The organism is Salmonella sp. SAL04214 (assembly GCF_046550615.1).
GTDB classification, from domain to species: Bacteria; Pseudomonadota; Gammaproteobacteria; order Enterobacterales; family Enterobacteriaceae; genus Salmonella; species Salmonella enterica.
In genome coordinates this window covers 1-57,201 of the sequence record NZ_JBGDXT010000016.1, presented here as the reverse complement: position 1 = coordinate 57,201, position 57,201 = coordinate 1, and the positions used below count along the sequence as shown (strand labels likewise).

The following is a 57,201-nucleotide window of genomic DNA, read 5'->3' as shown; positions in this document are numbered from 1 at the left end:
TAATCCGGAAGTCCGCGCGTTGATAGCGGCGGCGGAATTTAAATATGCCGATGGCATCAGCGTGGTGCGTTCAATACGTAAAAAATTTCCGCAGGCGCAGGTTTCTCGTGTGGCTGGCGCCGACCTTTGGGAAGCGTTAATGGCGCGCGCGGGTAAAGAAGGCACGCCGGTATTTCTTGTCGGCGGCAAGCCTGAGGTGCTGGCGCAGACGGAAGCAAAACTGCGGACGCAGTGGAACGTCAATATTGTGGGTAGCCAGGACGGTTACTTTACGCCGGAGCAGCGTCAGGCGCTATTTGCGCGTATCCATGCCAGCGGCGCGAAAATTGTCACCGTCGCGATGGGATCGCCAAAACAGGAATTGCTCATGCGCGATTGTCGGGAAGTGCATCCCCATGCGCTATATATGGGGGTGGGCGGTACCTATGATGTGTTTACCGGTCACGTCAAACGCGCCCCAAAAATATGGCAGAACCTGGGGCTGGAGTGGTTGTATCGTCTGCTTTCGCAACCGAAGCGTATTACCCGCCAGATGCGTCTGCTGCGCTACCTTCGCTGGCACTATACTGGCGATCTCTAATTCTCCCTTCTGATACTTGAGCAGCGGATTGTGCTTATGGCGCTGCTCATTCACAACATAATCGATGATTTATTACACAATAAATGCATTTTTTTAATGCTCCATTTGCCATTTGTCCAAATTTAAGAAAATATTCGCAACAATCGATGTACCCATAACAATAACCGGTACTACCGGAACCGTTGCAAACACGACATGAGGATTTATGGCAGAGAAAAAACCGGAGCTACAGCGTGGGCTGGAAGCTCGTCATATTGAATTGATTGCCCTCGGGGGCACCATCGGCGTCGGACTCTTTATGGGCGCCGCCAGTACGCTGAAATGGGCGGGCCCGTCAGTGCTGCTGGCGTATATCATCGCCGGATTGTTCGTCTTTTTCATTATGCGTTCGATGGGGGAGATGCTCTTTCTGGAACCTGTTACCGGCTCCTTTGCCGTGTACGCCCACCGGTATATGAGTCCTTTTTTTGGCTATCTTACCGCCTGGTCATACTGGTTTATGTGGATGGCGGTCGGGATCTCGGAAATTACCGCCATTGGGGTCTACGTCCAGTTCTGGTTTCCGGAGATGGCGCAGTGGATACCGGCGCTGATTGCCGTCGGACTTGTTGCGTTGGCGAATTTGGCTGCGGTGCGCCTGTATGGTGAAATCGAGTTCTGGTTTGCGATGATCAAAGTCACCACGATTATTGTGATGATCATCATCGGTCTGGGGGTGATTTTCTTCGGCTTTGGTAACGGCGGCCAGGCGATTGGCTTTGGTAATCTGACCGAGCATGGCGGCTTTTTTGCCGGCGGCTGGAAAGGCTTTCTGACCGCATTATGTATCGTGGTGGCCTCTTATCAGGGGGTTGAGTTGATCGGTATTACCGCCGGTGAAGCGAAGAATCCGCAGGTGACGTTGCGTAGCGCGGTGGGTAAAGTGCTGTGGCGTATCCTGATTTTTTATGTTGGCGCGATTTTCGTGATCGTCACCATTTTCCCGTGGAATGAGATTGGCAGCAACGGCAGCCCCTTTGTACTCACCTTCGCGAAAATCGGCATCACCGCCGCGGCGGGCATTATCAACTTTGTCGTGCTGACGGCGGCGCTCTCTGGCTGTAACAGCGGAATGTATAGCTGTGGGCGTATGCTTTACGCGCTGGCGAAAAACCGTCAACTGCCGGCGGCAGTCGCGAAAGTCTCTCGCCACGGCGTGCCGGTCGCGGGCGTGGCGCTCTCTATTTTGATTTTGCTGGTAGGTTCTTGCCTGAACTACATCATCCCCAATCCGCAGCGCGTCTTTGTTTACGTTTATAGCGCCAGCGTACTGCCGGGGATGGTGCCGTGGTTTGTCATTCTGATTAGCCAACTGCGCTTTCGTCGGGCGCATAAAGAAGCGATTGCGGATCATCCTTTTCGTTCCATTATGTTTCCGTGGGCGAACTATTTGACGATGGCGTTTCTGGTTTGCGTTTTAATCGGCATGTACTTTAATGAAGATACGCGCATGTCGCTGTTTGTCGGCGTCATCTTCCTGCTGGCCGTCACGCTGGTCTACAAAGTTTTCGGCCTGAATCGTCACGGAACCGCCCACAAGGTGGGGGAATAAGCGCCAAAATGCGCAAAGCATAACCAAACGCGCATTTTATTTAAAAAGGCACTGGACAGCGGGGTGTGAAGTCCGTATTATCCACCCCCGCAACGGCGCTAAGCGCCCGTAGCTCAGCTGGATAGAGCGCTGCCCTCCGGAGGCAGAGGTCTCAGGTTCGAATCCTGTCGGGCGTACCATTTATTTAGGTGCTTGAGCTGCGGTGGTTTAATACCGCGTAAAAAGTTTCAGTGGTGGCTATAGCTCAGTTGGTAGAGCCCTGGATTGTGATTCCAGTTGTCGTGGGTTCGAATCCCATTAGCCACCCCATTAATATAGAGTTGTGAAACGCGAAGGTGGCGGAATTGGTAGACGCGCTAGCTTCAGGTGTTAGTGTCCTTACGGACGTGGGGGTTCAAGTCCCCCCCCTCGCACCACGACTCAATGAATTGAACTAAAAATTCAAAAAAGCAGTATATCGGCGAGTAGCGCAGCTTGGTAGCGCAACTGGTTTGGGACCAGTGGGTCGGAGGTTCGAATCCTCTCTCGCCGACCAATTTTGAACCCCGCTTCGGCGGGGTTTTTTGTTTTCTGTTCATTTTCAACCCCTTATCCCGCACGTGTTGCCATTATGGTTTATTGGCGATATCCCAGTCTTCATTTGTCGCTATTCGGTGACGAATAATCTATTGATTTATAATCACTTTATAAAAAGCATCCTGTTCTGTCTCCGCCGGGCGACACGCTAAAACCTCGCCAGCGGCGGGGGGATGACAATCGCGTGAATTCTCTACGTTTTTTTAATGCCTGCGCCTGTTTTTTAGCGGTGCAAAGATGGCACGTTATGTGCAATAATGTACGGGTAGATGCTCATTCCATCTCTTATGTTCGCCTTCTGGCCTCATAAACTCAGGAATGATGCAGAGCCGTTTACGGTGCTTATCGTCCACTGACAGATGTCGCTTACGCCTCATCAAACACCCTGGACACAACGTTGAGTGAAGCACCCCTTTATGTTGTCATACAGACCTGTTTTGACGCCTGCCCCTTAACCGGGCAGGCGTTTTTTTATGCATCCCGAATGATTTTGTGTAGATGGTAGGCCCGGTAAGCGAAGCGCCACCGGGCAAGAGGGAATTACTGCGGGGGATTGTTCTGTAATGTCAGCATCAAGCCATCGCGCCGCATGGCGGCGGCCTCTTCCGGTTGATGCAGTCGATCAAGCGCATCGGCAAGCCAGGCATAATCATACGCGTCCGGGCGTTGTTTTAGCGCGGCGCGGAAAGCCAGGGTCGCCTCCTGCCATTCACCGTGTTTCATTAGCGACTGGCCGAGCGTGCTCCATAACAGCGGGCGATCGCCTACCGTCTTGATTTGCTGGCGCAGCACTTTCTCCAGTTGTTCCGGATTATTGGTTCTGAGGCGAGGAATGGGCAGCACCAGCCGATCGTCATACTGGCGTTTTAGACCATCGATGATAATCTGCTGCGCCATATCATGATCGTCACATTCGATCAGATGCTCGGCCATTGCGACCTGCAGCGCCACCTGATGGCGGGTTTTACGGCTTTGGTTTTTCCACCAGGTGCGTAATCCTTCGCTGCCCTGCTCGGCGCGCGCCTGATCCATGAGTCCTATCCACGCCTGTTGTTCGAGCATGGCGCGATGCGCTTCATCGCCGACGTGCGCTTTCGCCATGGATGGGATGATATCCAGTAAAGAACTCCATGCGCTGGTGCGAATATAGGCCTGTTCCGCCAGACGCAGAACTTCCGGGTGACGCGGCGTGACCTCCAGCAGTTTGTCCACGCCGTGACGCGCCGCGTGATTTTCATTGCGCGCCAGCTGTAAGCGCACGCGCGTGATCTCGACCGGGATGGTGTCGTTCCCCGCCAGCTCTGCCGCACGTTCAAGGTGCTGATTAGCGCGTGCTTCATCGCCGCGCTGCTGCGCCGCTTCTGCCGCCAGCAGATAATTTACCACCGGTTGTTCAGCATGGTCGGCATTTTTTGACATCAGCTTTTCAACCTGCTGATAGTCGCCCTCCGCCAGCTTCAGCAGCGCCTGTTCGGTCTGCTTGCGGGCGCGACGGCGTTTACGGCCGGCAAACCAACCGCGGGTGTGCGCGCCGGTACGAAACAGACGGCGTAGCAACCACTCAATGGCGAATAGCACCACCATAGCGACGATGAGAATGATCGCCAGTCCGGTGACGCTGGTTTCAATGTTGTAGGTATCGGTCTGGATTAACACATAGCCCTGGTGACCGGCTATCATCGGGCCGACCACGATACCCGCGAGCAACAACACAAAGAGCAATAATACTTTTAGCATCATTATTCTCCTTGCGGCGCGGCTGCCGGAGCGTCTGTCTGCGTGGCAGGCGCTGCCGTAGAGACTGTCGGTTGCGCCAGCAGATTACGCACGCGGGTTTGCATCAGTTTTTCAAGGATCGCCTGGCTTCCCAGGGTTTCCGGCAGATCCATCGTGATATTTTGCTGGCTTAATTTATCGACCTCCTCCAGGAAGGCTTTTGTCGCGGCGTCGTCAGTATCGTAATAAGCGCGAACCCAGGTCGAAACGTTATCCAGCGCCTGACGGTATGTTTCTTCCTGATGGCGTGGCACGGCCTGCGCGGCGACTAACAGGCGGGAGCGAATATTTTCGCGTAAATAGACGTCCTGGTTGGGCGCCAACAGCGGTACGGCAGTATCATCGCGGCGGCGAATGGTAATAAAGCTGTCCATAAAGTTCTGCCAGCTTTTTTGCAGGTTAACGCGCCATTCGCTTAGCGAGCTGGACAGCTCGCTGCTGTCTGAATCCATCGGCGAACCATCGGTATCGTTATCCGCCAGACGCAAGTTATCGATTTGGTTAGAGAGCTGATTGAGCTTGAGAATAATGCCGTCGTAGTCGATCTGCGCAACGGATGACAGGCTGGCGATATCGTCAGTAATCGCGCGTCGTGCGGTAATCAGGCTGGGGTCATTCATGTCCGCCAGACTGGCGTCAGCGCTTTTGAGCAGCGCAGCGGCGGTAGTGACGTCCTGATCGCTCCACAGCTTACGTCCGGCGAGTTTCACCAGGAAATCAGCCTGCGCCAGCAGCCAGGTTTTAGCATCGCTGCCGGAAATGGTGGCGACTTTTTGTTGTACTTCATCAAGCTGTTTCGCCAGCGCCGCCTGTTGGCGATTCGCGTCATCTAACTGCGCCGCTTGTTTTTTGATAATCCCTTCCAGCTCCGCTTTTTGGCTCTCCTGCGCCTTTTGCAAGGCGGTCAGTTGCGTCGCCAGCGCATCGCTGGTTTCCGTTTGCGCGGTTGCTTGCTGTTTCCCCCAGCCATAAAGCCCAATACCTGCCGCCAGGGCAATCGCAATCGCCACCGCGCTTAATACCAGCGCGGCGCCGTTCTTACTTTTTTTCTCGGTATTAACTGGCTGTGGCGTGGTTTCCACGCTCTCCCTGGTCTCATCAACCACGGCGGAGGATTTTTCTTGTTCCGTCATTATGGCATCCCATTATGAGAGTTATTGTAATGCGCGCAACAGCGCATCGTTGTCGGCGTTATCAGCGACCTTAATATCTTGCCAGCCCAGTTCCCGGGCGAGGTGCGCCAGACGCTCACTGACGACCAATAGCCGACAGCGTAGTAACCAGTGCTCACGATACCACTGGGGAGTCAGCGACCAGAGCCGTTGCAACATCTCGCCGCTGGTAACAACAAGTGTTGTTACGCCGCGAGTATGCCAGCGCATCGCTTCTTCCGCGCCATCGTAATGTTTCGCACATCGTTGATAACATTCACAAAAACTGACTTCGGCTCCGCGAGCTGTCAGGGTTTCGCCCAGCAGTTCGCGGCCGCCATTGCCACGCAAAATCAGCGCGCGTTTGCCCGCAATATTTTGTAATTCAGGTAATTGTAGCAAGGCTTCGCTGATTTCCCGATCCAATGGATAACGAATATCGAACCCGCTAACGGTATGAAGGGCGAGCGCCGTGGTGCGGCCAATCGCGAAATAGCGCGGCGCCACAGGCCAGTTTCGACCATCCCGCTGGAGCTGGGCGTGAGCAAAGGCGACGGCGTGCTGTGAAAGGGCAAAAACCAGATCGTTTTCCGCGAGCATCGCCAGGCGGTCGGCCAGGGTGGGTAGCTCCCGGCCGGCGACAAATTCAATCAGTGGAAAACTCCAGGCCACCTGCCCCAGTGCGCGCAGACGGCTCACTAACGCTTCCCCTGCGGGAGAGGGGCGGGTGATCAGAATACTCATGCGGGCGTCTCGCCGTTATAAACTTCCGTCAGAATCGCGCGCGCGCCGTTTTCCAGCAGTTCCTCTGCAAGCGAGATGCCCATTTGCTCCGCCTGCTCGGGAGAACCACGACGTTCGCCGCGCACCATCACCGAACCGTCCGGCGCGCCAACCAGCGCGCGTAACCAAATTTCACCGTTGATGATTTCTGCATAGCTGCCAATCGGCACCTGACACCCGCCTTCCAGGCGGGTGTTCATAGCGCGTTCCGCCGTTACGCGCAGCGCGGTTTGCGAGTGATTCAACGGTGCGAGCAGCGCCTGTGTTCGCGCGTCGTCAAGACGACACTCAATCCCGACGGCGCCCTGGCCTACGGCAGGAAGCGAAACGTCGGGCGGCAAGGCTGTGCGAATGCGCGACTCCAGACCTAAGCGTTTCAGACCGGCCACGGCCAGGATAATGGCGTCATAGTCGCCGTTGTCCAGCTTGCCGAGACGTGTGCCGACGTTGCCGCGCAACGAACGGATAATGAGGTCCGGACGACGTTCCGCCAGTTGACACTGACGACGCAAACTGGACGTCCCGACGATACTACCCGCGGGCAGATCGTCCAGACTGTGATATTTATTCGAGACAAACGCGTCGCGCGGATCTTCGCGCTCGCAAATGGTCACCAGACCGAGACCATCCGGGAAGGCCACCGGAACGTCTTTCATAGAGTGCACGGCGATATCAGCGCGTTTTTCCAGCAGCGCGATTTCAAGCTCTTTAACAAACAGTCCCTTACCGCCCACTTTCGCCAGGGGAGTATCGAGAATCACGTCGCCGCGTGTGACCATCGGCACCAGTTCTACCGTCAGTCCCGGATGGGTTGCCATCAATGCGTCTTTGACATAATGTGCCTGCCAAAGCGCAAGGGGACTTTGGCGTGTGGCAATTCTTAAAACATTGTCTAACATGCTTGTTACCGTCATTATCAATCATTGACCATCCTAACATCCTTATAGAGAGTATGTTAGTTTTCCGGTCACCGTGAGTGAGAGGATAAGGCGCAGTGTCGTCAATGACAGTGAATAATGACGAGAAACCGCCAGCCCGTATTTAAGAATTTACACGCAGCGAACGGTGCTACACTTGTATGTAGCGCATCTTTCTTTACGGTCAATGAGCAAGGTGTTAAATTGATCACGTTTTAGACCATTTTTTCGTCGGTATTGGATAAAAATATGCAGGCGAGAAAGGGTAACGGTTATTTTTGACATACGGTTTATCCCGAATGGCGACGGTCAAGTACTGACCTGCACCATGACGGGTAGCAACATCAGGCGATACGTCTTGTACCTCTATATTGAGACTCTGAAACAGAGACTGGATGCCATAAATCAACTGCGTGTGGATCGCGCGCTTGCTGCCATGGGACCCGCTTTTCAGCAGGTTTACAGTCTTCTGCCGACATTATTGCACTATCACCATCCACTGATGCCGGGTTACCTTGATGGTAACGTTCCCAGCGGTATTTGCTTCTACACGCCTGATGAAACCCAACGCCACTATCTGAACGAACTTGAGCTGTACCGCGGTATGACGCCGCAGGACCCGCCGAAGGGCGAGCTGCCGATTACCGGTGTTTACACCATGGGCAGCACCTCCTCGGTCGGGCAGAGCTGCTCGTCCGACCTGGATATCTGGGTGTGCCATCAGTCCTGGCTCGACGGCGAAGAGCGTCAGTTGCTGCAACGTAAGTGTAGCCTGCTGGAAAGCTGGGCCGCCTCGCTTGGCGTTGAGGTGAGCTTCTTCCTGATCGACGAGAACCGTTTCCGCCATAACGAAAGCGGCAGTCTGGGCGGGGAAGACTGTGGTTCTACGCAGCATATCTTGTTGCTTGATGAGTTTTATCGTACCGCTGTGCGCCTGGCCGGGAAGCGTATCCTGTGGAGTATGGTGCCGTGCGACGAAGAAGAGCATTACGACGACTATGTCATGACGCTCTACGCGCAGGGCGTATTAACGCCAAACGAATGGCTGGATCTGGGGGGCTTAAGCTCGCTCTCCGCCGAAGAGTACTTTGGCGCCAGCCTGTGGCAGCTATACAAGAGTATTGACTCGCCGTACAAAGCGGTGCTGAAAACGCTGCTGCTGGAAGCCTACTCATGGGAATATCCCAACCCACGTCTGCTGGCGAAAGATATTAAACAACGTCTGCATGACGGTGAAATCGTATCGTTTGGACTCGATCCCTACTGCATGATGCTGGAACGGGTCACTGAATACCTGACGGCGATTGAAGATCCGACGCGGCTGGATTTAGTCCGCCGCTGCTTTTATCTGAAAGTGTGTGAGAAATTAAGTCGCGAGCGTGCCTGCGTAGGCTGGCGTCGGGAAGTATTAAGCCAGTTAGTCAGCGAGTGGGGATGGGACGACGCGCGTCTGACCATGCTCGATAATCGCGCAAACTGGAAAATCGATCAGGTGCGCGAAGCCCACAACGAATTGCTCGACGCAATGATGCAAAGCTATCGTAATCTGATTCGCTTTGCGCGGCGCAACAACCTCAGCGTGAGTGCCAGCCCGCAGGATATCGGCGTACTGACGCGTAAGCTGTACGCGGCTTTTGAAGCGTTGCCGGGTAAAGTCACGCTGGTGAACCCGCAGATATCGCCGGATCTGTCCGAGCCGAATTTAACCTTTATCCATGTGCCGCCGGGACGCGCCAACCGTTCAGGCTGGTATCTCTACAACCGCGCGCCGAACATGGATTCCATCATCAGCCATCAGCCGCTGGAATATAACCGTTATCTTAATAAGCTGGTCGCGTGGGCGTGGTTCAACGGCCTGCTGACGTCGCGAACGCATCTGTTTATTAAGGGCAACGGTATTGTCGACCTGCCTAAGTTGCAGGAGATGGTCGCCGATGTTTCGCACCATTTCCCGCTGCGCTTGCCTGCTCCGACGCCGAAAGCGCTCTACAGCCCCTGTGAAATTCGCCATCTGGCGATTATCGTTAACCTCGAATATGACCCGACGGCGGCGTTTCGCAATAAAGTGGTCCATTTTGACTTCCGTAAGCTGGACGTTTTCAGCTTTGGCGAAGAGCAAAACTGTCTGATAGGCAGTATCGACTTGTTATATCGCAACTCGTGGAACGAAGTGCGTACTCTGCACTTTAACGGCGAGCAGGCGATGATCGAAGCGCTGAAAACGATTCTGGGGAAAATGCACCAGGATGCCGCGCCGCCGGATAGCGTCGAAGTGTTCTGCTACAGTCAGCATCTTCGCGGTCTGATTCGCACCCGCGTGCAGCAACTGGTCTCCGAATGTATCGAGCTACGTCTTTCCAGCACCCGTCAGGAGACCGGTCGCTTCAAGGCGCTGCGGGTTTCCGGGCAGACGTGGGGACTATTCTTCGAACGCTTGAATGTCTCGGTGCAGAAGCTGGAGAACGCTATCGAATTCTACGGCGCGATTTCGCATAACAAGCTGCACGGGCTGTCGGTACAGGTGGAAACCAACCAGGTGAAATTGCCGTCAGTGGTGGATGGCTTCGCCAGCGAAGGGATCATCCAGTTCTTCTTTGAAGAAACGGGCGATGAGAAAGGCTTTAATATTTATATTCTGGATGAAAGTAACCGGGCGGAAGTGTATCACCACTGCGAAGGTAGCAAGGAAGAACTGGTGCGCGACGTCAGTCGCTTCTATTCGTCATCGCACGATCGCTTCACGTATGGCTCCAGCTTTATCAACTTTAACCTGCCGCAGTTCTACCAGATAGTGAAAACCGATGGCCGCGCGCAGGTGATCCCATTCCGTACGCAGCCTATCAACACCGTGCCGCCAGCAAACCAGGATCATGACGCACCGCTATTGCAGCAGTATTTTTCGTAAGTGCTGCGCCGGGCAAAGCTGCCCGGCCGGCGTTCACCGCTTCACATTAACTTCACCCAACTTCGTTACTGTGACCTCCGCATTTGGTTTACAGGAGGAGGTTTGAGGTGGCAGATGCGTTCATTTTGTTAGGGATAGTCATGGCGATGGTTAGCCTCGGCTTCATTCTTATAAATAAGTTATTCTGTTTTATATCCGCTGGGTGCCTGCTCTCGCTATGCGCCAGCATGGCCAGTTTTCAACTCTGGGATGCGTCTTACTGGGGGCGATGGGGAAAAGTATGTCCCGGTCTGGAGGATGTGATCATCTCCTGCGACAATTACCATTTTCTCTATGACTTGGGATGGGAATTGTACGGTATCGCCTTTTTGTTCTTTACCGCGTTAATGCTCACATGTGCGGCCATTATTCTTATCAATATGATTATGGCTTTAGAACGATACTGTGCCGGATGGCGGCGCTAACACGCCTTATCCAGCCTACATTCGAAGAATGCTCATTGAGCGGAACAAGGTTTAGACAATATTTTTTCTTATACAATTTATGTAGTAATATTCAGACCGTTCAAAACGCTATCGCGTTCTTCATTGTTTTCGTAAATATGTTTTGAAAAACCATATTAGAAACAAAAGCTCTTTAATGGTTTCTTATGGATGTTTTTATAAAAGGATATTATATGTCAATAAACAACCCTATTCTTATTTACGTGAATAAGAAACGACAAATAAAATTAGCTCTGTTTTATTCAGTGTTAGCTATAGCTCTTATGATGAGCCTCTTTCTAAATTATAGTATTATGCTAAAGATGATGTGTGTTTTTTTCATAATCCTCATGATAGCAGGCGCAAGTGCTTACTGGTACTCCGCCTTTTCAGGAAAGCCACAGCTAACGTTGAACCAGGAGGGAGTAACATTACACACAACCAGGCTACCAATAGTTTACTGGCATGAAATCGACTATGTTGGTGAGCGTGTTAGCGATAATACGCCTGTGCTGGCCGTTTTTGTCAAAGATGTTGAGCTTTATTGTCAGCGAATTACTAATGAGAAAATGCGTAATAATTTTCTGTCATTATTAAATAAGCATGGAAGTAATCGCATGATGAATATCTCTCTAAACGATCTCGATTATGACTCGGATGAGTTACAGGATATTTTTAAAATGGCTGTTGCCAGAAACCTGGAACAATAGGGTAGAGATATATGTTTTTTGTTATTACTCACCATATTGATGTGCTGCCTCTGGCAACCCTACCCACACATGAAACATGCCCTTATTGTAATAATCAGGATGTATGGTTGATTATTCGCCAAAAAAGGACCCGTACATGTGGTTTGTCTCAAGCGAGAAAAAGAGATAAGTTTGGTTTAGCGATATGCAAGCATTGCAGCAATGAAATCAAGGAAAAACGTTGGTCACCAGCGTTACGTCAACTTTTTAACGAGCAGAAGCCACTATTTAACCTAACCTTTTGGCAACGCTACGGTTTTTGGGTTGGTTGGTTGAGTGTATGGCCCGCGCTGTTTCTGGCAACCTGGCTGTATTTCACATTTCGGGGTTGGTAATACGACCGCATATCTCGTTAAATATACGCAGGAAAGCGCTATTCTTCTGGCTCTCCTGCGGAATTAAAACTTAGCGAAAACTCACCTTTTCACCCGCCTGCTGCGTTGCCGCCTGCTCCAGCAGATCCCAGAAGGTTTCGCCGCTGCGATCGCAAACCCACTCGTCACCTTTCAGGTCAAAGTGATAGCCGCCCTGTTTGGTTGCCAGCCACACCTGGTGCAACGGCTCCTGACGGTTAATAATGATCTTACTGCCGTTCTCAAAGCTGAGGGTCAGCACGCCGCCGTTGATTTCGCAGTCGATATCGCTGTCGCCGTCCCAGTTATCGAGGCGTTCTTCAATGGTGAGCCACAGGGCGTCAGCCAGGCGATGAAATTCACTGTCGTTCATTGTTTTATCCCGCTATTGAGTGATATCGCCAGTATAAGGGGAAGCGTCAGCTTCTGGAACCGATACGAATTACCGTTGTGAGCGGTAAAGGATAAAACCCAGCGGTAGATAAATGACGATAAATAGCGCACTGGTGATAAGTATAACGGACGCGTTAACCGGGAAATGGTTCAGAGCCGACAGCATTGCCACCATCAGCGCGACGCAGCCGCCGCAGAGGAGAAAATGCAACAGGATTAAGGGGGCGCGCGGCTTTGCTTTGATATCCAAAAGAGCGCTAAGCAGACCGAGTACCGCGCTTATCGTCAGAACCCCGGCAGCTTCAACACCGTTTATCGTGCCGTGCATAACGCTTTCAATAATGACGTAAATGCATGAACCGATCCCCACGCCCCGAAGGGCGTTTTTCAGATGTTTATTCAAACGTGCAAAATGGTTTAGCGGCGTCATTTTTGGCATTCCTGCGCCTGCGTTATGATGATGATATCTTTATTGTTGGTGTACATGACGTTCCTATTCAGAATATGCGTCTTATCCGGACAGGAGGATGCTGTTCGGTAAAGCTGGCTGCCAATCCACGTATAAACGTAGCGGTTATCATACGCAAAACGTTCGGTGACTTTTAGCGGCCCATTGATGCTAAGGACCTGAATACCCTGACCTTGCTGGCTATCACGCATAAAATAGCCGTGCTCTTTTCCGGCGTTAATTTTCCGGTTCAGGAAGGGGGCTGGGCTATCCAGTTCCAGCCCTGAGTTGCCGGGTTAATCAATGAATTGGGTAACCGACGCAGGCGTTTGAAATTCACCTCCGGCAACGAAAGATTGTTCTCCTCTTCTGGCTGGAGATAAACCACGCCGCTGCCTTGCCGTTGATAAACATTGTGCGGAGATTCACTTAGCCGGCATCCCCAGGCGGGAGGCAGCAGAAGTGAAAGCGAAAAAAGGCAAAACAAATTACGATATTGCATAAGGTCATCCGGACGTGGTACGTAAACCTAAAGTGATTAGCAAAGCATGTTTCCTGATGTAAATGCGCAATAATCATGGCAACGCGCCGCTTTTCAGATTTTATAAAGAGCCCCTAAACGCTTGCTTTTACGCCTTCTCCTGCGATGATAGAAAATAGAAAGCATGAACTTACAGGCAATCCATAATGAAAAACGTGTTTAAGACACTCGCTGTACTTCTGACTCTGTTCAGCCTGACGGGCTGCGGTTTGAAAGGGCCGCTTTATTTCCCGCCAGCCGATAAAAATGCGCCGCCGCCGACGAAAAAAGTCGATTCGCAAACGCAGTCCACGATGCCCGATAAGAACGATCGCGCAACGGGAGATGGCCCGTCCCAGGTCAATTACTGAGGATAGTTTTCTGTCCCCGCGTGAACGGAGTGAATGATGCAATTCTCTAAAATGCATGGCCTTGGCAACGATTTTATGGTCGTCGACGCGGTAACGCAGAATGTCTTTTTTTCGCCGGAACTGATTCGTCGGCTATCCGACAGACACCTGGGCGTAGGGTTCGATCAGCTGCTGGTGGTTGAGCCGCCCTATGATCCTGAGTTGGACTTTCATTACCGCATCTTCAACGCCGACGGCAGTGAAGTCTCGCAGTGCGGCAATGGCGCGCGCTGTTTCGCGCGATTTGTTCGCCTGAAAGGGCTAACCAATAAACGCGATATTCGGGTCAGTACCGCGAATGGCCGGATGGTACTGAGCGTCACGGAAGATGAACTGGTGCGGGTGAATATGGGGGAGCCAAACTTTGAACCCGCGCAGGTGCCTTTTCGCGCCAACAAAGCGGAAAAGACGTATATTATGCGAGCGGCGGAACAGACCATATTGTGTGGCGTGGTTTCAATGGGCAATCCGCACTGTGTCATTCAGGTTGATAACGTCGACACGGCGGCCGTTGAAACACTGGGGCCGGTTCTGGAAAGCCATGAGCGTTTTCCGGAACGTGCCAACATTGGTTTTATGCAGGTTGTAAGACGTGAGCATATCCGGCTGCGAGTCTATGAACGCGGCGCAGGGGAGACCCGCGCGTGCGGCAGCGGCGCGTGCGCTGCCGTTGCCGTGGGGATTCAGCAGGGGCTGCTGGCTGAAGAAGTACGCGTGGAATTACCGGGCGGTCGGCTGGATATCGCCTGGAAAGGTCCGGGTCATCCGTTATACATGACTGGTCCGGCGGCACATATCTACGACGGATTTATCCATTTATGAAGCAACCAGAGGAAGAACTACAGGAAACGCTCACGGAACTGGACGATCGAGCGGTCGTCGATTACCTGCGCCACCACCCTGAGTTTTTTATCCGTAACGCCCATGCCGTGGAAGCGATGCGTGTTCCACATCCCGTGCGGGGAACGGTTTCGCTCGTTGAGTGGCATATGGCCCGCGCGCGTAATCACATCAATGTGCTTGAAGAAAATATGACGCTGCTGATGGAACAGGCTCATGCCAATGAAAGCCTGTTTTATCGCTTGCTGCATCTGCAAAGCCGTCTGGTCGCCGCGGATAGTCTGGATGAGATGCTGGTGCGGTTTCACCGCTGGGCGCGTGATTTGGGGCTTGCCGGCGCGACGCTGCGTTTGTTCCCGGATCGGTGGCGTCTTGGCGCGCCATCGCGCTATACGCATCTGGCTTTAAACCGTCAGGCCTTCGAGCCGCTGCGTATTCAACGACTGGGACAGTCGCAGCATTATCTTGGCCCGCTAAACGGCCCGGAACTGCTGGTGGTCTTGCCGGAGGCGAAGGCTGTAGGCTCGGTAGCCATGTCGATGATGGGCAGCGATGACGACCTCGGGGTGATTCTCTTCAGCAGCCGTGACCCGCACCACTATCAGCCGGGGCAGGGGACGCAGCTTTTACAGGAGATCGCGCTGATGCTGCCGGAACTGCTGGAACGCTGGATTAAACGCGTATGACGGATGTCGCGCTTTCTCAGGATGTCTCGCGGTTCCTGCGCTATTTAGGCGTGGAGCGCCAGCTTAGCCCCATTACCCTGCTGAACTACCAGCGTCAGCTTGATGCCATTATCGCTTTAGCCGGAGAAACCGGGCTGAAAAGCTGGCAACAATGTGACGCTGCGATTGTGCGCAGTTTTGCGGTGCGCAGTCGGCGCAAAGGGCTTGGCCCTGCCAGTCTGGCGCTACGTCTCTCGGCATTGCGAAGCTTTTTTGACTGGTTAGTCAGTCAGGGCGAATTGAAAGCTAACCCGGCGAAGGGCGTCTCCGCACCGAAAGCGCCGCGTCATCTGCCGAAAAATATTGATGTCGACGACGTTAACCGCCTGCTGGACATCGATCTTAACGATCCGCTCGCCGTACGTGATCGGGCGATGCTGGAGGTCATGTACGGCGCGGGACTGCGTTTATCCGAACTGGTTGGCCTGGATATAAAGCACCTCGATCTTGATACCGGCGAAGTGTGGGTAATGGGTAAAGGCAGCAAAGAGCGACGCCTGCCGATTGGCCGTAACGCGGTGACGTGGATTGAGCACTGGCTGGATCTGCGCGGCCTGTTCGCCAGCGATGAAGAGGCGTTATTCCTGTCGAAGCTCGGCAAGCGTATCTCCGCGCGCAATGTCCAAAAACGGTTCGCCGAATGGGGCATAAAGCAGGGGCTAAACAGCCACGTGCATCCACATAAGCTGCGCCATTCGTTCGCGACCCATATGCTGGAATCGAGCGGCGATCTGCGCGGCGTGCAAGAGCTGCTGGGTCATGCCAACCTTTCCACCACCCAAATTTATACTCATCTTGATTTTCAACACCTTGCTTCAGTGTACGACGCGGCGCATCCGCGCGCTAAACGGGGGAAATAATGCGTTTTTACCGGCCTTTGGGGCGTATTGCCGCGCTCACCTTTGACCTGGATGATACCCTTTATGATAACCGTCCGGTGATTTTGCGTACTGAGCAGGAAGCGCTCGCTTTTATGCAGAATTATCACCCGTCGCTACGTTCGTTTCAAAACGTCGATTTACAGCGGATACGGCAGGCGGTGCGTGAAGCGGAGCCGGAAATCTATCATGACGTTACCTGTTGGCGCCATCGCGCGATAGAGCAGGCCATGCGGGATGCGGGATTATCGGCGCAGGAGGCCATTGCCGGCGCGAATGCGGCGATGATGCATTTTGCCAAATGGCGCAGCCAGATTGAGGTTCCGCAGGCTACCCATGAGACGTTACAGCAGCTTGCGAAAAAATGGCCGCTGGTGGCGATCACTAACGGCAATGCCCAGCCGGAACTGTTTGGCCTCGGCGATTACTTTAAGTTTGTACTGCGCGCCGGCCCGGATGGACGTTCCAAACCGTTTAGCGACATGTATTTCCTGGCGGCGGAAAAACTGCATGTGCCGATCGGCGAGATCCTGCATGTCGGCGACGATCTGACTACCGATGTGGCTGGCGCTATTCGCTGTGGGATGCAGGCCTGCTGGATTAAACCTGAAAATGCCGACCTGATGCGGACGCAGGACAGCCGTTTACTGCCGCATATCGAAATTTCGCGGTTGGCATCTCTCACCTCGCTGATATAATCACCAGTAGTTCTGTATAAATTCCCAGTTATTCTGGCGGATGGCGCTATGCTTATCCGCCCTACGATAAGTAGCCCCGGTAAGCGAAGCGCCACCGGGCGTTTTTAGTTTTCATGTTTTTACGCGGCGGTGCCAATGGACGTTTCTTACCTGCTCGACAGCCTTAATGATAAACAGCGCGAAGCGGTGGCCGCGCCACGTAGCAACATGCTGGTGCTGGCGGGCGCGGGAAGCGGGAAAACCCGCGTGCTGGTGCACCGTATCGCCTGGTTACTGAGCGTAGAAAACAACTCGCCATACTCCATCATGGCGGTGACCTTTACCAATAAAGCGGCGGCGGAAATGCGCCATCGTATTGGCCAGTTGATGGGGACCAGCCAGGGCGGAATGTGGGTAGGGACGTTCCACGGTCTGGCGCACCGCCTGCTGCGCGCGCATCATATGGACGCTAATCTGCCGCAGGATTTCCAGATTCTCGACAGCGAAGATCAGATGCGTTTGCTTAAACGCCTGATTAAGGCGATGAACCTCGATGAGAAGCAGTGGCCGCCGCGTCAGGCGATGTGGTACATCAATAGCCAGAAAGACGAAGGGCTACGCCCGCACCATATCCAAAGCTATGGCAACCCGGTGGAGCAGACCTGGCAGAAGGTGTATCAGGCCTATCAGGAAGCGTGCGATCGCGCTGGTCTGGTGGATTTCGCCGAGCTACTGCTGCGCGCTCATGAGCTATGGCTGAACAAGCCGCACATCCTGCAACACTATCGCGAGCGGTTTACTAACATCCTGGTGGACGAATTCCAGGATACCAACAATATTCAGTACGCCTGGGTTCGTCTGCTGGCGGGCGACACCGGCAAGGTAATGATCGTTGGCGACGATGACCAGTCGATCTACGGCTGGCGCGGGGCCCAGGTAGAGAACATCCAGCGCTTCCTCAATGATTTCCCCGGCGCGCAGACCATTCGTCTGGAGCAGAATTACCGCTCGACCAGCAACATCCTTAGCGCGGCGAACGCTCTGATTGAGAATAACAATGGGCGTTTGGGTAAAAAGCTGTGGACTGACGGCGTTGATGGCGAACCGATATCGCTGTACTGCGCTTTCAACGAACTGGATGAAGCGCGCTTTGTGGTTAACCGTATCAAAACCTGGCAGGACAACGGCGGCGCGCTTGCGCAATGCGCCATCCTTTATCGCAGCAACGCCCAGTCGCGCGTGCTGGAAGAAGCGTTATTACAGGCCAGTATGCCGTACCGCATTTATGGCGGTATGCGCTTCTTCGAACGCCAGGAGATCAAAGATGCGCTCTCTTATCTGCGTTTGATTGCCAATCGCAACGATGATGCCGCCTTTGAACGCGTGGTGAATACCCCAACGCGCGGCATCGGCGATCGCACGCTGGACGTGGTGCGCCAGACCTCGCGCGATCGCCAGCTAACATTGTGGCAGGCGTGCCGTGAATTGTTACAGGAAAAAGCCCTGGCCGGGCGTGCGGCCAGCGCGCTGCAACGCTTTATGGAACTGATCGACGCCCTGGCGCAGGAAACCGCCGACATGCCGCTGCATGTGCAGACTGACCGGGTGATCAAAGATTCCGGCCTGCGCACCATGTATGAGCAAGAAAAAGGCGAGAAAGGCCAGACGCGCATCGAAAACTTAGAGGAACTGGTGACGGCGACGCGGCAGTTCAGCTACAACGACGAAGATGAAGATTTAATGCCATTGCAGGCCTTCCTCTCTCACGCGGCGCTGGAAGCGGGCGAGGGGCAGGCGGATACCTGGCAGGATGCGGTACAGCTGATGACGCTGCACTCGGCCAAAGGGCTGGAGTTTCCGCAGGTGTTTATTGTCGGCATGGAAGAGGGCATGTTCCCCAGCCAGATGTCGCTGGATGAGGGCGGGCGTTTGGAAGAGGAGCGTCGTCTGGCCTACGTCGGCGTTACCCGTGCCATGCAGAAACTGACGCTAACCTATGCCGAAACTCGCCGTCTGTATGGTAAAGAGGTTTATCATCGCCCGTCGCGTTTTATCGGCGAGTTGCCGGAAGAGTGCGTGGAAGAGGTCCGTCTGCGCGCCACCGTCAGTCGTCCGGTGAGCCATCAACGAATGGGAACGCCGCTGGCGGAAAACGACACAGGCTACAAACTCGGCCAACGCGTGCGCCATGCGAAGTTCGGCGAGGGAACTATTGTCAACCTGGAGGGCAGCGGCGAGCATAGCCGGTTGCAGGTGGCTTTTCAGGGGCAAGGGATCAAATGGCTGGTTGCCGCGTATGCGAAGCTGGAAACGGTTTGACCGACTCTCATAGTGCCGGGTGGCACCTCTTATCCGGCCTACGCGCTGGCTAACATTTTGATTTGTAGGCCGGATAAGGCGAAGCCGCCATCCGGCGATATATTGATGTTAATATTCTGAAATCATAGATAAATACTCTCACTCTGCTAACCTTTCTGCATAAGGGGAAATTATTGCTTTTTCGCGTTTCGTTGCGTGTTGACGGCAAATTTTTGCTGGCGTAACATGCGCCCACGATTACGCTAAGAGGACATTCGCCTTGGACACACCCAGTAGATACTGGCTCATTATCCTGTCATCCAGGATCAACTCCTAAGGCTATCCCTTTTTGCTGATAGCCTTAGCGGTTGTCAGCGACCTTTCATTTTTTCCCGTCGCGTTGAGTCAGGCTGTTTAATGGTCTGAAACCCAATTTGTTTCTGTGTGCCCATCTGAACTGTCCGATATTTTTACGCATTGGGAGTCCCGGTCATGCTGAGCGCATTTCAACTGGAAAAAAACCGACTGACCCGGCTGGAAGTCGAGGAGTCACAAAGCCTGATTGATGCCGTATGGGTCGATTTGGTCGAACCGGACGACGACGAGCGATTGCGCGTACAATCTGAGCTGGGCCAGAGTCTGGCGACGCGTCCTGAACTGGAAGATATCGAAGCATCCGCGCGCTTCTTTGAAGACGAAGACGGACTGCATATCCACTCCTTCTTCTTCTTCGAAGATGCGGAAGATCATGCCGGTAACTCTACGGTGGCATTCACTATTCGCGATGGCCGTCTGTTTACGCTGCGTGAACGCGAACTGCCCGCCTTCCGTTTGTATCGTATGCGCGCCCGCAGCCAGGCGATGGTCGATGGTAATGCTTATGAATTACTGCTCGATCTGTTCGAAACCAAAATTGAACAGTTAGCGGATGAAATCGAAAACATCTACAGCGATCTGGAAAAACTGAGCCGCGTCATTATGGAAGGGCATCAGGGCGATGAATACGACGAAGCGCTCTCCACGCTGGCGGAACTGGAAGATATCGGCTGGAAGGTACGCCTGTGTCTGATGGATACCCAACGCGCGCTGAACTTCCTGGTGCGCAAGGCGCGCTTACCGGGCGGACAGCTGGAGCAGGCGCGTGAGATCCTGCGCGATATCGAATCTCTGCTGCCGCACAATGAATCGCTGTTCCAGAAGGTGAACTTCCTGATGCAGGCGGCGATGGGTTTCATCAATATTGAGCAGAACCGCATTATCAAAATCTTCTCGGTGGTTTCCGTGGTGTTCCTGCCGCCGACGCTGGTCGCTTCCAGCTATGGGATGAACTTCGAGTTTATGCCGGAACTGAAGTGGAGCTTTGGTTATCCAGGCGCGATTATCTTTATGATTCTGGCGGGGCTTGCGCCGTATCTGTACTTTAAGCGCAAGAACTGGTTGTAAAGCATTAAGGCCAGGGTGATTCAGCTGCGGCTGAACCACCCTGAAAAGTTACAGGCTCCAGGTATTGATACCTTTAACCTCTTTTTCATAGAACCACTTATTTGTATTGACGCCGACATAAGCTGCGACAACAAGTCCAAGTATGTTAACGCCGATTAATGCTCCAATAAATATTGCAACGATCCCTAATAAAATAACTATAATTGCTTTTTTCCACAGACCCAGTACAAACAAATAAATCCATGAGAAGAAAAAGGCAATAAAGTTTATTTGAATAGTCAACCGTTGTCGGGGCTTTAATGCTTTAAATGCCTGTTTATATTCTGGGCTTACTTTCCAAAATCCAGGGAAACCATGTTGATCGTAAAATGAAAAACGGTATTTCCATTTTTCAGATAGCGAACCATCATTAATATAATCCTTGTCCATGTAAACTCCATTAAATTACTTGTTGAGTGAATTCGAATCCGGGGGGGCCAGAAGTAGCAGAGAAAAGGTTGCAAAATACCAGATTAGAAAAAGAGGCATACCAAAGCCATCGCAAGCGAAATCTTCAGCAACCATTATCACGAAGGAGGCAATATAGATTACAAGCGTACCCCATACATAGAATTTTATATATTCAAAGCCACTGTCTCTGAATCGCTGACAGTTTAAATTAATGACGAGATAATGTAGTAAAATTGTGAATAAAATTGCCAGTATCACAAAGCTTAAATATAATAAAACCCCAACCAAAATGGAAAATATTATATTTATTAGCGCGAATGATAATAAATAACGACATCTGGAAACACATCTCTCAGATGAAGGAATAAAAACACTTAACATTAATTTCACATCCATATGTTGGGTTACGTCGTTAGCATGACAATATGCTACCCCCCTTACAAGGGGAGGCATATTTTTTCAGATTATATTTAGAATAATAGTCGCGTTATTTTTTACGCTGCGTATAAATCGCATCCATCACGAAAATCGCCAGCGCGACCCAGATAAACGCAAATGTCACCATCTTATCCGCGCCCGGCACTTCGCCATAAAACGTCACCGCCAGTAAAAACATCAGCGTTGGGCCGATATACTGGAAAAAGCCCAGTGTAGAGAGACGCAGACGCGTAGCCGCTCCGGTAAAGCACAGCAGCGGAATCGTAGTGACCACACCCGCCGCCATTAACAGCAAGTTCAACGATAGTGCGTTTTGCCCCATATGGCTGGTAGGGCTATCGGCGATGCCAAACAGATAAATCGCCGCGACCGGCAACAGCCATAGCGTTTCGACCAGCATACCCGTCTGCGCTTCAACGGCGATCTTCTTACGCACCAGGCCGTAAAACGCAAAACTAAACGCCAGCCCCAGCGCGATAATCGGCAGCGAGCCAAAGGTCCAGAGTTGCACCAGCACGCCGCACACCGCCAGAATCACCGCCAGCCACTGCATTCGACGGAAGCGTTCGCCAAGAAAGATCATCCCCAGCAAGATGTTAACCAGCGGATTAATGAAATAACCCAGGCTGGCCTCCAGCATATGGTGATTATTTACCGCCCAAATGAACAATAGCCAGTTACCGCCGACCAGTACGGCGGACAGGGCCAGCAGGAAAATCTTCTTTGGCGTTTTCAGTAAGCGCTTAACCTGTCGCCACTGCCGGCTGACGCTAAGCAGCGCCACCATAAAGAAAAATGACCAAATCACGCGGTGCGTCAGGATCTCATCTGCGGGAACGTAATAGATCAGCTTGAAATACGCGGGGGCGATCCCCCAAATAAAATAGGCGGCAAGAGCGAGTAATACGCCCTGCCGTGTTTGTTTTGCGTCCATCCGGAAAACTCGTATCTGAAGTGTAACAACAGTTTACCTGCTTTTATCCCACCATATAAGTAGCGGTGGCGCTGGCGATGTACAGCTGATCTTCATTGTGTAATTCCACGCGGGCGACGGCCACTTTATTCCCTGCGCGCAGCAGGCTACTGGTGGCCGTAAAGCGGTTGCCTCTGCCCGGACGCAGGTAATCAACGCGCAGGTCAATCGTTCCCATCCGCGACAGGCGCTGGCGTAGTTCATCTTCGCTGATAGTTTCGTGGCGAGTTAGCGTGCTGCCGACGCATACCAGTCCGGCGGCGACATCCAGCGCAGAGGCGATCACGCCGCCGTGTAAAATGCTTTGCGCCCAGTTGCCGACCATCATCGGCTGGTTGTTGAAGGCCAGTTGGGCGAACGCTTTTTCATAGCGTTCCAGCTCCAGCCCTAACGCCCGATTAAACGGCATGTGGTAGACAAACATTTCACCCACTAATTTCAGAGCTTGTTCAGCGGTAAGTACAGCGGACATAGATTCCTGACACCTCATTGGTTAATGAAATGTTGATATTATGCTTCTTAATTGTTGTTTTCTACTTTAAGAAGGGATAACTAACGGCTATGTGTGTAAATATGTAAAAATGGTTGGCAGAGAATGATTCAAGCTGAAAATACTTCGTCAGGAGAACGTCAAGAATGCGGGCGATTTTGAGAGGGTTGTTGCCAGCCACGCTACTGCCATTAGCGGCATATGCACAAGAAGCTACGATAAAAGAGGTTCATGATGCGCCTGCAGTACGGGGAAGTATCATCGCTAACATGCTACAGGAGCATGATAACCCTTTTACGCTTTACCCTTATGACACGAACTACTTGATCTACACGAACACCAGCGATCTGAACAAAGAGGCCATAAGTACCTACAACTGGTCTGAAAACGCACGTAAAGATGAAGTGAAATTTCAGTTGAGCCTGGCGTTTCCGCTGTGGCGCGGAATACTGGGGCCGAACTCGGTACTGGGCGCTTCCTATACGCAGAAATCCTGGTGGCAGCTTTCCAACAGTAAAGAGTCTTCGCCGTTTCGCGAAACCAACTACGAACCGCAGCTTTTTCTTGGTTTTGCTACCGATTATCGCTTTGCCGGCTGGACGCTGCGCGACGTAGAGATGGGCTACAACCATGACTCTAACGGACGTTCGGACCCCACCTCGCGTAGCTGGAACCGTCTGTATACCCGTCTGATGGCCGAAAACGGTAACTGGCTGGTAGAGGTCAAACCGTGGTACGTGATTGGCAGTACCGACGATAATCCGGACATCACCAAATATATGGGTTATTACCAGCTTAAAATCGGTTATCACCTGGGCGAGGCGGTATTAAGCGCCAAAGGCCAGTACAACTGGAATACAGGCTACGGCGGCGCGGAAGTTGGATTAAGCTATCCGGTCACCAAACATGTCCGGCTTTATACCCAGGTGTACAGCGGCTATGGCGAATCGCTGATCGACTATAATTTTAATCAGACACGTGTCGGCGTCGGCGTGATGCTTAACGATATCTTCTGATTGGATTGTGTTTTAAACATTGCAGTTTCTCTCGCAGGCGCTGAAAATAGCGCCTGTTTTGATTTATGGTGAACGGGGTTAATGTGGCGCAGGCGGAAGTGTTGAATCTGGAATCAGGGGCCAAACAGGTTTTGCAGGAAACCTTTGGCTACCAACAGTTTCGCCCGGGTCAGGAAGCGATTATTGATACTGCGCTCTCCGGTCGCGACTGTCTGGTCGTTATGCCCACCGGCGGCGGCAAATCTCTGTGCTATCAAATCCCCGCGTTGTTGCTGGACGGATTGACCGTCGTCGTTTCGCCCCTGATCTCGTTGATGAAAGACCAGGTCGATCAGCTACTGGCGAACGGGGTGGCGGCGGCCTGTCTGAACTCCACTCAAAGCCGCGAGCAGCAGCTTGAGGTGATGGCGGGGTGCCGTACCGGACAGATTCGTCTGCTGTATATTGCGCCGGAACGCCTGATGCTGGACAACTTTCTTGATCATCTGGCGCACTGGAATCCGGTATTGCTGGCGGTGGATGAAGCGCACTGTATCTCGCAGTGGGGTCATGATTTCCGTCCGGAATATGCGGCTCTCGGTCAGCTTCGCCAGCGTTTTCCCGCTTTGCCGTTTATGGCGTTGACCGCCACCGCCGACGACACCACGCGCCAGGATATTATTCGTCTGCTTGGGCTTAACGATCCGTTAATCCAGATCAGTAGCTTTGACCGACCGAATATCCGCTACATGCTGATGGAGAAGTTTAAGCCGCTCGACCAGTTAATGCGCTATGTTCAGGAGCAACGCGGCAAATCGGGTATCATCTACTGCAACAGTCGGGCGAAAGTGGAAGATACCGCTGCGCGCTTGCAAAGTCGCGGCATTAGCGCGGCGGCCTATCATGCGGGGCTGGAAAACGCTATTCGCGCCGATGTGCAGGAAAAATTTCAGCGCGACGATCTGCAAATCGTGGTGGCGACCGTCGCTTTTGGAATGGGCATAAACAAACCTAACGTACGTTTCGTTGTGCATTTCGATATCCCGCGCAATATTGAATCCTACTATCAGGAAACGGGCCGCGCCGGGCGCGACGGACTGCCTGCGGAAGCCATGCTATTTTACGATCCGGCTGACATGGCCTGGCTACGTCGTTGTCTGGAAGAGAAACCAGCCGGACAGCTTCAGGATATTGAACGGCATAAACTGAATGCGATGGGCGCTTTTGCCGAAGCGCAAACCTGCCGCCGCCTGGTATTACTTAATTACTTTGGCGAAGGCCGACAAGAACCGTGCGGCAACTGCGATATCTGTCTCGATCCGCCCAAACAATATGATGGCTTAAACGATGCTCAGATTGCGCTTTCTACCATTGGTCGGGTTAACCAGCGTTTTGGCATGGGCTACGTTGTCGAGGTGATCCGCGGCGCGAATAACCAACGCATCCGCGATTTCGGTCATGACAAACTCAAGGTTTATGGCATGGGACGCGAAAAGAGCCATGAGCACTGGGTGAGCGTGATTCGCCAGCTCATTCATCTGGGGCTGGTAATGCAAAATATTGCGCAGCACTCCGCATTACAGTTGACGGATGCCGCGCGTCCGGTACTCCGTGGAGACGTTCCGCTAAAGCTTGCGGTGCCGCGCATTGTCGCCCTCAAACCCCGCGTGATGCAGAAATCGTTCGGCGGTAATTACGATCGCAAATTGTTCGCTAAGTTGCGCAAGCTGCGTAAAGCTATCGCTGATGAAGAGAATATCCCGCCGTATGTGGTCTTTAACGACGCCACGTTGATAGAGATGGCGGAACAGATGCCGGTTTCCGCCAGCGAGATGTTAAGCGTTAACGGGGTTGGGATGCGCAAACTGGAGCGCTTCGGGAAAGAATTCATGGCGCTCATCCGCGCGCATGTCGATGGTGATGACGAAGAGTAGTCAGCCCGGCAAAAAAGTGCCAGGATGGTGACTCACTGAACTATTTCCCCGCGAGCCATTTTTATGATGATGCTATTTTTCACCGTGGCAATGGTGCACATCGTTGCGCTAATGAGCCCCGGCCCCGACTTTTTCTTCGTGTCTCAAACTGCTGTCAGCCGTTCGCGTAAAGAAGCGATGATGGGCGTACTGGGCATTACCTGCGGCGTGATGGTATGGGCGGGCGTGGCGCTGCTTGGCCTGCATCTCATCATCGAAAAAATGGCCTGGCTGCATACGATCATTATGGTAGGCGGCGGCCTGTACCTGTGCTGGATGGGCTATCAGATGCTGCGCGGCGCGCTGAAAAAACAGGATGCGGCGGCGTCTTCTCCGCACATTGAACTGGCGCAGAGCGGGCGCAGTTTTCTCAAAGGGCTGTTGACCAATCTGTCGAATCCTAAAGCGATTATCTATTTTGGTTCCGTTTTTTCACTGTTTGTCGGCGATAACGTCGGCGCTGCGGCGCGCTGGGGTATTTTCGCGTTAATCACCCTGGAAACGCTGGCCTGGTTTACCGTAGTCGCCAGCCTGTTCGCGCTGCCGAAAATGCGCCGCGGCTATCAGCGTCTGGCGAAATGGATTGATGGCTTTGCCGGCGCTCTGTTTGCGGGCTTTGGTATTCACCTGATTATTTCGCGCTAATTTACCTCCGGGCCGGATAAACATCATCCGGCACGACTATCACGCGTGTCTTGCCGACGCCAGGAGCGCGCCTACCAGCATAAACAACGAACCAAACGCTTTATTCAGCGCCTTCATCTGCTTTGGTCCTTTAATCCAGGCGGCAATGCGCTGCGCCAGCGTGGCGTAACCGGTCATCACAATCATATCCACCACAATCGTGGTGACGCCGAGAATGAGGTACTGCGCCAGTTGCGGTTGCTGCGGCATGATGAATTGCGGAAACAGGGCGGCAAGAAAGACAATGCTTTTGGGATTGGTTAGATTGACAAAGACCGCGCGTTTGAACAGCCGACCCCGCGATTGCGTCTGGGCAAGAGTATGCAGATCGATAGCGCCTGCGGCGCGCCATTGCTGGATACCCAGCCAGATAAGATAAGCCGCGCCAGCCCATTTCAGAATTTCAAAAGCGAGGAGCGAGCGCGAAAAGAGCGTACCCAGTCCGACGCCCACCAGTACGATATGTATCCCCAGTCCGGTCTGGAGTCCGGCGATAGAAGCCGCTGCGCCACGATATCCATGGTTGATAGACGTCGTCATGGTATTGATGGCGCCTGAACCCGGAGAAAGACTCAGCAGAGTTGAGGTCAGTAGATAGGCGAACCACCATTCAAAGGTCATGCGAAACTCCCTGGTTGTCTGTTTTTGTGCCACAATACGCTACTGCCGCTGTGTTGTGTCAGGCACGACGCAAAAAACGATTTTACCTGGTAAACGAGGCCGAAAACCCGATGTTTCAGCAGCAAAATGACTGGGAAACAAGAGAAAATGCGTTTGCCGCTTTTGCTATGGGGCCGCTGACCGATTTCTGGCGTCAGCGGGAAGAGGCGGAGTTTATCGGCGTGGGTAACATTCCGGTGCGCTTTGTCCGTTTTCGGAATGATTCTAACGATCGGACGATCGTCATTTGTCCTGGCCGCATTGAGAGTTATGTAAAATACGCTGAACTGGCGTATGACCTTTTTCATCTCGGTTTTGATATCTTCATCATCGACCACCGTGGTCAAGGGCGCTCCGGGCGGATGTTATCGGACCCGCATCGGGGTCACGTTGATCATTTTAACGATTATGTTGAGGACTTAGCGGCGTTCTGGCAGCAGGAAATTGAGCCGGGGCCGTGGCGTAAGCGTTATATCCTGGCGCACTCAATGGGGGGCGCGATAGCCACCCTGTTCCTGCAACGCCATCGTGTGCGGTGCGACGCTATTGCGCTCACCGCGCCGATGTTTGGTATTGTGATACGCTTGCCTTCCTTTATGGTGCGCCATATTCTCGACTGGGCCGAAGGGCACCAGCGCATCCGTGAAGATTACGCTATTGGTACCGGTCAGTGGCGGGCGTTGCCGTTTGGGATGAATGCGCTGACCCACAGCCGCCAGCGTTATCAGCGCAACTTACGATTTTATGCCGACGAGCCGCAGCTGCGCGTTGGCGGCCCCACCTGGCATTGGGTACGCGAAGGCATTCTGGCGGGTGAGCAGGTTCTGGCTGGGGCGAGCGATGACACGACGCCTACGCTACTGATTCAGGCGGAAGAAGAGCGGGTAGTGGATAACCGCACCCACGATCGTTTTTGTGAAATTCGCGCCGCGGCGGGATACCCTTGTGAAGGGGGAAAACCGCTGGTTATCAAAGGCGCGTACCATGAGATCCTTTTTGAAAAGGACGCCATGCGCTCAGTCGCGCTTAACGCCATTGTTGAATTTTTCAACAAGCCTAATTTATCCAGCGGAAATCGCTTTGCTTAGAGGTTAAATTTTATTATGTATCAGGTTGTTGCGTCTGATTTAGATGGCACGCTGCTCTCCCCCGACCATACGTTGTCTCCTTATGCCAAAGAGACTCTGAAGCTGTTGACCGCACGCGGCATCCATTTTGTCTTTGCCACTGGTCGTCATCATGTCGATGTAGGGCAAATCCGCGATAATCTTGAAATCAAGTCTTACATGATCACCTCCAACGGCGCGCGAGTGCACGATACCGACGGGAATTTGGTTTTTACGCATAATCTGGACAGCGACATTGCCAGCGACCTGTTCGGGGTGGTGAATGCGAACCCGGACATCGTGACTAACGTTTATCGCGACGACGAATGGTTTATGAATCGTCATCGCCCCGATGAAATGCGTTTTTTCAAAGAGGCGGTATTTAACTACTCGTTGTTTGAGCCTGCGCTGCTGGAGCCGGAGGGCGTCAGCAAAGTGTTTTTCACCAGCGACACTCATGAAAAGTTGTTGCCGCTGGAGCAGGCGATTAACGCGCGCTGGGGCGATCGGGTAAACGTGAGCTTCTCTACGCTAACCTGTCTGGAAGTGATGGCGGGCGGAGTGTCGAAAGGTCATGCGCTGGAAGCGGTCGCTCAGGCGATGGGGTACAGCCTGAAAGAGTGTATCGCCTTTGGCGACGGAATGAACGACGCTGAAATGCTCACGATGGCGGGCAAAGGCTGCATCATGGGCAATGCGCACCAGCGTCTGAAAGACCTGTATCCCGAACTTGAGGTGATCGGCATCAACGCGGATAACGCCGTGCCGCATTACCTGCGCGATCTTTTCTTACGCTGATGTGATTGTTTGTTAGTTGACCAGTTGTCAACTTCACTCTCCGCTACAATGGGTGTTTCCTGTTTTAAGAGACATCCATTGTGGCGCTACTCATCATTACCACTATCCTGTGGGCTTTCTCCTTTAGTCTATTTGGCGAGTATCTTGCCGGGCATGTCGATAGCTATTTCGCGGTGCTGATACGCGTTGGGCTGGCGGCGCTCGTTTTTCTGCCGTTTTTGCGTTCTCGCGGGCACAACCTAAAAACCATCAGCCTGTATATGCTGGTGGGGGCGATGCAGCTTGGCATCATGTATATGTTGAGCTTCCATGCTTACCTCTATCTGACCGTATCCGAACTGCTGCTGTTTACCGTTCTGACGCCGCTCTATATCACGCTGATTTACGATGTGATGAGTCAGCGTCGTTTGCGCTGGGGCTATGCATTTAGCGCGTTGCTGGCGGTGATTGGCGCCGGGATTATTCGCTACGATCGCGTGACCGACCATTTTTGGGTCGGTTTGCTCCTGGTGCAGCTTTCTAATATCAGTTTCGCTATCGGAATGGTGGGGTATAAACGTCTGATGGAGACCCGTCCCATGCCGCAGCACAACGCCTTTGCGTGGTTCTATCTGGGGGCGTTTTTGGTGGCGGCGGTGGCGTGGTCGCTGTTGGGGAACGCGCAAAAGCTGCCGGAAACCACGCTGCAATGGAGCATTCTGGTGTTTCTCGGCGTGGTGGCGTCCGGCATTGGCTACTTTATGTGGAACTATGGCGCTACCCAGGTAGACGCCGGGACGCTGGGCATCATGAATAATATGCATGTTCCCGCAGGACTACTGGTTAATCTTGCCATCTGGCATCAGCAGCCCCACTGGCCAAGCTTTATTACAGGCGCGGCTGTGATCCTGGCTTCGCTGTGGGTGCATCGAAAATGGGTCGCTCCGCGCTCCGCACAAACGGCAGATGATCGCAGGCGTGATCCCGCGTCGAGCGAATAAACGCCTCGGTCACCGCCTGACGCTGGTCGCCGTCGCGCACGGCGGCATACAGGCGGCTCCACAGACCATCGCCCAGGGTTTTGGTCACCACCAGACCCTGGCGCTCAACGCTTTCCACCACCCAGTGCGGCAGGGCGGCAATACCCATTCTGGCCGCCACCATCTGAATCAGCAGTAGCGTATTATCCACGCTTTTCAGCAGCGGACTGATACCCGCCGGTTGCAGGAAATGTCGCCAGACATCCAGTCGGCTGCGCTGCACCGGGTAAATCAACAGCGTTTCGCTGGCTAAATCTTCCGGCGTAATCTGCGTTTTGTTGGCCAGCGGATGGTCGGGCGCCAGCACCAGTCGGACTTCAAAATCAAACATCGGCGAATAATGCAGCCCGCTGCGCGGCAAAATATCCGACGTCATCACCAAATCCAGCTCGCCTTGTTGCAAGGCCGGTTGCGGATCAAAAGTGACGCCGGATGTGAAATCCATTTCTACCTGCGGCCAGCTTGCACGGAAGTTTTCCAGCGCCGGGGTCAGCCACTGAATACAGCTATGACATTCAATAGCGATGCGCAGACGAGTTTGCTGCGGTTCGTTGCACGCCTGCAGCGCACGGCTGATTTGCGGCAGCACCTGGTTTGCCAGTTGCAGCAGAACTTCCCCCTGCGGCGTAAAGCGCAGCGGCTGGCTTTTACGCACGAACAGGCGGAAGCCAAGGCGTTGTTCCAGATCGCTGAACTGATGAGACAGAGCGGATTGGGTCTGGTGTAGCACCGCCGCCGCGGCAGCCAGCGATCCACTATTCCGCAATGCCTGGAGTGTTTTCAGATGTTTAATTTCGATCATGAAAGTCCTTCACTTCGCCATGAACAAATTGCGCTTGAGGAATATACAGTACCTTTACATTATGGATGTGTAAACATCCAGACGTCCAAAATCCGTCGTCTTTTAAATTGATGGTGCGTTGGCTGCGTTTCCTCACCCCGGTCACTTACTGATGTAAGCTCCCGGGGATGAGCAAACTTGCCGCCTTCCCTGAATTTAAAATACTTAGGATTTACATATAATTAGAGGAAGTAAAATGACAATATTGACTCATACCCTCGGTTTTCCTCGCGTTGGCCTGCGTCGCGAGTTGAAAAAAGCGCAAGAGAGCTACTGGGCGGGGAACTCAACGCGTGAAGCGTTACTGGCGGTGGGGCGCGAACTGCGCGCGCGTCACTGGGAGCAGCAGAAACAAGCGGGTATTGACCTGTTACCGGTAGGCGACTTTGCCTGGTACGACCATGTTCTGACCACCAGCCTGCTGTTAGGCAATGTGCCGGCTCGTCATCAGAACAACGACGGTTCCGTGGACATCGACACTCTGTTCCGCATTGGCCGCGGTCGCGCGCCAACCGGCGAACCGGCGGCGGCAGCGGAAATGACCAAATGGTTTAATACTAACTATCACTACATAGTACCGGAGTTCAGCAAAGGCCAGCAGTTCAGACTCACCTGGACCCAGTTGCTGGAGGAAGTGGACGAAGCGCTGGCGCTGGGGCATAAGATCAAACCCGTACTGCTGGGGCCTGTCACGTATCTGTGGCTGGGTAAAGTGAAAGGCGAGCCGTTTGACCGCCTGACGTTGCTGAAAGACATTTTGCCGGTGTATCAGCACGTGCTGGCTGAACTGGCAAAACGTGGTGTTGAGTGGGTCCAAATTGATGAGCCAGCGCTGGTGCTGGAACTGCCGCAGGCGTGGCTGGATGCCTTCAAACCGGCTTACGACGCGCTCGCCGGCCAGGTGAAGCTGTTGCTGACGACCTATTTTGAAGGCGTGACGCCAAACCTGGACACTATTATCGCGCTACCGGTACAGGGGCTACATGTTGACCTCATTCATGGCAAAGATGATGTAGCGGAACTGCATCAACGTCTGCCGGTCGACTGGCTGCTTTCCGCAGGCTTGATTAACGGGCGTAATGTCTGGCGCGCCGATTTGACCGAAAAATACGCGCAGATTAACGCCATTGTGGGCAAACGCGCGCTGTGGGTAGCATCCTCCTGCTCTTTGCTGCACAGCCCGATCGATCTCAGCGTCGAAACGCGTCTGGATACGGAAGTTAAAAGCTGGTTTGCCTTTGCGCTGCAAAAATGCGGTGAACTGGCGTTGCTGCGCGATGCGCTGAACAGCGGCGAAACGGCGGTGCTTGAGGAATGGAGCGCACCGATTCAGGCTCGTCGTCACTCCCGCCGCGTACATAATGCCGCGGTAGAAAAACGCCTGGCGGCGATCACCGCGCAGGACAGCCAGCGTGAGAATCCGTATGAGGTGCGCGCTGAAGCGCAACGCGCCCGCTTTAAACTTCCCGCCTGGCCGACGACGACTATCGGTTCGTTTCCGCAAACCACGGAAATTCGCGGCCTGCGTCTGGACTTCAAAAAGGGCAACCTCGACGCGAATAACTACCGCACCGGCATCGCCGAACATATCAAACAGGCTATCATCGAGCAGGAGCGTTTAGGGCTGGATGTGCTGGTACACGGCGAAGCCGAGCGAAACGACATGGTGGAATACTTCGGCGAGCATCTGGACGGCTTCGTCTTTACCCAGAATGGTTGGGTGCAAAGCTATGGCTCCCGCTGTGTGAAACCGCCGGTAGTGATTGGCGATATCAGCCGTCCGGCACCGATTACCGTGGAGTGGGCGAAATATGCCCAGTCGCTGACCGACAAGCCGGTAAAAGGGATGTTGACCGGCCCGGTGACTATTCTTTGCTGGTCATTCCCCCGCGAAGACGTGACCCGCGAAACGATTGCGAAACAGATTGCGCTGGCGCTGCGTGATGAAGTCGCGGATCTGGAGGCGGCGGGGATTGGGATTATTCAGATCGACGAACCGGCGCTGCGCGAAGGTCTACCGCTGCGTCGCAGCGACTGGGACGCCTATCTGGAATGGGGTGTGGAAGCCTTCCGCATCAACGCGGCGGTGGCGAAGGATGAAACCCAGATCCACACCCACATGTGTTACTGCGAGTTCAACGACATTATGGATTCGATCGCCGCGCTGGATGCGGATGTGATCACCATTGAGACCTCCCGCTCGGATATGGAGTTGCTGGAGTCGTTCGAAGCGTTCGACTACCCGAACGAAATCGGGCCGGGCGTGTACGATATTCACTCGCCGAACGTGCCGAGCGTCGAGTGGATTGAAGCCCTGCTGAAGAAGGCGGCACAGCGTATTCCGGCACAACGCCTGTGGGTGAATCCGGACTGCGGTCTGAAAACTCGCGGTTGGCCGGAAACCCGCGCGGCGTTAGCGAACATGGTCAAAGCGGCGCACAATCTGCGTCAGGCGAAATAACCCTGCGTTTATCCGGCAGCAATGCGGCGCTACCCTTTGACGGGTAGCGCCCGTGCCTGACCTGATTAACAGCGCCTCTTTCTTCTCATTTCCCTTTTTCTTATTTTCCGCGCTGTCTTTTTCAGGATCTGGCTATTTGGCGATCTTGATAATAAAAAGGTTCTCCGTATGAATGACAACCAGGCGGATAGCGTCCCTGGAAGCAGCGCGGCGGATTTTATTGCCTCGCAGATCGTTTTTCCTGTCATGATCGCCCAGCGCTCTCATAGCACAAAACGAGGTTTTCCATTCTGTTATGTTCCCTGGCGACGATAAACGTCGCATTGTCTCATGGCGCAGGTGAACCTTATTTTTTAACGGAGATGTCTGACATGGCGGTAGCAGGTTGTCACGTAATGGCCAAACCCGGCGGCGCGATCTGCAATATTGATTGCACATATTGCTTCTATCTTGAAAAAGAGGCGCTGTACCCGGAACGCAATAAAAACTGGCGAATGTCGGACGAGACGCTGGAACAGTTTATACGCCAGCATATTGCCGCGCAGAGTGGAGACCGCATTGACTTTGCCTGGCAGGGCGGCGAACCGACCATGATGGGGCTACCGTTTTTCCGCCGGGTTGTCGCATTATGTGAAAAGTACGGCGATGGGCGAAAAATCACTCATGCGTTGCAGACGAACGGCATCCTGGTGAATGACGAGTGGGCGCGCTTTTTCGCTGAACAGCATTTTCTCATCGGTCTCTCTATCGACGGCCCGGCGTCGTTACACAACCACTATCGGCTTAATCGCGCTGGAAAAGGAACTCATGAACAGGTCGTCGCAGCAATGGCGCGGCTTAAAGCGCACCATGTCGACTTTAATACCTTAACCGTCGTGGGAAAACATAACGTCGGTCATGCAGCAGACGTCTACGAATTTCTTCTGGCGGCGGGATCGCGTTTTATTCAGTTTATCCCGCTGGTAGAGCGAATGAGCACCGATAACTCATCGGTACTTAATCTGGTGATGCCCGGCGAAAGCGCGGCGACGCTGGCGCCATGGACGGTACCGTCGTGGCAATATGGCGAATTTCTCAACCAGATCTTTGATATCTGGGTTCGTCGCGACGTAGACCGCGTCTATGTGCAGATGTTTGACGTGGCATTAGCCGCCTGGACGGCGCAGCAGCCGGTACTGTGTGTACATTCCGAGACTTGTGGACATGCCTTCGCGTTGGAGTCGAACGGCGATCTCTACAACTGCGACCACTTTGTCTACCCGGAGCATCTGCTGGGAAATATCCACCAGCACAGCATCAAAGCCTTAAATAATAGCGAGCGGGCTATTGCGTTTGGCGAGGCCAAGCGGGAGACCCTGACCGCCGATTGTCGTCGCTGTGACTACCGCTTTGCGTGTCATGGCGGCTGTCCGAAGCATCGCTTTGCCGTCTCGCCGTCCGGCCATCCTGCGCATAATTACTTGTGTGCGGGCTATAAGCATTTTTTCCAGCACGTTACGCCGTATATGAATGTCTGGCGGGAGCTGCTGGCGCAAGGCTATCCGATGGCATCGATCATGCGCTGGCTGGCGCAGGACGCGCGTAAAGACACAGGAGCCGTCAGTCGTAACCATCTCTGTCCCTGCGGCAGCGGCAAAAAATATAAAAAATGCTGTGGTAAAGCATAGCTAACGTGGCGATGACGCTTTGTTGAGCCTACACCGACTCCGGTCTCGTAGGCCCAACAAACATCGTAATGCGTTGTGGTTAGCCTTTTTTCCCACCGTACTGCGCGAACCATTCCAGCATTCTTTGCCAGCCGTCTTTCGCCGAGGCTTCGTGGTAGCCCGGACGATAATCGGCATTAAACGCGTGCCCTGCATCGGGATAGACCACGATTTCCGCCTTCGCATTAGCGGCGCGTAGCGCCTGACGCATGGTTTCCACGCTCTCCTGTGGAATACTGGTATCCTGCCCGCCGTATAAACCCAGTACCGGCGCGTTAAGATCGGTGGCAATGTCAACGGGATGCTTCGGCGAATTGAGTGACGTGTCGCCTACCAGCTTGCCGTACCACGCTACCGCCGCTTTTAACTGTGGGTTGTGCGCGGCGTACAGCCAGGTAATCCGGCCTCCCCAACAAAAACCGGTGATCATTAGCCGATGCGCATCCCCGCCGTTGCGCGAAGCCCAACTGGCGACGTGATCCAGGTCGGCAAGGACTTGCGAATCGGGTACTTTAGCCACCAGCCCGCTCAATAATGTGGGTATATCGGCGAAATCATTGGGGTCGCCTTCGCGGAAATAGAGCTCCGGCGCGATAGCGAGATAGCCTTCCAGCGCCAGTCGTCGGCAAATATCGCGAATGTGTTCATGTACGCCAAAAATTTCCTGTACCACAATGACCACAGGCAGCGCGCCGTCGCTTGCCTTTGGTCTGGCGTAATAGGCTGGCATATCGTCGCCCTGAGAGGGAATCGACGTTATCCCCGCGCTAATGGCCCCATCAGGCGTATGAATCATCGTAGGGGCAAGTGGGGAAGCTGCAGGTGCAAAGCCGGATGGATGTGTCGTTGTCATGGTATTCTCCGTACCCTTAAAAAATAGCGCAATCTTAACTATAGACAGTGTGTAACAAACCACATTGCCTTAAAGCGGCTATCTTTTGTGCAATGCCTGGCGATATTGATTATTTATTGTGATGTACATCACTTTTTAATGGTAAGCGAGTGCAATTGTTTTACGCCATAGTGATGGCTGTCACGAAAATATCTTTATGCCTTAGGTAAAGTGTCTTTTTGCTTCTTCTGACAAACCCGATTCACAGAGGAGTTTTATATGTCCAAGTCTGATGTTTTTCATCTCGGCCTCACCAAAAACGATTTACAAGGGGCCCAGCTCGCCATCGTCCCTGGCGATCCTGAGCGTGTGGAAAAGATCGCCGCGCTGATGGATAAGCCGGTTAAGCTGGCATCTCACCGCGAATTCACCTCCTGGCGCGCTGAGCTGGATGGCAAAGCAGTTATCGTTTGCTCTACCGGTATCGGCGGCCCGTCTACTTCTATTGCCGTGGAAGAACTGGCGCAACTGGGTATTCGTACCTTCTTGCGTATCGGCACCACGGGGGCTATTCAGCCGCACATCAACGTCGGCGACGTTCTGGTAACGACCGCATCCGTACGTCTGGATGGGGCGAGCCTGCATTTTGCGCCGATGGAATTCCCGGCGGTTGCCGACTTTGCCTGCACCACTGCGCTGGTTGAAGCCGCGAAATCGATTGGCGCCACGACTCACGTTGGCGTAACCGCCTCTTCCGACACTTTCTATCCGGGTCAGGAACGTTACGACACCTATTCTGGCCGCGTTGTTCGTCGCTTCAAAGGCTCTATGGAAGAGTGGCAGGCGATGGGCGTAATGAACTACGAAATGGAATCCGCTACGCTGTTAACCATGTGCGCAAGCCAGGGGTTACGCGCAGGTATGGTGGCGGGCGTTATCGTCAACCGTACCCAACAAGAGATTCCGAATGCGGAAACGATGAAACAAACTGAAAGCCACGCGGTGAAAATCGTCGTGGAAGCGGCCCGTCGTCTGCTGTAATTCTCCTCTCTTTTGCAAAGGCCGACGCGTTCGGCCTTTTCTTTTTGCGTGGCGCCTCGCAGGAAATCCCTTTTAAACTGGACGTTTATACAGCACAATTCTATTTTGTGCAGGACAGTGTGGTTCCAGGAGAGGTGTTGTGGATATTACTCTTATGATAAGCGCCGTCGTGGCGCTGGCGGCTGGGGCGGTGATTGGCTGGCTGGCGACGAAAGCGCACGCCGATCAAATCCGCGCCGATCTTATCGAAGAACGGCGTGAGCTGGATATCGAACTTAGCGCGGCCCGGCAGCAATTAGCGCAAGAAGCGCACTGGCGCAGTGAATGCGAGTTACTTAATAACGAACTGCGTAGCCTGCACAGTATTAATACCTCTCTGGAAGCCGATCTGCGTGAAGTCACGACCCGTCTGGAAGCGACTCAACAACACGCGGAAGACAAAATCCGTCAGATGATCAACAGCGAACAGCGTTTAAGCGAGCAGTTTGAAAATCTGGCGAACCGTATCTTTGAACACAGTAATCGTCGCGTAGACGAACAAAACCGACAAAGCCTGAATAGCCTGCTGACGCCGCTGCGTGAGCAACTGGACGGTTTTCGCCGCCAGGTTCAGGAGAGTTTTGGCAAAGAAGCGCAGGAGCGGCATACGCTGGCGCACGAAATTCGTAATTTGCAGCAGCTTAACACGCAAATGGCGCAGGAAGCGATCAACCTGACGCGCGCCCTGAAAGGGGACAATAAGGCGCAAGGAAACTGGGGCGAAGTTGTGCTGGCGCGGGTGCTGGAGGCATCCGGACTGCGTGAAGGCTACGAATACGAAACCCAGGTCAGTATTGAGAACGATGCGCGCTCGCGGATGCAGCCGGATGTCATCGTCCGCTTGCCGCAGGGCAAAGATGTGGTCATCGACGCTAAAATGACGTTGGTCGCCTACGAGCGTTACTTTAACGCTGAAGATGACTACACGCGCGAGGCCGCTTTACAAGAGCACATCGCCTCGGTGCGCAATCATATTCGCTTACTGGGGCGTAAAGACTACCAGCAGCTTCCCGGCCTCCGCTCGCTGGACTATGTTCTGATGTTTATCCCCGTAGAACCCGCTTTCCTGCTGGCGTTAGATAAACAGCCCGAACTGATAACCGAGGCGCTAAAAAATAACATTATGCTGGTAAGCCCCACGACGCTGCTGGTGGCGTTACGGACAATCGCCAACCTGTGGCGCTATGAACACCAGAGCCGCAATGCGCAGCACATCGCAGACAGAGCCAGTAAGCTCTACGATAAAATGCGGTTGTTCGTTGATGATATGTCAGCGATCGGTCAGAGTCTGGATAAAGCGCAGGATAACTACCGCCAGGCGATGAAAAAACTTGCGTCGGGGCGTGGCAACGTTTTGGCGCAGGCGGAGGCCTTCCGGGGGCTAGGCGTAGAAATCAAACGCGAGATTAATCCGGATTTAGCGGAACAGGCCGTTACGCAAGATGAAGAATATCGTTTACGATCGATCCCTGAAGGGCGGCAGGATGAACATTATCCCAATGATGAACGGGTGAAGCAGCAGTTAAGTTAACCCATACGGAGTAGTTTAGTCCTGGCGCAGAGTAGGGCAAATTGGCCCAATCTGTTACACTTCTTGAACATTTTTATCGATAAGCAGGCACTGAGATGGTGGAAGATTCACAAGAAACGACGCACTTTGGCTTTCAGACCGTCGCTAAAGAGCAGAAAGCTGACATGGTGGCCCACGTTTTTCATTCTGTGGCGTCAAAGTACGATGTGATGAATGACTTAATGTCATTTGGCATTCATCGTTTGTGGAAGCGCTTCACCATTGATTGCAGTGGCGTGCGTCGTGGACAAACCGTTCTCGATTTAGCGGGTGGTACGGGCGATCTTACCGCGAAATTTTCACGTATGGTCGGGGAAACTGGCAAAGTTATCCTGGCGGATATTAATGATTCTATGCTCAAAATGGGGCGTGAGAAGCTGCGTAATATCGGCGTGATCGGCAACGTAGAGTATGTGCAGGCGAATGCCGAAGCTCTGCCTTTCCCTGATAATACGTTTGATTGCATTACCATTTCGTTTGGTTTGCGCAATGTAACGGAAAAAGAAAAAGCGCTGCGGTCAATGTTCCGTGTGTTGAAACCCGGCGGACGTTTACTGGTGCTTGAATTTTCCAAGCCTATCATTGAGCCGCTGAGTAAAGCGTATGACGCCTATTCTTTCCATATTTTACCGCGTATTGGCTCGATGGTCGCGAACGATGCGGATAGCTATCGGTATCTCGCGGAATCCATCCGTATGCATCCCGATCAGGATACCTTAAAAGCCATGATGCAGGACGCCGGATTTGAGAGCGTGGATTATTACAATCTGACGGCGGGTGTTGTGGCATTGCACCGTGGTTATAAATTCTAGGAGGGTGGAATGCCTTTTAAACCCTTAGTGACCGCAGGAATTGAAGGTCTCCTCAATACGTTTCTGTATCGTTCGCCAGCGCTGAAATCAGCCAGAACGCGCTTACAGGGAAAAGTACTGTGTGTGAAACTAAAGGGATTTTCGACGCCATTAGTCCTGGTATTCAGCGAACGCCAGGTTGATGTGCTGGGGGCATGGGAAGGCGAAGCGGACTGTACGGTAATCACTCAAGCTAGCGTTTTGCCAAAACTACGCGATCGTCAGCAGTTGGCCGCGCTTATTCGCAGCGGCGAACTGGAAGTGCAGGGCGATATTCAGGTCGTGCAAAATTTTGTGGCGCTCGCCGATCTCGCCGAATTCGATCCTGCGGAGCTGTTGGCGCCATACACGGGTGATATTGCGGCGGAAAGTATCGGTAAGGTCGTGCGTGGCGGGGCTAAATTCCTGTGCCACGGGTTTCAACGCCAGCAGCGTTATGCCGCTGAAGCGATCACTGAAGAGTGGCGTATGGCGCCTGGCCCGCTGGAAGTCGCATGGTTTGCCGAAGAAACCGCGGCTGTTGAGCGCGCCGTAGATGCTCTGACCACACGGCTGGAAAAACTGGAGGCCAAATGACGCCAGGTGAAGTACGGCGCCTATATTTCATCATCCGCACGTTTTTAAGCTACGGCCTTGATGAACTCATCCCCCGAATGCGTCTTACACTGCCACTCCGATTATGGCGCTATTCGCTGTTCTGGATGCCAAACCGGCATAAAGATAAATTGCTGGGTGAACGATTAAGACTGGCGTTGCAAGAGCTGGGACCGGTCTGGATCAAATTTGGTCAGATGCTCTCCACACGCCGTGACCTGTTCCCGCCGCAAATCGCCGATCAGCTCGCTTTGCTCCAGGATAAAGTCGCGCCATTCGATGGTCGGCTGGCGAAAGCCCAGATTGAAGAGGCGATGGGAGGGCTACCTGTCGAGGCCTGGTTTGACGACTTTGATATCCAGCCTTTAGCGTCGGCGTCAATCGCCCAGGTACATACCGCGCGATTGAAATCAAACGGTAAAGAAGTGGTTATTAAGGTCATTCGCCCGGATATTTTGCCGGTAATTCAGGCAGACCTGAAACTGATTTATCGCCTTGCTCGCTGGGTACCACGCCTGTTGCCGGATGGGCGTCGTCTGCGCCCGACGGAAGTGGTGCGTGAGTATGAGAAAACGCTGATCGATGAGCTGAATCTGCTGCGGGAATCGGCCAACGCGATTCAGTTACGCCGCAATTTTGAAAATAGTCCCATGCTGTATATCCCGGAGGTGTACTCCGATTACTGTAGCCAGAACATGATGGTGATGGAGCGGATATACGGCATTCCGGTTTCGGATGTGGCGGCCCTGGAAAAGAACGGCACCAACATGAAACTGCTGGCGGAACGCGGGGTTAAAGTTTTCTTCACCCAGGTTTTCCGCGACAGCTTTTTCCATGCGGACATGCATCCGGGAAATATTTTTGTCAGCCATGAACACCCTGAAAACCCGCAATATATCGGCATTGACTGCGGTATCGTCGGGTCGCTAAACAAAGAAGATAAGCGTTATCTGGCTGAAAACTTTATCGCGTTTTTTAATCGCGATTACCGAAAGGTGGCAGAACTGCATGTCGATTCAGGCTGGGTTCCGCCAGATACCAACGTTGAAGATTTTGAGTTTGCCATCCGCACCGTCTGTGAACCTATCTTTGAAAAGCCGCTCGCGGAAATCTCGTTTGGTCATGTGTTGTTAAACCTTTTCAATACAGCGCGTCGATTTAACATGGAAGTCCAGCCGCAACTGGTGTTGTTGCAGAAAACATTATTGTATGTTGAAGGGGTTGGGCGGCAACTTTATCCTCAGCTTGATTTGTGGAAAACGGCGAAGCCGTTTCTTGAGTCCTGGATCAAAGATCAGGTGGGTATTCCGGCTCTCACGCGGGCTCTTAAAGAAAAAGCGCCGTTCTGGGTCGAAAAAATGCCAGAAATACCTGAACTGGTGTACGACAGTTTGCGCCAGGGCAAATATTTACAGCACAGTGTTGATAAGATTGCGCGCGAGTTACAGGTAAACCATGTGCGCCAAAGTCAGTCTCGTTATTTATTGGGAATTGGCGCAACGCTGTTACTGAGCGGGTCATTCTTACTCGTCAACCGCCCTGAATGGGGATTGATGCCTGGCTGGCTCATGGTCGGCGGCGTAGTGGTCTGGCTGGTTGGCTGGCGTAAAACTCGTTGAGATTTTTTATCGCTCAACGCCGGTTGTGTCACGCAGGTACATATTATCACTCGAGGCAATACTCAGGCCGCAAGTCAATGTCGTCCCGGTCGTATGTAAAAGTATGTGAATAGGGCGGGCGAAAGCGGCTAACAAAGAGGCAGCGCGAAGGATAATGTGTATAATGCGGCCCTAATAATTCATCATCTATCACAGAGGAACATGTATGGGTGGTATCAGTATTTGGCAGTTGTTGATTGTTGCCGTTATCGTCGTACTGCTGTTCGGCACCAAAAAACTCGGTTCCATCGGTTCCGATCTTGGCGCGTCTATCAAAGGCTTTAAAAAGGCCATGAGCGATGATGATGCCAAACAGGATAAAACCAGTCAGGACGCTGATTTTACCGCTAAATCTATCGCGGATAAGCAAGGCGAAGCGAAAAAGGAAGACGCTAAAAGCCAAGATAAAGAGCAGGTATAATCTGTGTTTGATATCGGTTTTAGCGAACTGCTGTTAGTGTTCGTTATCGGCCTCATTGTGTTGGGGCCGCAACGATTGCCAGTAGCGGTAAAAACGGTAGCGGGCTGGATTCGCGCGTTGCGGTCCCTTGCGACAACGGTTCAGAATGAACTGACTCAGGAACTGAAACTTCAGGAGTTCCAGGACAGTCTGAAAAAAGTCGAAAAGGCGAGCCTGGAAAATCTGACTCCCGAACTGAAAGCATCTATGGATGAACTGCGTCAGGCCGCGGAGTCGATGAAACGCACCTACAGCGCTAACGATCCCGAACAAGCGAGCGATGAAGCGCATACCATCCATAATCCGGTGGTAAAAGGGAACGAAACGCAGCATGAGGGCGTCACCCCTGCCGCCGCTGAAACACAGGCGAGCGCGCCGGAACAAAAGCCGGAGCCCGTTAAAGCTAACGTGCCTGAGTTAACGGAAACCGCTTCCGTAGCCACGATAGACGCCGAGAAGAAATCCGCTGCGCCTGTTGTCGAATCTTCCCCCTCGTCGAGTGATAAACCGTAAACATGGCTGTAGAAGATACTCAACCGCTTATCACGCATCTGATCGAGTTGCGTAAGCGCCTGCTAAACTGCATCGTCGCAGTACTTCTGATTTTTCTGGCGTTAATTTATTTCGCCAATGATATTTATCATTTAGTTGCCGCACCGCTGATTAAACAGATGCCGCAAGGGGCGACAATGATTGCGACGGATGTGGCGTCGCCGTTTTTTACGCCTATCAAACTCACCTTCATGGTGTCTTTGATCTTATCCGCGCCTGTCATTTTGTACCAGGTTTGGGCCTTTATCGCCCCGGCGCTGTATAAGCATGAGCGTCGTCTGGTCGTACCGCTGCTGGTATCCAGCTCGCTGCTTTTCTACATTGGTATGGCCTTCGCCTATTTTGTCGTATTCCCTTTGGCCTTTGGTTTCCTGACGCATACGGCGCCGGAAGGGGTACAAGTTTCGACAGATATCGCCAGCTATCTTAGCTTTGTCATGGCGCTTTTTATGGCCTTTGGCGTAGCCTTTGAAGTGCCGGTGGCGATTGTGTTGCTGTGCTGGATGGGCATCACGACGCCAGAAGATTTGCGTAAAAAACGGCCTTATATCCTGGTCGGGGCATTCATTGTGGGAATGCTGCTTACGCCGCCAGATGTTTTCTCGCAAACGTTGCTGGCGATACCGATGTACTGCCTGTTTGAAATTGGCGTTTTCTGCTCACGCTTTTATGTCGGTAAGCGACGGACGCGCGACGAAGATAACGAGGCCGAAACCGAAAAGGCCGAGCACACTGAAGACTAAACACAACCGCCCGCCAGGGCGGTTGTCATATGGGGGCAAGCATGTTTGATATTGGCGTTAATTTAACCAGTAGCCAGTTTGCAAAAGATCGTGATGATGTGGTCGCCCGTGCGTTTGCGGCGGGAGTAAAAGGTATGCTACTGACCGGAACGAACATCCATGAAAGTCAGCAGGCGTTAAAACTGGCGCGGCGCTACCCCCATTGTTGGTCGACGGCTGGCGTCCATCCCCATGACAGCAGTCAGTGGTCACCCGCGTCTGAAGACGCCATTATTGCGCTGGCGAACCAGCCGGAAGTCGTCGCTATCGGTGAGTGCGGGCTGGATTTCAATCGCAATTTTTCCACGCCGCAGGAGCAGGAGCGTGCCTTTCAGGCGCAGCTACAAATTGCCGCCGAATTGCAGATGCCAATCTTTATGCACTGCCGGGACGCGCATGAGCGATTTCTGGCATTGCTTGATCCCTGGCTGGATAGTCTTCCTGGTGCAATACTGCACTGCTTTACCGGTTCACGCCAGCAAATGCAGGCCTGTGTGGACAGAGGGCTCTATATCGGTATTACCGGGTGGGTTTGCGACGAACGACGCGGACTTGAGCTACGTGAACTCTTACCGTTTATTCCAGCGGAAAAGCTACTGATAGAAACCGACGCGCCGTATCTGTTGCCTCGCGATCTTACGCCGAAACCAACGTCACGACGCAACGAGCCCGCGTATCTGCCTCACATCCTGGAGCGCATAGCGCTATGGCGTGGTGAAGATCCGCAATGGTTAGCGGCGATGACAGATGCCAACGCCAGAACCTTATTTGAGGTCGTATTCTGAATGATAGCTAAATCTTGCGAAAACCGGTGTTTTTTACGCTCTGCTTCACTTCTTTATTGAGTAAATTAAGCAGTAACATCGAACGCGTTTCGCCATCCGGTTCGGTAAAAATCGCTTTCAGCCCTTCAAATGCGCCTTCCGTGATGATGACGCTATCGCCGGGATAGGGGGTTTCAGGATCGACAACGCCTTCGGGCTTGTAGATAGAAAGCTGATGAATAACGCTGGAAGGCACGATCGCAGGATGCGCGCCAAAGCGCACAAAATGGCTGACGCCGCGCGTGGCGTTGATTGTAGTGGTATGTATCACTTCCGGATCAAATTCAACGAACAGATAATTAGGAAAGAGCGGTTCGCTGACGGAGGTACGTTTTCCGCGTACCATTTTTTCCAGGGTGATCATCGGTGTCAGGCAACTTACCGCTTGTCTTTCGAGGTGTTCCTGAGCACGCTGAAGTTGCCCGCGTTTGCAGTACAGTAAATACCAGGATTGCATAATGACTCTTATCCGCTTGTTCGGGGCGCAAGCATAGCAAAAGCCATGCGCGAAGTTAATTATACACTTCATCCTTTAAGCCGTATCTGGATTAGCGTTGGTTGCCAGAGTTCACGCTAATTTAACAAAAATACAGCATCCCGATGATGAACGCCGTATAATGATGCGCTTACCAAGAGGCTACAATGGACGCCATGAAATATCACGATTTACGCGACTTCCTGACGCTACTTGAGCAGCAGGGGGAACTAAAACGCATCACGCTACCTGTGGATCCTCATCTGGAAATCACGGAAATCGCTGACCGCACGCTGCGTGCCGGTGGACCGGCGTTGCTGTTTGAAAATCCTAAAGGTTACGCCATGCCGGTGCTGTGCAACCTTTTTGGCACGCCAAAACGCGTGGCGATGGGCATGGGGCAGGATGATGTTTCCGCCTTACGGGAAGTGGGTAAATTATTAGCGTTTCTGAAAGAACCTGAGCCGCCGAAAGGCTTTCGCGATCTGTTTGACAAGCTGCCGCAGTTTAAGCAAGTGCTGAATATGCCGACGAAACGGTTACGCGGCGCGCCTTGCCAGCAGAAAATCGCGTCTGGCGATGATGTCGATTTAACGCGTCTTCCTGTCATGACCTGTTGGCCGGACGACGCCGCGCCGCTGATTACCTGGGGACTGACGGTAACGCGTGGCCCGCACAAAGAACGGCAAAACCTGGGCATTTATCGTCAGCAGTTGATAGGTAAAAATAAGCTTATTATGCGCTGGCTGTCTCACCGCGGCGGCGCGCTGGATTTTCAGGAGTGGTTAGCCGCGCGTCCGGGTGAACGTTTCCCGGTCTCCGTCGCATTGGGCGCCGATCCGGCGACGATACTTGGCGCCGTGACTCCTGTTCCCGATACTCTGTCGGAGTATGCCTTTGCGGGCCTGCTGCGCGGCACGAAAACTGAAGTGGTTAAATGCCTTTCTAACGATCTGGAAGTGCCTGCCAGCGCCGAGATTATCCTTGAAGGTTACATTGAGCCGGGAGAGATGGCGCCGGAAGGACCGTATGGCGATCATACGGGCTATTATAATGAAGTGGATAACTTTCCGGTCTTTACCGTCACGCATATTACGCAGCGTGAGGATGCCATCTATCACTCCACCTATACCGGGCGTCCGCCCGATGAGCCTGCGGTATTAGGGGTGGCGCTCAATGAAGTCTTCGTGCCTATTCTGCAAAAACAGTTTCCGGAAATCGTCGACTTTTATCTGCCGCCGGAAGGGTGTTCTTACCGCCTGGCGGTAGTGACGATGAAAAAGCAGTACGCTGGTCATGCGAAACGCGTCATGATGGGCGTCTGGTCGTTTTTGCGCCAGTTTATGTATACGAAATTTGTTATCGTTTGCGATGATGACGTTAACGCACGCGACTGGAATGATGTGATCTGGGCGATTACCACCCGTATGGACCCTGCGCGGGATACGGTGCTGGTTGAAAATACGCCGATTGACTACCTGGATTTTGCCTCGCCGGTCTCCGGGCTGGGTTCAAAAATGGGGCTGGATGCCACAAACAAATGGCCGGGCGAAACCCAACGCGAGTGGGGTCGTCCTATTGTTAAAGATCCTGAAGTTACCGCGCGTATTGATGCGATTTGGGATGAGCTGGCTATCTTTAAATAACTGAAAGCGGACATCGACATTTCAGGCTGCGGCGACTCGGCTTGAAAAATGTCGGTATTGACCCGACACCCGACAGAGGGAGCGCATGACAACCTTAAGCTGTAAAGTGACCTCGGTAGAAGCTATCACCGATACCGTATATCGGGTTCGTTTAGTGCCGGACGCGGCGTTTTCATTCCGCGCTGGTCAGTATTTGATGGTCGTAATGGACGAGCGTGACAAACGCCCGTTTTCGATGGCTTCAACGCCGGACGAGAAAGGGTTTATTGAATTACACATTGGCGCCTCCGAGCTCAATCTGTATGCGATGGCGGTCATGGATCGGATTCTGAAAGACCGGGAAATCGTCGTCGATATTCCGCATGGCGACGCCTGGCTACGTGACGATGAAGAGCGTCCATTGATTCTGATCGCGGGCGGTACGGGCTTTTCTTATGTGCGCTCCATCCTGTTGACGGCGTTAGCGCGCAACCCGGCCCGCGATGTTACCATTTACTGGGGCGGTCGCGAAGAAAAGCACCTCTATGATCTCTCTGAGCTGGAAGCACTCTCTGTTAACCATCCGAATTTGCGTATTGAACCTGTTGTCGAGCAGCCGGAAGAAGGCTGGCGTGGACGTACAGGAACGGTACTTACGGCGGTATTGCAGGATTATGGTACGCTGGCGGGGCACGATATTTATATTGCCGGACGTTTTGAGATGGCGAAAATCGCCCGCGATCTGTTCTGTCATGAGCGTAACGCGCGGGAAGATCGTCTGTTTGGCGATGCGTTCGCATTTATTTAACTATTTTATGGGACGCAGTAGCGTCCCTTTTTACGTTAGCCTACCTAAAAGTCCTCTTAAATATTAATTAATCGTCAACTATAAAACGTTATGATATTGAATATCTACAGGCTTTGTATTGCGTGTAATAAATTAAGTAATATTATGTCCTGAGGCTATCAATAAAAATAGTTAATTATATATGCTTCATTTATTTTTATAAAAGAAACATAAAATGGAAAGTTAGTTATTTATTTATAAGATGGAGAGTGTTATGAAATTTAAATATGCTTTAACTTCTCTCGCATTATCTGTTGCAATTTTGTCATCAGTACCTTCTACTGCTTTCGCCATCGGCGGCGCCAGCGGCGCTAAAGTGGACTATCAGGTCCAGGGAAAAATTGGCGAAGTTGTTATGAACCCCTATGATATCGCGCCGCTAACCGCCGTTATTCGTAATGGCGGTTACCAGTTACGTGACGTGCATGTACGGATTGTACCCAAAGAAAATGGCCAGGAGATCGCGTATAAAGTTAATAATAAATACCTTTTAACGTATGGCGGTATTCCCGTCTTTGGTCTTTACCCGGATTATGTCAATACCGTTGAAGTTGAATATACAAGGATCCAGGGTAGTAAAACCGAAAATGTAAAAGAAAGCTATAAAATGTATGCGCCGCCTGCCTATATTGAATCGGCGGGTACAAAAGAAGAACAATCAGCACTCTTTACTATCGATGTTAAAAAGGTTTCCCCAGAATTTAAAGATCGCTTGTATCTTTTGAATAATACGAAAGATAAGTCTGGGAATGGAACGCGTACTGTCTGGAACAACCCTACTGGGGGTGCATTAGAATGGAACTTCACTACAGCTAACGCTATTATCGACACCTCCGGTGATATTCGTTGGTTTATGAATCCAAGTTCAATTTATGATTTAAAGTCAATTTATCGTGCTGGCGTTATGATGGGCTTTAAACAAAACCAGGATGGCGCACTATCGTGGGGCTACGGTCAGCGTTATGTGAAATACGATATCATGGGGCGTGAAATCTTTAACCGCCGTCTGCCGGATAATTATAACGATTTTTCACACTCAATGGATAACGCGGCCAACGGTCACTACTTCCTGCGTGTAGCCAGCTCTAACTATAAACGCCCTGATGGGAAAAATGTTCGTACCGTGCGTGATGTGATTGCCGAAGTTGATCAGAACGGCGTGGTAGTGGATGAATGGCGTCTGTTTGATATCCTCGATCCTTATCGTGATGTGATAATGAAAACCCTCGATCAGGGCGCTGTGTGCCTGAATATCGACGCCAGCCAGTCCGGCCATACGTTGAGCGAAGAAGATCTGGCGGCGCTGGACTCCTCCGACAAATTCGGGGATATCGTGGGTAGTGGGGCTGGCCGCAACTGGGCGCATGTCAACAGCGTCGACTATGACAGTGAAGATGATTCCATCATCATCAGCTCCCGCCACCAGAGTGCGATTATCAAAATCGGCCGCGATAAGAAAGTGAAGTGGATACTGGGTACGCCTGCTGGCTGGAAAGCGCCATTTAATGCCGCAATTCTGACGCCAGTGGATAGCAAAGGCCAAAAAATTGCTTGCCAGGACAGTGGCTGCGAGGGTGACTTCGACTGGACATGGACGCAACATACGGCCTTTAAAATTGATAGTAAGAGTAAAGGCGATATCTTATACCTTTCCGCTTTCGACAATGGCGATGGCCGCGGCTTAGAACAGCCTGCTATGCAGAGTATGAAATACAGCCGCTCCGTGATTTACAAAATCGACCAGAAAAACAAGACAGTCCAACAGATCTGGCAATACGGTAAAGAGCGCGGGAACGAGTGGTTTAGCCCGGTAACCTCTATCACCGAGTACCAGACTGACAAGAATTCTGTGTTCGTGTATTCCGCAACAGCAGGTGGTGCGTTTGATTTGTCGGTAGGCGCATTTACCAGCTTGCCTAATCCGTATCTGGAAGAGTTCAAATGGGGAGAAAAAGAGCCCGCGGTCGAAATGCAAATACATGGTGCGCGTGGATATCAGGCTATGCCATTTAGCCTGACCAAAGCGCTTACTGAGTAGAACGGGCCATACGGTGAAAAAACCCGCCCCTGACGGGCGGGAAAAACGGCAACTAAACTGTTTCCCGTCATAATTCGCGCAGCCTCTTTGTTGGCTGCCTTTGCTCACCCCGGGCACATAGTTATCTATGTGCCCGGGGATTCGCTCAGTCGCCGCTGCGCTGCAATGCGAGTTATTTAGGGGATATTATCTTTGATTAAACCCGCTCAAACACCGTGGCGATGCCCTGACCCAGACCAATACACATCGTCGCCAGACCAAACTGCGCGTCTTTGCGCTCCATCAGGTTGATAAGCGTGGTGCTGATACGTGCTCCGGAGCAGCCGAGCGGATGACCAAGCGCGATCGCGCCGCCGTTGAGGTTGATCTTCTCGTCTATTTGCTCCATCAATCCCAGATCCTTAATGCATGGCAGGATCTGTGCGGCAAACGCTTCGTTCATCTCAAACACATCGATATCGCTGGCTGACAGTCCCGCTTTTTTCAACGCCAGTTTTGACGCCGGAACCGGCCCGTAACCCATAATTGACGGATCACAACCCACCACTGCCATTGAGCGAATACGGGCGCGAGGTTTCAGACCCAGCTCACGGGCACGACTTTCGCTCATTACCAGCATGGCGGCTGCGCCATCGGAAAGCGCGGATGAGGTGCCCGCCGTGACCGTGCCACTAACCGGATCAAATGCTGGACGCAGCGTTGATAGCGCTTCGACCGTGGTTTCCGGGCGGATCACTTCATCGTAGTTAAACTGCTTCAACACGCCGTCTGCATCATGACCGCCAGTCGGGATAATCTCCGTTTTGAATGCGCCAGACTGGGTAGCGGCCCAGGCGCGAGCGTGAGAGCGGGCGGCGAACTGGTCCTGCATTTCCCGGCTAATGCCGTGCAGGCGGGAGAGCATTTCCGCCGTTAGCCCCATCATCCCTGCCGCTTTGGCGACGTTGCGGCTCAGACCCGGGTGAAAATCCACGCCGTGGCTCATCGGCACGTGCCCCATATGCTCCACGCCGCCAACCAGACAAACCTGCGCATCGCCGGTCATGATCATTCGCGCTGCATCGTGTAACGCCTGCATCGAGGAACCACACAGACGGTTGACGGTGACCGCCGGTACCGAATGGGGAATTTCTGCCAGCAACGCGGCGTTACGGGCAATGTTGAAGCCTTGCTCCAGCGTTTGTTGTACGCAGCCCCAGTAAATATCATCGAGGGTCGCCGCTGTAAGCGACGGATTACGCGCCAGCAGGCTACGCATTAAGTGGGCGGAGAGATCTTCTGCCCGCACGTTGCGAAACGCGCCGCCCTTCGAACGGCCCATCGGGGTGCGAATAGCATCGACAATGACAACCTGTTCCATTGTGACTCCTTAAGCCGTTTTCAGAGAACCAACCGGACGGGCTGGTTCAACCGGGGGATAATACGGTTCGTTATGGCGCGCTTTATTACGCAGCCCTTCCGGCACTTCATACAGCGGGCCGAGGTGTTGATACTGCTGCGCCATATCAAGATATTTCGCGCTGCCCTGTGTATCCAGCCAGCGGAATGCGCCGCCGTGGAACGGAGGGAAGCCCAGGCCGTAGACCAGCGCCATATCGGCTTCCGCCGGGCTTGCGATAATGCCTTCTTCCAGACAGCGAACCACTTCGTTAATCATCGGGATCATCATACGGGCGATTATCTCGTCGTCGCTGAAGTCGCGTTTCGGCTGGCTGACGCTTGCCAGCAGGTCATCCACCGCGGCATCTTCTTCTTTCTTCGGCTTACCCTTGCTGTCTTCTTTATAGCGCCAGAAGCCCAGACCGTTCTTCTGACCGTAGCGGCTTGCTTCAAACAGCGCGTCGATAGCGTCGCGATACTCTTTCTGCATCCGTTGCGGGAAGCCTGCCGCCATTACCGCCTGCGCGTGGTGGGCGGTATCAATACCCACCACGTCGAGCAGATAGGCCGGGCCCATCGGCCAGCCGAACTGTTTTTCCATCACTTTATCGACTTTGCGGAAATCCGCGCCGTCGCGCAGCAGTTGACTGAAACCGGCGAAATAGGGGAACAGCACGCGGTTAACAAAGAAGCCGGGGCAGTCGTTGACTACAATCGGTGTCTTGCCCATTTTGCTGGCCCAGGCGACGACTTTGGCAATGGTTTCGTCTGAACTCTTCTCGCCGCGAATGATTTCAACCAGCGGCATCCGGTGTACCGGGTTGAAGAAGTGCATTCCGCAAAAGTTTTCCGGACGTTCCAGGGCGCTTGCCAGTTCGCCAATTGGGATGGTGGAGGTATTTGAGGCCAGCACGGTTTCCGGGCGCACTTTCTGCTCGGTTTCCGCCAGTACCGCTTTTTTGACTTTCGGATTTTCGACTACCGCTTCGACAACAACATCTACGCGATCGAAACCGGCATAATCGAGAGTCGGGTGGATGGTCGAAATGACGCCCGCCAGCTTCAGACCGCCGATCTTGCCGCGCTCCAGCTGTTTGTTCAGCAGCTTGGCCGCTTCGGTCATGCCGAGGTTCAACGATTTATCGTTGATATCTTTCATGATAACCGGTACGCCTTTCCAGGCCGACTGGTAAGCGATACCGCCGCCCATAATGCCCGCGCCCAGTACGGCTGCCTGTTTCGGCGTCTCAATATCTTTGGTCAGCTTTTTGGCTTTACCTTTTACATATTGATCGTTGAGGAAGATACCGACCAGCGCACGAGCCTCATTGGTATGCGCCAGCGGAACAAAGCTTTTATTTTCCAGATTCAGCGCTTCTTCACGACCAAAACGCGCGGCGGCTTCAATGGTTTTCACTGCGGTCATCGGCGCCGGATAATGTTTACCCGCCGTTTGTGCGACCATGCCTTTAGCGATGGTAAAGCTCATCGCCGCTTCAATCTTACTGAGTTTCAACGGTTCCAGTTTCGGCTGGCGTTTAGCTCTCCAGTCGAGATCGCCGGTAATGGCCTGGCGTAACACCGCTATCGCGCCTTCAATTAGCTTCTCTTGTTTGACCACGCCGTCCACAAGGCCGATTTTCAGCGCGTGCTCAGCACCGACATCTTTACCTGCCGCGATAATCTCCAGCGCGCTGTCTGCGCCCAGCATACGCGGCAGACGAACGGAGCCGCCGAAACCCGGCATGATGCCCAGTTTAGTTTCCGGCAGACCGATACGGAGGTCTGGCGTCGCCAGACGGTAATCGGTGGCCAGCACGCATTCGCACCCGCCGCCCAGCGCATAGCCGTTTACGGCGGCAAGGGTCGGTACGGGTAAATCTTCCAGACGATTAAAGACGCTGTTAGCGAAATGCAGCCATTGGCTTAACTGCTCTTCGGGGACGAGGAACAGTGAAAGAAATTCGGTGATGTCCGCGCCGACAATAAAGGCCGCTTTATTAGAGCGCAGCAGCAGCCCTTTTAAATCGTGTTGCTTTTCCAGCACCTCAAGCGCCTGGCCGAGGCTGGCGACGGTTGCGGTGTCGAGTTTATTGACCGAGCCTGGAGCATCGAACACCAGTTCGGCGATGCCATCTTCCAGCCAGTCGAGGTACAGGGTGTCGCCTTTATAAAGCATGTCAGTCTCCTGAATCCACAAGGTGATCTGGTCGTACCAGATGAAGCGAAGTGTGTATTTTGTGTTAATAAAATGCAAATAAATGATTAAAGAAATGCCGATGTGATCACGCTCGGCAGAGATCACGCTCTCGTGGGGCGATGTGCTAAGATGCGGGAACTTGAGGTCAAAAAAACAGAAGGGTAAAAAATGGAATCACTGGCCGCGCTCTATAAAAATCATATTGTTACCTTACAAGAACGGACGCGCGATGTTCTGGCGCGCTTTAAGCTGGATGCGTTACTTATTCATTCCGGCGAGCTTTTCAACGTCTTTCTCGACGATCACCCTTATCCGTTTAAGGTCAATCCACAGTTTAAAGCGTGGGTGCCGGTAACTCAGGTTCCAAATTGCTGGCTGCTGGTCGATGGCGTCAACAAACCCAAATTGTGGTTTTATCTGCCGGTCGATTACTGGCATAACGTTGAACCGCTGCCAACGTCCTTCTGGACAGAAGAAGTCGAGGTCGTCGCCTTACCGAAAGCGGATGGCATCGGCAGCCAGCTGCCTGCCGCGCGTGGCAATATCGGCTATATCGGCCCGGTTCCTGAGCGCGCGCTACAATTGGATATCGCCGCCAGCAACATCAACCCGAAAGGTGTTATCGACTATCTGCATTACTACCGCGCCTATAAAACGGATTATGAACTGGCCTGTATGCGCGAAGCGCAGAAAATGGCGGTGAGCGGTCATCGTGCGGCGGAAGAGGCCTTCCGTTCCGGCATGAGCGAGTTTGACATCAACCTGGCGTACCTGACCGCCACGGGACATCGCGATACCGATGTTCCGTACAGCAATATTGTGGCGCTGAACGAACATGCCGCCGTGCTGCATTACACGAAACTGGATCATCAGGCACCGTCTGAAATGCGCAGTTTCCTGCTGGATGCGGGCGCGGAATACAACGGCTACGCGGCGGATCTGACGCGGACCTGGTCGGCGAAAAGCGATAACGACTACGCCCACTTGGTGAAAGGTGTTAACGACGAACAGTTGGCGCTGATCGCTACCATGAAGGCGGGCGTTAGCTATGTGGATTATCATATTCAGTTCCATCAACGCATCGCGAAGCTGCTGCGTAAACATCAAATCATTACCGACATGAGTGAAGAGGCGATGGTGGAAAATGATCTCACCGGGCCGTTTATGCCGCACGGTATTGGTCATCCGTTGGGTCTGCAGGTACACGATGTGGCCGGGTTTATGCAGGATGATTCCGGTACGCATCTCGCCGCGCCGTCCAAATACCCGTATCTGCGCTGCACGCGTGTGTTACAGCCGCGAATGGTGTTGACCATCGAACCGGGGATTTACTTCATCGAATCGCTGTTAGCGCCGTGGCGCGAAGGCCCGTTCAGCAAGCACTTCAACTGGCAGAAAATTGAAGCGCTCAAGCCTTTCGGCGGTATTCGCATTGAAGATAACGTGGTCATCCACGAAAACGGCGTGGAAAACATGACGCGGGATTTAAAACTGGCGTAATGGACAGTTGGTTAATCCCTGCAGCGCCGGTCACCGTTGTTGAAGAGATCAAAAAAAGCCGCTTTATTACGCTATTGGCGCATACCGATGGCGTAGACGCGGCGAAAGCGTTTGTTGAGTCAGTCAGAGCTGAGCACCCTGATGCGCGCCACCATTGTGTGGCGTGGGTGGCGGGTGCGCCGGACGACTCACAGCAACTGGGCTTTTCAGACGACGGCGAACCGGCGGGAACGGCAGGCAAGCCGATGCTTGCGCAATTGATGGGCAGCGGCGTCGGAGAAATTACTGCCGTCGTCGTGCGCTACTATGGTGGTATTCTGCTGGGTACGGGCGGGCTGGTAAAAGCCTATGGCGGCGGTGTGAATCAGGCATTACGTCAGCTTGCCACACAACGCAAGACGCCATTAACCGAATATACTTTGCAGTGTGAGTACGGTCAGTTGGCCGGAATCGAAGCATTATTAGGACAGTTTGCCGGGAAGATCGTTTCCAGCGATTATCAGGCGTCTGTTCGGCTCAGGGTGGCGCTTCCTTTTGCTCATGTGAATGCATTTTCCACAAAACTGGCGGATTTTAGCCGTGGTTCATTGCAATTGTTAGCGATTGAAGAATAATCCCCACCTCATTTTTAAGAATAAAGGAAGCGGCAGAGATGCATTTTCGCGCCATTACCCGAATCGTTGGACTACTGGTTATCTTATTTTCGGGGACAATGATTCTCCCGGGACTGGTAGCGCTAATATATCGTGATGGCGCAGGAAGAGCGTTCACGCAGACCTTTTTTGTCGCGCTGGCGATCGGTTCCATACTGTGGTGGCCAAACCGTAGGGAAAAGGGCGAGCTGAAATCCCGCGAAGGATTTCTTATCGTGGTGTTGTTCTGGACCGTGCTGGGCAGCGTGGGTGCGCTGCCGTTTATTTTCTCGGAAAGCCCAAACCTCACCATTACCGATGCTTTTTTTGAATCGTTCTCCGGGTTAACCACCACGGGCGCCACTACGCTGGTGGGGTTGGACTCATTACCGCACGCCATTCTCTTTTATCGTCAGATGCTGCAATGGTTTGGCGGTATGGGGATCATTGTGCTGGCGGTGGCGATTCTCCCTATCCTCGGCGTCGGGGGGATGCAGCTCTATCGGGCGGAAATGCCGGGGCCGCTCAAAGATAACAAAATGCGCCCGCGTATTGCCGAGACGGCGAAAACGCTGTGGCTTATCTATGTCTTGCTAACGGTAGCCTGCGCGCTGGCGCTATGGTTTGCAGGGATGCCCGCGTTTGACGCTATCGGACACAGCTTCTCCACTATCGCTATCGGCGGCTTCTCAACGCATGACGCCAGCGTAGGCTATTTTGATAGTCCCACTATTAATACCATCATCGCTATTTTCCTGCTGATCTCCGGTTGTAACTATGGCCTGCATTTCTCTTTATTAAGCGGGCGTAGCCTGAAGGTATACTGGCGCGATCCGGAATTCCGCATGTTCATCGGCGTACAGTTGACGCTGGTGGTGATCTGCACGCTGGTACTGTGGTTCCATAATATCTACGACTCGGCGCTGACAACGCTAAATCAGGCGTTCTTTCAGGTCGTGTCGATGGCGACAACGGCAGGGTTTACCACAGACAGCATTGCGCGCTGGCCGCTGTTTTTGCCCGTCTTGCTGCTATGTTCCGCGTTTATTGGCGGTTGCGCCGGGTCAACGGGCGGGGGGTTAAAGGTCATCCGTATTCTGTTGTTGTTTAAACAGGGGAACCGCGAACTCAAACGTCTGGTGCATCCGAATGCCGTTTACAGTATTAAGCTGGGGAACCGGGCGCTGCCAGAACGTATTCTGGAAGCCGTCTGGGGATTCTTTTCTGCCTACGCGCTGGTATTTATCGTCAGTATGCTGGCTATTATCGCTACAGGCGTAGATGATTTCTCGGCTTTCGCCTCGGTAGTGGCTACGCTTAATAACCTGGGACCGGGGCTGGGGGTGGTTGCTGATAACTTCGCCAGTATGAATCCGGTTGCGAAATGGATACTCATCGCCAACATGCTATTTGGTCGTCTGGAAGTATTCACTTTGCTGGTACTTTTTACCCCGACTTTCTGGCGTGAATAATGGAGTAACACGTGAAAACATTGATTCTTTTCTCTACCCGGGACGGACAAACGCGCGAAATTGCCTCTTATCTGGCTTCTGAACTCAAAGAGATGGGGATCTGGGCCGATGTCGTTAATCTGCATCGCGCAGAAGAACCGGACTGGGATAGCTATGATCGCGTAGTGATTGGCGCGTCTATTCGTTATGGTCATTACCACAGCGCCTTTCAGGAGTTTGTTAAGAAATACGCCACGCGGTTGAACGGAATGCCGAGCGCCTTTTATTCCGTTAACCTGGTGGCGCGTAAAGCTGAAAAACGGACGCCGCAGACTAACAGCTACGCGCGGAAGTTTTTAATGAGCTCTCCGTGGCGACCTGACTACTGTGCCGTCATTGCAGGCGCGCTTCGCTATCCCCGTTATCGCTGGTATGACCGTCTGATGATCAAGCTTATTATGAAGATGTCGGGCGGCGAAACGGATACCAGTAAAGAAGTGGTGTACACCGACTGGGAGCAGGTTGCGCACTTTGCCCGTGAAATAGCCCATTTAACCAACAAATCGTCGGCAAAATAAACGCAAAGAATAAAAAGTGCGCACTCAGAAGATTATTTTAAATTTCCTCTTGTCAGGCAAAAATAACTCCCTATAATGCGCCACCACTGACACGGAACAACGGCATACAGGCCGCCGGGTCAGCGGGGTTCAGACCAGAACCTCACGGAGAAAAGCGAAAATAAACGCTTGACTCTGAAGCGG

Annotated in this window: 55 protein-coding genes, 4 tRNA genes and 1 pseudogene (1 of these 60 only partly in view); 42 read left to right on the top strand and 18 right to left on the bottom strand. The window is 52.9% G+C overall.

Annotated features, from left to right (window positions below):
• The 6 genes from wecG to ACLJQD_RS21480 form a co-directional block, all read left to right on the top strand.
• Positions 1-580, top strand: partial view of a lipopolysaccharide N-acetylmannosaminouronosyltransferase gene (wecG, locus tag ACLJQD_RS21505; RefSeq protein ID WP_000183617.1) — the 3' portion only. The gene continues 161 nt to the left of window position 1, outside the view; only the last 580 of its 741 coding nucleotides appear in the window; its start codon lies off the left edge, out of view; it ends in the stop codon at positions 578-580.
• 205 nt (positions 581-785) lie between these two features.
• A complete protein-coding gene (gene thrP, locus ACLJQD_RS21500; RefSeq protein ID WP_000818378.1) occupies positions 786-2,171 on the top strand; it encodes a bifunctional threonine/serine APC transporter ThrP in 1,386 nt (461 codons plus the stop codon).
• A 102-nt stretch (positions 2,172-2,273) separates the two neighbouring features.
• Positions 2,274-2,350, top strand: a tRNA-Arg gene (locus ACLJQD_RS21495).
• A gap of 54 nt (positions 2,351-2,404) precedes the next feature.
• Positions 2,405-2,480 (top strand) — tRNA-His (locus ACLJQD_RS21490).
• A 20-nt stretch (positions 2,481-2,500) separates the two neighbouring features.
• Positions 2,501-2,587: transfer RNA gene (locus ACLJQD_RS21485), tRNA-Leu, on the top strand.
• Positions 2,588-2,629: 42 nt separating this feature from the next.
• Positions 2,630-2,706 (top strand) — tRNA-Pro (locus ACLJQD_RS21480).
• A 581-nt stretch (positions 2,707-3,287) separates the two neighbouring features.
• Here the strand turns inward: ACLJQD_RS21480 and hemY are convergent.
• The 4 genes from hemY to hemC are packed head-to-tail and all read right to left on the bottom strand — an operon-like array spanning position 3,288 to position 7,356.
• Positions 3,288-4,484: a protoheme IX biogenesis protein HemY gene (gene hemY, locus ACLJQD_RS21475; RefSeq protein WP_023602562.1), complete on the bottom strand. Its 1,197-nt coding sequence runs from the start codon at positions 4,482-4,484 to the stop codon at positions 3,288-3,290.
• A 2-nt stretch (positions 4,485-4,486) separates the two neighbouring features.
• A complete protein-coding gene (gene hemX / locus ACLJQD_RS21470) occupies positions 4,487-5,656 on the bottom strand; it encodes a uroporphyrinogen-III C-methyltransferase (RefSeq protein ID WP_000138962.1) in 1,170 nt (389 codons plus the stop codon).
• 21 nt (positions 5,657-5,677) lie between these two features.
• On the bottom strand, positions 5,678-6,418 hold the full coding sequence (hemD, locus tag ACLJQD_RS21465; RefSeq protein ID WP_017442079.1) for a uroporphyrinogen-III synthase: 741 nt from the start codon (positions 6,416-6,418) through the stop codon (positions 5,678-5,680).
• Entirely contained in the window at positions 6,415-7,356 is a 942-nt protein-coding gene (gene hemC / locus ACLJQD_RS21460) for a hydroxymethylbilane synthase (protein ID WP_001521319.1), read from the bottom strand. The genes hemD and hemC overlap by 4 nt, the downstream gene beginning before the upstream one ends.
• A gap of 376 nt (positions 7,357-7,732) precedes the next feature.
• Between hemC and cyaA the strand changes: the two genes are divergently transcribed.
• The 4 genes from cyaA (at position 7,733) to ACLJQD_RS21440 (ending at position 11,845) form a co-directional block, all read left to right on the top strand.
• Complete coding sequence (gene cyaA / locus ACLJQD_RS21455) at positions 7,733-10,279, top strand: class I adenylate cyclase (RefSeq protein ID WP_000281718.1); 2,547 nt, start codon at positions 7,733-7,735, stop codon at positions 10,277-10,279.
• A gap of 107 nt (positions 10,280-10,386) precedes the next feature.
• Entirely contained in the window at positions 10,387-10,743 is a 357-nt protein-coding gene (locus tag ACLJQD_RS21450; RefSeq protein WP_000752580.1) for a hypothetical protein, read from the top strand.
• Positions 10,744-10,928: 185 nt separating this feature from the next.
• Positions 10,929-11,471 carry an STM3941 family protein gene (locus ACLJQD_RS21445; RefSeq protein WP_023242831.1) on the top strand — a complete coding sequence of 181 codons (543 nt, stop codon included), beginning with the start codon at positions 10,929-10,931 and terminating at the stop codon, positions 11,469-11,471.
• A gap of 11 nt (positions 11,472-11,482) precedes the next feature.
• Complete coding sequence (locus ACLJQD_RS21440) at positions 11,483-11,845, top strand: hypothetical protein (RefSeq protein ID WP_031607578.1); 363 nt, start codon at positions 11,483-11,485, stop codon at positions 11,843-11,845.
• Positions 11,846-11,915: 70 nt separating this feature from the next.
• On the opposite strand, the gene cyaY is transcribed toward ACLJQD_RS21440, so the two are convergent.
• The 4 genes and pseudogenes from cyaY to ACLJQD_RS21420 form a co-directional block, all read right to left on the bottom strand.
• Positions 11,916-12,236 carry an iron donor protein CyaY gene (gene cyaY, locus ACLJQD_RS21435; RefSeq protein ID WP_000999925.1) on the bottom strand — a complete coding sequence of 107 codons (321 nt, stop codon included), beginning with the start codon at positions 12,234-12,236 and terminating at the stop codon, positions 11,916-11,918.
• Positions 12,237-12,305: 69 nt separating this feature from the next.
• A complete protein-coding gene (locus tag ACLJQD_RS21430) occupies positions 12,306-12,695 on the bottom strand; it encodes a DUF3021 family protein (RefSeq protein ID WP_017442077.1) in 390 nt (129 codons plus the stop codon).
• A pseudogene (locus tag ACLJQD_RS21425) lies at positions 12,683-12,985 on the bottom strand (hypothetical protein); the annotation flags it as partial. The pseudogene ACLJQD_RS21425 and the gene ACLJQD_RS21430, both read right to left, overlap by 13 nt.
• A complete protein-coding gene (locus tag ACLJQD_RS21420; RefSeq protein WP_001621231.1) occupies positions 12,955-13,206 on the bottom strand; it encodes a hypothetical protein in 252 nt (83 codons plus the stop codon). The pseudogene ACLJQD_RS21425 and the gene ACLJQD_RS21420, both read right to left, overlap by 31 nt.
• Before the next feature lie 185 nt (positions 13,207-13,391).
• On the opposite strand from ACLJQD_RS21420, the gene lptM reads away from it, so the two are divergent.
• From lptM to corA, 8 genes are all read left to right on the top strand, one after another.
• Positions 13,392-13,595 (top strand): LPS translocon maturation chaperone LptM, encoded by a 204-nt coding sequence (gene lptM, locus ACLJQD_RS21415; protein ID WP_000799903.1) that lies wholly within the window; start codon positions 13,392-13,394, stop codon positions 13,593-13,595.
• Positions 13,596-13,631: 36 nt separating this feature from the next.
• Positions 13,632-14,456: a diaminopimelate epimerase gene (gene dapF / locus ACLJQD_RS21410; protein ID WP_001160671.1), complete on the top strand. Its 825-nt coding sequence runs from the start codon at positions 13,632-13,634 to the stop codon at positions 14,454-14,456.
• A complete protein-coding gene (locus ACLJQD_RS21405; protein ID WP_017442075.1) occupies positions 14,453-15,160 on the top strand; it encodes a DUF484 domain-containing protein in 708 nt (235 codons plus the stop codon). The genes dapF and ACLJQD_RS21405 overlap by 4 nt, the downstream gene beginning before the upstream one ends.
• Positions 15,157-16,059 (top strand): tyrosine recombinase XerC, encoded by a 903-nt coding sequence (gene xerC / locus ACLJQD_RS21400; RefSeq protein WP_000132874.1) that lies wholly within the window; start codon positions 15,157-15,159, stop codon positions 16,057-16,059. Before ACLJQD_RS21405 ends, xerC begins: the two co-directional genes overlap by 4 nt.
• Positions 16,059-16,775 (top strand): 5-amino-6-(5-phospho-D-ribitylamino)uracil phosphatase YigB, encoded by a 717-nt coding sequence (gene yigB, locus ACLJQD_RS21395; RefSeq protein WP_017442074.1) that lies wholly within the window; start codon positions 16,059-16,061, stop codon positions 16,773-16,775. Before xerC ends, yigB begins: the two co-directional genes overlap by 1 nt.
• 135 nt (positions 16,776-16,910) lie before the next feature.
• Positions 16,911-19,073: a DNA helicase II gene (uvrD, locus tag ACLJQD_RS21390; protein WP_000383436.1), complete on the top strand. Its 2,163-nt coding sequence runs from the start codon at positions 16,911-16,913 to the stop codon at positions 19,071-19,073.
• A 259-nt stretch (positions 19,074-19,332) separates the two neighbouring features.
• Positions 19,333-19,389, top strand: a complete 57-nt coding sequence (ysgD, locus tag ACLJQD_RS21385; protein WP_212723238.1) for a YsgD/CorL family protein — start codon at positions 19,333-19,335, stop codon at positions 19,387-19,389.
• Positions 19,390-19,544: 155 nt separating this feature from the next.
• Positions 19,545-20,495, top strand: a complete 951-nt coding sequence (gene corA / locus ACLJQD_RS21380; RefSeq protein WP_000947139.1) for a magnesium/cobalt transporter CorA — start codon at positions 19,545-19,547, stop codon at positions 20,493-20,495.
• Positions 20,496-20,543: 48 nt separating this feature from the next.
• Here the strand turns inward: corA and yigF are convergent, their stop codons facing one another.
• From yigF to yigI, 4 genes are read right to left on the bottom strand one after another with little or no spacing between them, the layout of a single operon-like run.
• Positions 20,544-20,924: an inner membrane protein YigF gene (gene yigF, locus ACLJQD_RS21375; RefSeq protein ID WP_000356594.1), complete on the bottom strand. Its 381-nt coding sequence runs from the start codon at positions 20,922-20,924 to the stop codon at positions 20,544-20,546.
• Positions 20,925-20,939: 15 nt separating this feature from the next.
• Positions 20,940-21,398, bottom strand: coding sequence for a membrane protein (locus ACLJQD_RS21370; protein ID WP_001738611.1), 459 nt, complete (start codon positions 21,396-21,398; stop codon positions 20,940-20,942).
• A gap of 34 nt (positions 21,399-21,432) precedes the next feature.
• The gene (gene rarD, locus ACLJQD_RS21365; RefSeq protein ID WP_000339080.1) at positions 21,433-22,317 is read right to left on the bottom strand and encodes an EamA family transporter RarD; all 885 of its coding nucleotides are present in this window, start codon (positions 22,315-22,317) and stop codon (positions 21,433-21,435) included.
• A 43-nt stretch (positions 22,318-22,360) separates the two neighbouring features.
• The gene (gene yigI, locus ACLJQD_RS21360; protein ID WP_001277136.1) at positions 22,361-22,828 is read right to left on the bottom strand and encodes an acyl-CoA thioesterase YigI; all 468 of its coding nucleotides are present in this window, start codon (positions 22,826-22,828) and stop codon (positions 22,361-22,363) included.
• Positions 22,829-22,992: 164 nt separating this feature from the next.
• Here yigI and pldA point away from each other — a divergent pair, with 164 nt between their 5' ends.
• From pldA to rhtC, 3 genes are all read left to right on the top strand, one after another.
• Positions 22,993-23,862 (top strand): phospholipase A, encoded by an 870-nt coding sequence (gene pldA / locus ACLJQD_RS21355; protein ID WP_001201692.1) that lies wholly within the window; start codon positions 22,993-22,995, stop codon positions 23,860-23,862.
• 83 nt (positions 23,863-23,945) lie between these two features.
• Complete coding sequence (gene recQ / locus ACLJQD_RS21350; protein ID WP_001533487.1) at positions 23,946-25,775, top strand: ATP-dependent DNA helicase RecQ; 1,830 nt, start codon at positions 23,946-23,948, stop codon at positions 25,773-25,775.
• Between the two features lie 63 nt (positions 25,776-25,838).
• Positions 25,839-26,459, top strand: coding sequence for a threonine export protein RhtC (gene rhtC / locus ACLJQD_RS21345; protein WP_000980080.1), 621 nt, complete (start codon positions 25,839-25,841; stop codon positions 26,457-26,459).
• A gap of 39 nt (positions 26,460-26,498) precedes the next feature.
• Here rhtC and rhtB read toward each other — a convergent pair whose 3' ends face one another.
• Complete coding sequence (gene rhtB, locus ACLJQD_RS21340) at positions 26,499-27,119, bottom strand: homoserine/homoserine lactone efflux protein (RefSeq protein WP_000142524.1); 621 nt, start codon at positions 27,117-27,119, stop codon at positions 26,499-26,501.
• Between the two features lie 110 nt (positions 27,120-27,229).
• On the opposite strand from rhtB, the gene pldB reads away from it, so the two are divergent.
• The 3 genes from pldB to ACLJQD_RS21325 all read left to right on the top strand — a co-directional run bounded on the left by pldB (position 27,230) and on the right by ACLJQD_RS21325 (position 30,042).
• A complete protein-coding gene (gene pldB / locus ACLJQD_RS21335; protein ID WP_000487685.1) occupies positions 27,230-28,246 on the top strand; it encodes a lysophospholipase L2 in 1,017 nt (338 codons plus the stop codon).
• Positions 28,247-28,261: 15 nt separating this feature from the next.
• Entirely contained in the window at positions 28,262-29,062 is an 801-nt protein-coding gene (gene yigL / locus ACLJQD_RS21330; RefSeq protein WP_000285338.1) for a sugar/pyridoxal phosphate phosphatase YigL, read from the top strand.
• An 80-nt stretch (positions 29,063-29,142) separates the two neighbouring features.
• Entirely contained in the window at positions 29,143-30,042 is a 900-nt protein-coding gene (locus ACLJQD_RS21325; RefSeq protein ID WP_001196254.1) for a carboxylate/amino acid/amine transporter, read from the top strand.
• On the opposite strand, the gene metR is transcribed toward ACLJQD_RS21325, so the two are convergent.
• Positions 29,930-30,883, bottom strand: coding sequence for an HTH-type transcriptional regulator MetR (gene metR / locus ACLJQD_RS21320; RefSeq protein ID WP_017442071.1), 954 nt, complete (start codon positions 30,881-30,883; stop codon positions 29,930-29,932). The genes ACLJQD_RS21325 and metR overlap by 113 nt on opposite strands.
• 235 nt (positions 30,884-31,118) lie before the next feature.
• On the opposite strand from metR, the gene metE reads away from it, so the two are divergent.
• Positions 31,119-33,383, top strand: coding sequence for a 5-methyltetrahydropteroyltriglutamate--homocysteine S-methyltransferase (gene metE / locus ACLJQD_RS21315; protein WP_017442070.1), 2,265 nt, complete (start codon positions 31,119-31,121; stop codon positions 33,381-33,383).
• A gap of 323 nt (positions 33,384-33,706) precedes the next feature.
• On the top strand, positions 33,707-35,050 hold the full coding sequence (locus ACLJQD_RS21310; protein ID WP_000017947.1) for an anaerobic sulfatase maturase: 1,344 nt from the start codon (positions 33,707-33,709) through the stop codon (positions 35,048-35,050).
• A gap of 79 nt (positions 35,051-35,129) precedes the next feature.
• Here ACLJQD_RS21310 and ACLJQD_RS21305 read toward each other — a convergent pair whose 3' ends face one another.
• Positions 35,130-35,942, bottom strand: coding sequence for a dienelactone hydrolase family protein (locus ACLJQD_RS21305; protein WP_000213959.1), 813 nt, complete (start codon positions 35,940-35,942; stop codon positions 35,130-35,132).
• 258 nt (positions 35,943-36,200) lie between these two features.
• On the opposite strand from ACLJQD_RS21305, the gene udp reads away from it, so the two are divergent.
• From udp to tatD, 9 genes are all read left to right on the top strand, one after another.
• The gene (udp, locus tag ACLJQD_RS21300; RefSeq protein WP_000045169.1) at positions 36,201-36,962 is read left to right on the top strand and encodes a uridine phosphorylase; all 762 of its coding nucleotides are present in this window, start codon (positions 36,201-36,203) and stop codon (positions 36,960-36,962) included.
• Positions 36,963-37,101: 139 nt separating this feature from the next.
• A complete protein-coding gene (gene rmuC / locus ACLJQD_RS21295) occupies positions 37,102-38,532 on the top strand; it encodes a DNA recombination protein RmuC (protein WP_017442069.1) in 1,431 nt (476 codons plus the stop codon).
• A 95-nt stretch (positions 38,533-38,627) separates the two neighbouring features.
• Positions 38,628-39,383: a bifunctional demethylmenaquinone methyltransferase/2-methoxy-6-polyprenyl-1,4-benzoquinol methylase UbiE gene (gene ubiE, locus ACLJQD_RS21290; protein ID WP_000229009.1), complete on the top strand. Its 756-nt coding sequence runs from the start codon at positions 38,628-38,630 to the stop codon at positions 39,381-39,383.
• A 9-nt stretch (positions 39,384-39,392) separates the two neighbouring features.
• Positions 39,393-39,998: a ubiquinone biosynthesis protein UbiJ gene (gene ubiJ, locus ACLJQD_RS21285; protein ID WP_017442068.1), complete on the top strand. Its 606-nt coding sequence runs from the start codon at positions 39,393-39,395 to the stop codon at positions 39,996-39,998.
• Entirely contained in the window at positions 39,995-41,635 is a 1,641-nt protein-coding gene (gene ubiB, locus ACLJQD_RS21280) for a ubiquinone biosynthesis regulatory protein kinase UbiB (RefSeq protein WP_000187559.1), read from the top strand. The genes ubiJ and ubiB overlap by 4 nt, the downstream gene beginning before the upstream one ends.
• Positions 41,636-41,840: 205 nt before the next feature.
• Positions 41,841-42,095 (top strand): Sec-independent protein translocase subunit TatA, encoded by a 255-nt coding sequence (tatA, locus tag ACLJQD_RS21275; protein WP_000508972.1) that lies wholly within the window; start codon positions 41,841-41,843, stop codon positions 42,093-42,095.
• Positions 42,096-42,098: 3 nt separating this feature from the next.
• Positions 42,099-42,647, top strand: a complete 549-nt coding sequence (gene tatB / locus ACLJQD_RS21270; protein WP_017442067.1) for a Sec-independent protein translocase protein TatB — start codon at positions 42,099-42,101, stop codon at positions 42,645-42,647.
• Between the two features lie 2 nt (positions 42,648-42,649).
• Positions 42,650-43,429 carry a Sec-independent protein translocase subunit TatC gene (tatC, locus tag ACLJQD_RS21265; protein ID WP_000257554.1) on the top strand — a complete coding sequence of 260 codons (780 nt, stop codon included), beginning with the start codon at positions 42,650-42,652 and terminating at the stop codon, positions 43,427-43,429.
• Between the two features lie 41 nt (positions 43,430-43,470).
• Positions 43,471-44,253: a 3'-5' ssDNA/RNA exonuclease TatD gene (gene tatD, locus ACLJQD_RS21260; RefSeq protein ID WP_000459637.1), complete on the top strand. Its 783-nt coding sequence runs from the start codon at positions 43,471-43,473 to the stop codon at positions 44,251-44,253.
• Between the two features lie 7 nt (positions 44,254-44,260).
• Here tatD and rfaH read toward each other — a convergent pair whose 3' ends face one another.
• Positions 44,261-44,749: a transcription/translation regulatory transformer protein RfaH gene (gene rfaH, locus ACLJQD_RS21255; RefSeq protein WP_001192410.1), complete on the bottom strand. Its 489-nt coding sequence runs from the start codon at positions 44,747-44,749 to the stop codon at positions 44,261-44,263.
• A gap of 185 nt (positions 44,750-44,934) precedes the next feature.
• On the opposite strand from rfaH, the gene ubiD reads away from it, so the two are divergent.
• The 3 genes from ubiD (at position 44,935) to ACLJQD_RS21240 (ending at position 49,277) form a co-directional block, all read left to right on the top strand.
• On the top strand, positions 44,935-46,413 hold the full coding sequence (gene ubiD / locus ACLJQD_RS21250; protein ID WP_000339760.1) for a 4-hydroxy-3-polyprenylbenzoate decarboxylase: 1,479 nt from the start codon (positions 44,935-44,937) through the stop codon (positions 46,411-46,413).
• An 85-nt stretch (positions 46,414-46,498) separates the two neighbouring features.
• A complete protein-coding gene (gene fre, locus ACLJQD_RS21245) occupies positions 46,499-47,200 on the top strand; it encodes an NAD(P)H-flavin reductase (protein ID WP_000209831.1) in 702 nt (233 codons plus the stop codon).
• 253 nt (positions 47,201-47,453) lie between these two features.
• Complete coding sequence (locus tag ACLJQD_RS21240; protein ID WP_000669901.1) at positions 47,454-49,277, top strand: aryl-sulfate sulfotransferase; 1,824 nt, start codon at positions 47,454-47,456, stop codon at positions 49,275-49,277.
• A 196-nt stretch (positions 49,278-49,473) separates the two neighbouring features.
• Here the strand turns inward: ACLJQD_RS21240 and fadA are convergent, their stop codons facing one another.
• Positions 49,474-50,637, bottom strand: a complete 1,164-nt coding sequence (gene fadA / locus ACLJQD_RS21235) for an acetyl-CoA C-acyltransferase FadA (RefSeq protein WP_000438778.1) — start codon at positions 50,635-50,637, stop codon at positions 49,474-49,476.
• A 9-nt stretch (positions 50,638-50,646) separates the two neighbouring features.
• A complete protein-coding gene (gene fadB, locus ACLJQD_RS21230; RefSeq protein ID WP_017442066.1) occupies positions 50,647-52,836 on the bottom strand; it encodes a fatty acid oxidation complex subunit alpha FadB in 2,190 nt (729 codons plus the stop codon).
• 189 nt (positions 52,837-53,025) lie between these two features.
• Here fadB and pepQ point away from each other — a divergent pair, with 189 nt between their 5' ends.
• Genes pepQ through hemG form a run of 4 tightly spaced genes read left to right on the top strand, consistent with a single transcriptional unit; the run spans position 53,026 to position 57,018 of the window.
• The gene (gene pepQ, locus ACLJQD_RS21225) at positions 53,026-54,357 is read left to right on the top strand and encodes a Xaa-Pro dipeptidase (protein ID WP_017442065.1); all 1,332 of its coding nucleotides are present in this window, start codon (positions 53,026-53,028) and stop codon (positions 54,355-54,357) included.
• The gene (locus ACLJQD_RS21220) at positions 54,357-54,971 is read left to right on the top strand and encodes an IMPACT family protein (protein ID WP_000378897.1); all 615 of its coding nucleotides are present in this window, start codon (positions 54,357-54,359) and stop codon (positions 54,969-54,971) included. The genes pepQ and ACLJQD_RS21220 overlap by 1 nt, the downstream gene beginning before the upstream one ends.
• Positions 54,972-55,009: 38 nt before the next feature.
• A complete protein-coding gene (trkH, locus tag ACLJQD_RS21215) occupies positions 55,010-56,461 on the top strand; it encodes a Trk system potassium transporter TrkH (protein ID WP_000545688.1) in 1,452 nt (483 codons plus the stop codon).
• Between the two features lie 11 nt (positions 56,462-56,472).
• A complete protein-coding gene (hemG, locus tag ACLJQD_RS21210; RefSeq protein ID WP_000853982.1) occupies positions 56,473-57,018 on the top strand; it encodes a menaquinone-dependent protoporphyrinogen IX dehydrogenase in 546 nt (181 codons plus the stop codon).
• Positions 57,019-57,201: the final 183 nt, after the last annotated feature.

Excerpts from the sequence above, each read along its gene's own strand:
- metR (WP_017442071.1), bottom strand. The coding sequence starts at position 30,883 with ATGATCGAAATTAAACATCTGAAAACACTCCAGGCATTGCGGAATAGT.
- rhtB (WP_000142524.1), bottom strand. The coding sequence starts at position 27,119 with ATGACCTTTGAATGGTGGTTCGCCTATCTACTGACCTCAACTCTGCTG.
- fadB (WP_017442066.1), bottom strand. The coding sequence starts at position 52,836 with ATGCTTTATAAAGGCGACACCCTGTACCTCGACTGGCTGGAAGATGGC.
- ACLJQD_RS21220 (WP_000378897.1), top strand. The coding sequence starts at position 54,357 with ATGGACAGTTGGTTAATCCCTGCAGCGCCGGTCACCGTTGTTGAAGAG.
- yigI (WP_001277136.1), bottom strand. The coding sequence starts at position 22,828 with ATGTCCGCTGTACTTACCGCTGAACAAGCTCTGAAATTAGTGGGTGAA.
- udp (WP_000045169.1), top strand. The coding sequence starts at position 36,201 with ATGTCCAAGTCTGATGTTTTTCATCTCGGCCTCACCAAAAACGATTTA.
- pldB (WP_000487685.1), top strand. The coding sequence starts at position 27,230 with ATGTTTCAGCAGCAAAATGACTGGGAAACAAGAGAAAATGCGTTTGCC.
- yigB (WP_017442074.1), top strand. The coding sequence starts at position 16,059 with ATGCGTTTTTACCGGCCTTTGGGGCGTATTGCCGCGCTCACCTTTGAC.
- ACLJQD_RS21370 (WP_001738611.1), bottom strand. The coding sequence starts at position 21,398 with ATGCCTCCCCTTGTAAGGGGGGTAGCATATTGTCATGCTAACGACGTA.
- thrP (WP_000818378.1), top strand. The coding sequence starts at position 786 with ATGGCAGAGAAAAAACCGGAGCTACAGCGTGGGCTGGAAGCTCGTCAT.
- fre (WP_000209831.1), top strand. The coding sequence starts at position 46,499 with ATGACAACCTTAAGCTGTAAAGTGACCTCGGTAGAAGCTATCACCGAT.
- ubiB (WP_000187559.1), top strand. The coding sequence starts at position 39,995 with ATGACGCCAGGTGAAGTACGGCGCCTATATTTCATCATCCGCACGTTT.
- xerC (WP_000132874.1), top strand. The coding sequence starts at position 15,157 with ATGACGGATGTCGCGCTTTCTCAGGATGTCTCGCGGTTCCTGCGCTAT.
- yigL (WP_000285338.1), top strand. The coding sequence starts at position 28,262 with ATGTATCAGGTTGTTGCGTCTGATTTAGATGGCACGCTGCTCTCCCCC.
- ubiD (WP_000339760.1), top strand. The coding sequence starts at position 44,935 with ATGGACGCCATGAAATATCACGATTTACGCGACTTCCTGACGCTACTT.
- tatC (WP_000257554.1), top strand. The coding sequence starts at position 42,650 with ATGGCTGTAGAAGATACTCAACCGCTTATCACGCATCTGATCGAGTTG.
- ACLJQD_RS21440 (WP_031607578.1), top strand. The coding sequence starts at position 11,483 with ATGTTTTTTGTTATTACTCACCATATTGATGTGCTGCCTCTGGCAACC.
- rarD (WP_000339080.1), bottom strand. The coding sequence starts at position 22,317 with ATGGACGCAAAACAAACACGGCAGGGCGTATTACTCGCTCTTGCCGCC.
- ubiJ (WP_017442068.1), top strand. The coding sequence starts at position 39,393 with ATGCCTTTTAAACCCTTAGTGACCGCAGGAATTGAAGGTCTCCTCAAT.
- lptM (WP_000799903.1), top strand. The coding sequence starts at position 13,392 with ATGAAAAACGTGTTTAAGACACTCGCTGTACTTCTGACTCTGTTCAGC.
- fadA (WP_000438778.1), bottom strand. The coding sequence starts at position 50,637 with ATGGAACAGGTTGTCATTGTCGATGCTATTCGCACCCCGATGGGCCGT.
- hemD (WP_017442079.1), bottom strand. The coding sequence starts at position 6,418 with ATGAGTATTCTGATCACCCGCCCCTCTCCCGCAGGGGAAGCGTTAGTG.
- tatA (WP_000508972.1), top strand. The coding sequence starts at position 41,841 with ATGGGTGGTATCAGTATTTGGCAGTTGTTGATTGTTGCCGTTATCGTC.
- ACLJQD_RS21305 (WP_000213959.1), bottom strand. The coding sequence starts at position 35,942 with ATGACAACGACACATCCATCCGGCTTTGCACCTGCAGCTTCCCCACTT.
- pepQ (WP_017442065.1), top strand. The coding sequence starts at position 53,026 with ATGGAATCACTGGCCGCGCTCTATAAAAATCATATTGTTACCTTACAA.
- uvrD (WP_000383436.1), top strand. The coding sequence starts at position 16,911 with ATGGACGTTTCTTACCTGCTCGACAGCCTTAATGATAAACAGCGCGAA.
- hemX (WP_000138962.1), bottom strand. The coding sequence starts at position 5,656 with ATGACGGAACAAGAAAAATCCTCCGCCGTGGTTGATGAGACCAGGGAG.
- ACLJQD_RS21445 (WP_023242831.1), top strand. The coding sequence starts at position 10,929 with ATGGATGTTTTTATAAAAGGATATTATATGTCAATAAACAACCCTATT.
- tatD (WP_000459637.1), top strand. The coding sequence starts at position 43,471 with ATGTTTGATATTGGCGTTAATTTAACCAGTAGCCAGTTTGCAAAAGAT.
- rhtC (WP_000980080.1), top strand. The coding sequence starts at position 25,839 with ATGATGATGCTATTTTTCACCGTGGCAATGGTGCACATCGTTGCGCTA.
- ACLJQD_RS21420 (WP_001621231.1), bottom strand. The coding sequence starts at position 13,206 with ATGCAATATCGTAATTTGTTTTGCCTTTTTTCGCTTTCACTTCTGCTG.
- hemY (WP_023602562.1), bottom strand. The coding sequence starts at position 4,484 with ATGCTAAAAGTATTATTGCTCTTTGTGTTGTTGCTCGCGGGTATCGTG.
- ACLJQD_RS21430 (WP_017442077.1), bottom strand. The coding sequence starts at position 12,695 with ATGCCAAAAATGACGCCGCTAAACCATTTTGCACGTTTGAATAAACAT.
- trkH (WP_000545688.1), top strand. The coding sequence starts at position 55,010 with ATGCATTTTCGCGCCATTACCCGAATCGTTGGACTACTGGTTATCTTA.
- dapF (WP_001160671.1), top strand. The coding sequence starts at position 13,632 with ATGCAATTCTCTAAAATGCATGGCCTTGGCAACGATTTTATGGTCGTC.
- corA (WP_000947139.1), top strand. The coding sequence starts at position 19,545 with ATGCTGAGCGCATTTCAACTGGAAAAAAACCGACTGACCCGGCTGGAA.
- rfaH (WP_001192410.1), bottom strand. The coding sequence starts at position 44,749 with ATGCAATCCTGGTATTTACTGTACTGCAAACGCGGGCAACTTCAGCGT.
- yigF (WP_000356594.1), bottom strand. The coding sequence starts at position 20,924 with ATGGACAAGGATTATATTAATGATGGTTCGCTATCTGAAAAATGGAAA.
- hemC (WP_001521319.1), bottom strand. The coding sequence starts at position 7,356 with ATGTTAGACAATGTTTTAAGAATTGCCACACGCCAAAGTCCCCTTGCG.
- metE (WP_017442070.1), top strand. The coding sequence starts at position 31,119 with ATGACAATATTGACTCATACCCTCGGTTTTCCTCGCGTTGGCCTGCGT.
- pldA (WP_001201692.1), top strand. The coding sequence starts at position 22,993 with ATGCGGGCGATTTTGAGAGGGTTGTTGCCAGCCACGCTACTGCCATTA.
- ubiE (WP_000229009.1), top strand. The coding sequence starts at position 38,628 with ATGGTGGAAGATTCACAAGAAACGACGCACTTTGGCTTTCAGACCGTC.
- cyaY (WP_000999925.1), bottom strand. The coding sequence starts at position 12,236 with ATGAACGACAGTGAATTTCATCGCCTGGCTGACGCCCTGTGGCTCACC.
- ACLJQD_RS21405 (WP_017442075.1), top strand. The coding sequence starts at position 14,453 with ATGAAGCAACCAGAGGAAGAACTACAGGAAACGCTCACGGAACTGGAC.
- ACLJQD_RS21240 (WP_000669901.1), top strand. The coding sequence starts at position 47,454 with ATGAAATTTAAATATGCTTTAACTTCTCTCGCATTATCTGTTGCAATT.